Annotated in this window: 42 protein-coding genes (1 of these 42 running past the window's edge); 30 read left to right on the forward strand and 12 right to left on the reverse strand. The window is 65.4% G+C overall.

Going from position 1 to position 57,671, the window contains the following annotated elements; genetic code table 11:
• The 6 genes from K7G82_RS28990 to K7G82_RS29015 all read left to right on the forward strand — a co-directional run.
• A partial coding sequence (locus K7G82_RS28990; protein ID WP_222993978.1) for a beta strand repeat-containing protein occupies positions 1-4,535 on the forward strand: 4,535 nt, incomplete at its 5' end.
• A gap of 29 nt (positions 4,536-4,564) precedes the next feature.
• The gene (locus K7G82_RS28995; protein WP_246623983.1) at positions 4,565-5,290 is read left to right on the forward strand and encodes an OmpA family protein; all 726 of its coding nucleotides are present in this window, start codon (positions 4,565-4,567) and stop codon (positions 5,288-5,290) included.
• A 14-nt stretch (positions 5,291-5,304) separates the two neighbouring features.
• Complete coding sequence (locus tag K7G82_RS29000; protein ID WP_246623984.1) at positions 5,305-6,705, forward strand: TolC family protein; 1,401 nt, start codon at positions 5,305-5,307, stop codon at positions 6,703-6,705.
• A 141-nt stretch (positions 6,706-6,846) separates the two neighbouring features.
• A complete protein-coding gene (locus K7G82_RS29005; RefSeq protein ID WP_222993980.1) occupies positions 6,847-8,997 on the forward strand; it encodes a type I secretion system permease/ATPase in 2,151 nt (716 codons plus the stop codon).
• Positions 8,994-10,037 (forward strand): cell wall hydrolase, encoded by a 1,044-nt coding sequence (locus K7G82_RS29010; RefSeq protein ID WP_246623985.1) that lies wholly within the window; start codon positions 8,994-8,996, stop codon positions 10,035-10,037. Before K7G82_RS29005 ends, K7G82_RS29010 begins: the two co-directional genes overlap by 4 nt.
• Complete coding sequence (locus K7G82_RS29015; RefSeq protein WP_222993982.1) at positions 10,034-11,332, forward strand: HlyD family type I secretion periplasmic adaptor subunit; 1,299 nt, start codon at positions 10,034-10,036, stop codon at positions 11,330-11,332. Before K7G82_RS29010 ends, K7G82_RS29015 begins: the two co-directional genes overlap by 4 nt.
• Before the next feature lie 49 nt (positions 11,333-11,381).
• Here the strand turns inward: K7G82_RS29015 and K7G82_RS29020 are convergent, their stop codons facing one another.
• Positions 11,382-12,398: a transglutaminase-like cysteine peptidase gene (locus tag K7G82_RS29020; protein WP_222993984.1), complete on the reverse strand. Its 1,017-nt coding sequence runs from the start codon at positions 12,396-12,398 to the stop codon at positions 11,382-11,384.
• 228 nt (positions 12,399-12,626) lie between these two features.
• Here K7G82_RS29020 and K7G82_RS29025 point away from each other — a divergent pair, with 228 nt between their 5' ends.
• The gene (locus K7G82_RS29025; RefSeq protein ID WP_222993986.1) at positions 12,627-14,084 is read left to right on the forward strand and encodes an NCS1 family nucleobase:cation symporter-1; all 1,458 of its coding nucleotides are present in this window, start codon (positions 12,627-12,629) and stop codon (positions 14,082-14,084) included.
• 117 nt (positions 14,085-14,201) lie between these two features.
• On the opposite strand, the gene K7G82_RS29030 is transcribed toward K7G82_RS29025, so the two are convergent.
• From K7G82_RS29030 to K7G82_RS29045, 4 genes are all read right to left on the reverse strand, one after another.
• Positions 14,202-15,218 carry a sugar kinase gene (locus tag K7G82_RS29030; RefSeq protein ID WP_222993988.1) on the reverse strand — a complete coding sequence of 339 codons (1,017 nt, stop codon included), beginning with the start codon at positions 15,216-15,218 and terminating at the stop codon, positions 14,202-14,204.
• Positions 15,218-16,771: an alkaline phosphatase D family protein gene (locus K7G82_RS29035; protein ID WP_222993990.1), complete on the reverse strand. Its 1,554-nt coding sequence runs from the start codon at positions 16,769-16,771 to the stop codon at positions 15,218-15,220. Before K7G82_RS29035 ends, K7G82_RS29030 begins: the two co-directional genes overlap by 1 nt.
• 22 nt (positions 16,772-16,793) lie before the next feature.
• Positions 16,794-18,245 carry an alkaline phosphatase family protein gene (locus K7G82_RS29040; RefSeq protein ID WP_222993992.1) on the reverse strand — a complete coding sequence of 484 codons (1,452 nt, stop codon included), beginning with the start codon at positions 18,243-18,245 and terminating at the stop codon, positions 16,794-16,796.
• A 66-nt stretch (positions 18,246-18,311) separates the two neighbouring features.
• Positions 18,312-21,506 (reverse strand): TonB-dependent receptor, encoded by a 3,195-nt coding sequence (locus K7G82_RS29045; protein ID WP_222993993.1) that lies wholly within the window; start codon positions 21,504-21,506, stop codon positions 18,312-18,314.
• A gap of 425 nt (positions 21,507-21,931) precedes the next feature.
• Between K7G82_RS29045 and K7G82_RS29050 the strand changes: the two genes are divergently transcribed.
• The 6 genes from K7G82_RS29050 (at position 21,932) to K7G82_RS29075 (ending at position 29,092) form a co-directional block, all read left to right on the forward strand.
• Complete coding sequence (locus tag K7G82_RS29050) at positions 21,932-23,134, forward strand: mandelate racemase/muconate lactonizing enzyme family protein (protein WP_222993995.1); 1,203 nt, start codon at positions 21,932-21,934, stop codon at positions 23,132-23,134.
• Positions 23,135-23,171: 37 nt separating this feature from the next.
• The gene (locus K7G82_RS29055; protein WP_222993997.1) at positions 23,172-23,597 is read left to right on the forward strand and encodes a GlcG/HbpS family heme-binding protein; all 426 of its coding nucleotides are present in this window, start codon (positions 23,172-23,174) and stop codon (positions 23,595-23,597) included.
• A gap of 23 nt (positions 23,598-23,620) precedes the next feature.
• Positions 23,621-24,907 carry an MFS transporter gene (locus K7G82_RS29060; RefSeq protein ID WP_222993999.1) on the forward strand — a complete coding sequence of 429 codons (1,287 nt, stop codon included), beginning with the start codon at positions 23,621-23,623 and terminating at the stop codon, positions 24,905-24,907.
• A gap of 47 nt (positions 24,908-24,954) precedes the next feature.
• Complete coding sequence (locus K7G82_RS29065; protein WP_222994001.1) at positions 24,955-25,713, forward strand: SDR family NAD(P)-dependent oxidoreductase; 759 nt, start codon at positions 24,955-24,957, stop codon at positions 25,711-25,713.
• A complete protein-coding gene (locus K7G82_RS29070) occupies positions 25,713-27,428 on the forward strand; it encodes a GMC family oxidoreductase (protein WP_222994003.1) in 1,716 nt (571 codons plus the stop codon). Before K7G82_RS29065 ends, K7G82_RS29070 begins: the two co-directional genes overlap by 1 nt.
• Before the next feature lie 83 nt (positions 27,429-27,511).
• On the forward strand, positions 27,512-29,092 hold the full coding sequence (locus tag K7G82_RS29075; RefSeq protein ID WP_222994005.1) for an SMP-30/gluconolactonase/LRE family protein: 1,581 nt from the start codon (positions 27,512-27,514) through the stop codon (positions 29,090-29,092).
• A gap of 33 nt (positions 29,093-29,125) precedes the next feature.
• Here the strand turns inward: K7G82_RS29075 and K7G82_RS29080 are convergent, their stop codons facing one another.
• On the reverse strand, positions 29,126-30,184 hold the full coding sequence (locus K7G82_RS29080) for a LacI family DNA-binding transcriptional regulator (RefSeq protein WP_222994007.1): 1,059 nt from the start codon (positions 30,182-30,184) through the stop codon (positions 29,126-29,128).
• A 443-nt stretch (positions 30,185-30,627) separates the two neighbouring features.
• Here K7G82_RS29080 and K7G82_RS29085 point away from each other — a divergent pair, with 443 nt between their 5' ends.
• The 5 genes from K7G82_RS29085 (at position 30,628) to K7G82_RS29105 (ending at position 38,175) form a co-directional block, all read left to right on the forward strand.
• Entirely contained in the window at positions 30,628-31,965 is a 1,338-nt protein-coding gene (locus K7G82_RS29085; RefSeq protein ID WP_222994008.1) for an FAD-dependent oxidoreductase, read from the forward strand.
• On the forward strand, positions 31,959-32,765 hold the full coding sequence (locus K7G82_RS29090) for an L-iditol 2-dehydrogenase (protein WP_281423080.1): 807 nt from the start codon (positions 31,959-31,961) through the stop codon (positions 32,763-32,765). The genes K7G82_RS29085 and K7G82_RS29090 overlap by 7 nt, the downstream gene beginning before the upstream one ends.
• A gap of 1 nt (position 32,766) precedes the next feature.
• On the forward strand, positions 32,767-34,200 hold the full coding sequence (locus tag K7G82_RS29095) for a mannitol dehydrogenase family protein (RefSeq protein ID WP_222994009.1): 1,434 nt from the start codon (positions 32,767-32,769) through the stop codon (positions 34,198-34,200).
• Positions 34,201-34,246: 46 nt separating this feature from the next.
• Positions 34,247-35,137 carry an ROK family protein gene (locus K7G82_RS29100; RefSeq protein ID WP_222994010.1) on the forward strand — a complete coding sequence of 297 codons (891 nt, stop codon included), beginning with the start codon at positions 34,247-34,249 and terminating at the stop codon, positions 35,135-35,137.
• 338 nt (positions 35,138-35,475) lie between these two features.
• Positions 35,476-38,175, forward strand: coding sequence for a TonB-dependent receptor domain-containing protein (locus tag K7G82_RS29105; protein ID WP_222994011.1), 2,700 nt, complete (start codon positions 35,476-35,478; stop codon positions 38,173-38,175).
• Positions 38,176-38,247: 72 nt separating this feature from the next.
• Here the strand turns inward: K7G82_RS29105 and K7G82_RS29110 are convergent, their stop codons facing one another.
• Complete coding sequence (locus tag K7G82_RS29110) at positions 38,248-40,044, reverse strand: CocE/NonD family hydrolase (protein WP_222994012.1); 1,797 nt, start codon at positions 40,042-40,044, stop codon at positions 38,248-38,250.
• A 169-nt stretch (positions 40,045-40,213) separates the two neighbouring features.
• On the opposite strand from K7G82_RS29110, the gene K7G82_RS29115 reads away from it, so the two are divergent.
• From K7G82_RS29115 to K7G82_RS29135, 5 genes are all read left to right on the forward strand, one after another.
• The gene (locus K7G82_RS29115; RefSeq protein WP_222994014.1) at positions 40,214-40,801 is read left to right on the forward strand and encodes a TetR/AcrR family transcriptional regulator; all 588 of its coding nucleotides are present in this window, start codon (positions 40,214-40,216) and stop codon (positions 40,799-40,801) included.
• 135 nt (positions 40,802-40,936) lie between these two features.
• Positions 40,937-41,785 (forward strand): phytanoyl-CoA dioxygenase family protein, encoded by an 849-nt coding sequence (locus K7G82_RS29120; protein WP_222994016.1) that lies wholly within the window; start codon positions 40,937-40,939, stop codon positions 41,783-41,785.
• Positions 41,782-42,597 (forward strand): alpha/beta hydrolase family protein, encoded by an 816-nt coding sequence (locus tag K7G82_RS29125; protein ID WP_222994018.1) that lies wholly within the window; start codon positions 41,782-41,784, stop codon positions 42,595-42,597. The genes K7G82_RS29120 and K7G82_RS29125 overlap by 4 nt, the downstream gene beginning before the upstream one ends.
• A gap of 189 nt (positions 42,598-42,786) precedes the next feature.
• Entirely contained in the window at positions 42,787-45,459 is a 2,673-nt protein-coding gene (locus K7G82_RS29130) for a TonB-dependent receptor (protein ID WP_222994021.1), read from the forward strand.
• A gap of 60 nt (positions 45,460-45,519) precedes the next feature.
• Complete coding sequence (locus K7G82_RS29135) at positions 45,520-46,857, forward strand: MFS transporter (RefSeq protein ID WP_222994023.1); 1,338 nt, start codon at positions 45,520-45,522, stop codon at positions 46,855-46,857.
• A gap of 71 nt (positions 46,858-46,928) precedes the next feature.
• On the opposite strand, the gene K7G82_RS29140 is transcribed toward K7G82_RS29135, so the two are convergent.
• Entirely contained in the window at positions 46,929-47,663 is a 735-nt protein-coding gene (locus K7G82_RS29140; protein WP_222994024.1) for a FadR/GntR family transcriptional regulator, read from the reverse strand.
• 97 nt (positions 47,664-47,760) lie between these two features.
• Entirely contained in the window at positions 47,761-48,906 is a 1,146-nt protein-coding gene (locus tag K7G82_RS29145) for an L-lactate dehydrogenase (RefSeq protein WP_222994026.1), read from the reverse strand.
• Between the two features lie 100 nt (positions 48,907-49,006).
• Between K7G82_RS29145 and K7G82_RS29150 the strand changes: the two genes are divergently transcribed.
• From K7G82_RS29150 to K7G82_RS29165, 4 genes are all read left to right on the forward strand, one after another.
• Positions 49,007-49,807 carry an SDR family NAD(P)-dependent oxidoreductase gene (locus K7G82_RS29150; RefSeq protein WP_222994027.1) on the forward strand — a complete coding sequence of 267 codons (801 nt, stop codon included), beginning with the start codon at positions 49,007-49,009 and terminating at the stop codon, positions 49,805-49,807.
• Between the two features lie 34 nt (positions 49,808-49,841).
• Positions 49,842-50,678 carry a fumarylacetoacetate hydrolase family protein gene (locus tag K7G82_RS29155; protein WP_222994028.1) on the forward strand — a complete coding sequence of 279 codons (837 nt, stop codon included), beginning with the start codon at positions 49,842-49,844 and terminating at the stop codon, positions 50,676-50,678.
• Between the two features lie 91 nt (positions 50,679-50,769).
• Positions 50,770-51,726: a C-terminal binding protein gene (locus K7G82_RS29160; RefSeq protein ID WP_222994029.1), complete on the forward strand. Its 957-nt coding sequence runs from the start codon at positions 50,770-50,772 to the stop codon at positions 51,724-51,726.
• A gap of 22 nt (positions 51,727-51,748) precedes the next feature.
• Positions 51,749-52,909 (forward strand): acyl-CoA dehydrogenase family protein, encoded by a 1,161-nt coding sequence (locus tag K7G82_RS29165; protein ID WP_222994030.1) that lies wholly within the window; start codon positions 51,749-51,751, stop codon positions 52,907-52,909.
• A gap of 134 nt (positions 52,910-53,043) precedes the next feature.
• On the opposite strand, the gene K7G82_RS29170 is transcribed toward K7G82_RS29165, so the two are convergent.
• The gene (locus K7G82_RS29170) at positions 53,044-54,216 is read right to left on the reverse strand and encodes a PrnB family protein (RefSeq protein ID WP_222994031.1); all 1,173 of its coding nucleotides are present in this window, start codon (positions 54,214-54,216) and stop codon (positions 53,044-53,046) included.
• 93 nt (positions 54,217-54,309) lie between these two features.
• Entirely contained in the window at positions 54,310-54,738 is a 429-nt protein-coding gene (locus K7G82_RS29175; RefSeq protein ID WP_222994032.1) for an Rrf2 family transcriptional regulator, read from the reverse strand.
• Positions 54,739-54,881: 143 nt separating this feature from the next.
• Here K7G82_RS29175 and K7G82_RS29180 point away from each other — a divergent pair, with 143 nt between their 5' ends.
• The 3 genes from K7G82_RS29180 (at position 54,882) to K7G82_RS29190 (ending at position 57,352) form a co-directional block, all read left to right on the forward strand.
• Positions 54,882-55,568, forward strand: coding sequence for an alternative oxidase (locus K7G82_RS29180; protein WP_222994033.1), 687 nt, complete (start codon positions 54,882-54,884; stop codon positions 55,566-55,568).
• Positions 55,569-55,664: 96 nt separating this feature from the next.
• Positions 55,665-56,876 carry an NO-inducible flavohemoprotein gene (gene hmpA / locus K7G82_RS29185; protein WP_222994034.1) on the forward strand — a complete coding sequence of 404 codons (1,212 nt, stop codon included), beginning with the start codon at positions 55,665-55,667 and terminating at the stop codon, positions 56,874-56,876.
• Positions 56,877-56,887: 11 nt separating this feature from the next.
• On the forward strand, positions 56,888-57,352 hold the full coding sequence (locus K7G82_RS29190) for a hypothetical protein (protein WP_222994036.1): 465 nt from the start codon (positions 56,888-56,890) through the stop codon (positions 57,350-57,352).
• 24 nt (positions 57,353-57,376) lie between these two features.
• On the opposite strand, the gene K7G82_RS29195 is transcribed toward K7G82_RS29190, so the two are convergent.
• Positions 57,377-57,671 carry the 3' end of a hypothetical protein gene (locus K7G82_RS29195; RefSeq protein WP_222994038.1) on the reverse strand. 860 nt of this gene lie beyond the right edge of the window, so 295 of the gene's 1,155 nt are visible here — the last part of the coding sequence; its start codon lies beyond the right edge, outside the window; its stop codon occupies positions 57,377-57,379.

Consider the following 57,671-nt stretch of genomic DNA (forward strand, 5'->3'; position numbering starts at 1 on the left):
CCACCGTCGCCCTCTCCTATTCGGTCACCGATGCCGACGGCTCGGTCGCCGCCGTTCCCGGCACGCTCACCATCACCTTCGACGACGACGCGCCGACAGCGACGAACGAGCCCGCGGGCTCGCTGGCAGAAGGCACGACGCTGCCCGGCAGCTTCGACTTCGCGCCGGGCGCCGATGGCGCCACCGTCACCGCGATCAACGGCACCGCGCTGGTCTTCCAGCCCGACGGCTACAGCCAGTCGATCGATGTCGGCGACGCCGCGATCCGCGTGAAGGCGGACGGCAGCTACATCGTCACCGCCGATCCGGCGGTCGTCGGGGTCGGTTCCGCATCCGGCACCTTCACCGTCACCGATGGCGACGGCGACACCGCCACCGCGAACTTCAGCTTCTCGATCACCGACGCCAATGTGCCCACCGCCGGCGCCAGCGCAGCCTCGGTCGATGATGACGGCCTCGGCGGCAATGCCGCCAGCACGATCGGTGACCTCGACGCCAATAGCGGCGATGCCGATGGCCCGGCTTCGAGCGAAGCCAGCTTCTCCGGCATATTGACGCATAATTTCGGCGGCGATGGCGCGGGCACGATCAGCTTCGCATCGCTCCATGGCACCGGCGGCACCGTCGGACAGGAAGCCGTCACCTATAGCTGGAACGCCGGCACCAACACGCTGACCGCAACCGGTTCGCGTGGCGCGCTCTTCTCGGTCCACGTCACCAATCCGGCGACCGGCGCCTACACCGTCACGCTCCTCGACAATGTCCTGCAGGCGCAGGGCCCGAACAACGAGAATGACGCCACCGTCGCCCTCTCCTATTCGGTCACCGACACCGACGGCTCGGTCGCCGCCGTTCCCGGCACGCTCACCATCACCTTCGATGACGACGCGCCAACGCTCACCGTGTCCGACACGCCGACGACCGCGATCGAAGGCGGCCCCGCCGTCAACGGCAACTGGTCGCTCGCGCCGGGCGCGGACGGCGTCGCGTCGCTGGCGGTGACGTTCGGCGCGGCATCGGGCACGCTGACGCTGCCCGCGGGCGCCAATGTCGTGCTCGTCCAGCCGACCGGCACGCTCACCGTGCGCGCCGACGGCACCTTCTCGTTCCTCGCCGCGACCGGACAGGACAACGACCTGTCTCCGCAGGCGACCTTCACCCTGACCGCGACCGATGGCGACGGCGATACCAGCGCAGACAGCCTGACCATCGCCATTCAGGACGGCACGCCCGCAGGCAACGCGGCGCCGGTGACGCTGCTGGTCGACGAGGCGGCATTGTCGTTCGGATCCAATTCGGGTTCGACCGCCGAGATCGACAACGCGCCCGCGCTCAGCTTCACCGCTGGTTCGGATGCGCTGACAACGTTCCGCTTCTCGACCGATCTCAGCAATCTCGTCGCCAATCTCGACGGCGCGGGCACCGACCTGTTCTGGACGCGCTCGGGCGACGGCCAGACCATCATCGGATCGCTGACTTCAGGGGGACCGGCCGCGATCACGCTGAGCCTTTCGGCGCCAGCGAGCATCGCGGCCGGCGCGACCGGAAACGTGACCGTGACGGTCACGCTGGCGGACAATTTGCCGCACCAGCTCGCGCTGGCGGCGCAGACGCAGAGCATCGGCCACGCCATTGTCGAAGCCCTCGACAATGACGGGGACACCGCCACCGGCCAGGTGTTTGTCGACGTCAAGGATGATGTGCCGACCGCGATCGCGGACACCGACAGCGTCACCGAGGATGGCCCGACAACCGCCACCGGCAATGTGATCACGGCGATCGATGTCCTGGTGTCGCCCGACGCCAATGTCACCGACGGGACGGCCGACATACAGGGCGCCGACGGCGTCACCGTCACCGGCGTGGCGGCGGGCACGCCGGCCAGCGCATCGGGCAATGTCGGGATCGGCGTGGCGGGCACATATGGCACGCTGACGCTGAACGCCAATGGCAGCTATGGCTATGTCCTCAACAATGCCAGCCCGTTGGTGCAAGGGCTCGATACCGGCGAGAGCGTCACCGACACCTTCACCTATACGATCACCGATGGCGATGGAGACGTCTCGACGACGACGCTCACGGTGACCGTCAACGGTGCGAACGATGCGCCGGTGACGCTCAACAGCCATACATGGATGTCGAGCGATCCCGCGCAGCAGACGGCTTCGACGCCAACCTATGCGAACGGCTATCCGATCGACGTGCAGATTCCGACCGATGTGGATGTCGAGAATCTGATCGTCACCTCCACCAATGCGCCCGTGGGCGTCTTCTACTTCGATGGCGCGAACTATATTCCGCTCGCGGCCAATACGGTCCTCTACAATCCGAATCTCGGCATCAACCTGCTCGACGATCTGGTCTATCGCCCGACCGCGACCGCCAACGACGTCGTGACGGTGCCGCTGAATCTGAGCGTCACCGACGGCACCGCCACGGTCAATCAGGTGGTGACGATCCATGAAGTCGCGCCGACGCGGCTGCCGGGGCAGAACGTCCAGATCGGCAGCGACGCCGGCAGCCCGCTGACATCCGGCAACGATGTGACCAACAGTTTCGCGCTCAACGCCGATTTCGCGGCTGGCCTGGCGGGCAATGCCGGCATCGCCGTGATCAATGTCTTCACGGACTTCCAGCAGCAACCCAACGCGGTGCCGATCCCCTCGGGCGAACGGGATCCGACCACCTTCGGCGCGAACAATGCCGGCAGCCACCGTGAGCAGGAGGTGCAGGTCGAACTTCGCATCGGATCCAATCGCTTCGTGATCGTGGAGGACGACCTCACCGCCGGAACCTTCGAGCAGAGCTGGTTCTACGACAGTGCGACGGGGCTTATGCGAGCGACCGTCAGCTACAACAATGTCTATCTGCTCGATGGATCGGGCAATGCCACGGCGACGACGCTGGCGCAGTTCCTGACGGCAAACCCCGCGCAGGCCGGCGATACCTGGACCGTCAGCTATTTCGACAATGACGGCGGCAATTATCAGGCGCGCCTGGCGCGGTTCGAATTCTCGTACAATGATGCAGGCAATCCGGCGATCAATGTCCAGGGCGATACGACGCTTCCGGACCTGATCTACGGCACGTCGGGCAACGACACGCTCGCTGGCAATGGCGGCAACGACACCATCATCGGGCGGGGCGGCAACGACCAGATCAGCGGCGGCGACGGCAATGATCTGCTGAACGGCAATGACGGCGACGACGTCATCAACGGCAATGCCGGCGACGACACGCTGAACGGCGGGCCGGGGACCGATACGCTGGATGGCGGAACGGGCACCAACATCGTCGTGCCGCCGATCGTGCTCGACCTTGATGGCGACGGGGTGGAACTCGTTTCCCGCGATGCGGGAGTCATGTTCGACTATGATGGCGACGGCAATGCCGAAGCGACAGCCTGGGCAGGGCCCGACGACGGCTTCCTTGTCTATGACAGCAACGGCGATCGTCTGGTCACCAACGGTTCCGAACTCGTCCTGACCAGCCACGCCGCAGGGGCGACCACCGATCTCGAAGCGCTGGCGATCGCGTTCGACACCAATCATGATGGCGTGCTTTCCGCCGCCGACGCCGATTTCGGCAAGTTCGGCGTGTGGCAGGACGCCAATGGCAACGGCATCACCGATGCGGGCGAATTCCGCACATTGTCCGAAGCCGGAATCGTCAGCCTGTCGCTGACGTCCGACGGCAATGCCCGCACTGCCGCGAACGGCGACGCCGTCGTTTACGGCGAAACCCAATATGTCCGGAGTGACGGCAGCACCGGCATCGCGGCCGATGCGGCGTTCGCGACGGGCGGATCGAACAGGGAAGACCAGAAAGCTGCGAGCGCCTTCGCGAACCCCGGCTTCGGCCAGGCGCTCGTAGCCGCCGGGCTTGTGGCGGCACAGGCGGCTAACGCCACCCCACCGACACCGCCACAGCCCGGCACCGATATGGTTGGCGATGATGGCGCGGCGGGTGCGGATGCGCCGGCCCGGCCCGACGCCACCGCATCGGACGCGCCGCGCGGCGACACGTTCGAGATCGCGGCGGACGACCATCACACGGCAACGCCAGCAGCTTCGACCCGGACGACGCATAGCAGCGAAACGGACGGCCAGGGGCATGACGGCGGCCTGCGGAATGACGGCGCGACCGCTCGCGCCGACGACGCCCCGGCGGGCGACACGGCACAGGATGGCGCCGACGCGCCAACCCCCGCGCCGGTGTTCGTCGACATGGCGCCGATGCCCGCGATCGCGGCGGCCGCACTCGCGGCGGCGGCGGCACATGGCGATGCCCCGCAGCCCGCACTCGGCGAGATCGTCGCCGATGCGCTGACGGGCGGATCGGGTCCGGACATCGATGCCCTGCTCGCGAACCTGCCGGGCAACGCCGATGGCGGATCCAACGTCGTCGCGCTGTTCGGCGGGCCGGCGGCCGAACTCGCCATGGCGGGCTGGGCAAACGCCAATCCGCATACCGATCCGGTGGCCGCGGCGCACGAGGCGGCGATGGCCGTCACGCACGCCGTGGCCGCGCATTGAGGAAACAAGAAGCGATGGGGGACGGGATGATGATGAAATCAGCTCTCGGCGCGGCCGCATTGGGCACCGCGATGATGATGGTGACGACAAGCGCGCACGCGCAGGCGAGCCCGCGCTCGCCCCTGCTGGATCTGCCACAGTCGCAACTGCGCGGCGAACTGGAGACGCGTTACCAGAGCGCGCTCGCGGCGACGCTCGCGCTCGACGTCAAGCGATCGGAGGATGTCCGCTATATCTGGGCGTCCGAGGCCAAGGTCCAGTGCGGGATCGCGATCGGCTATCTCAAGACGCGCACGGTGGATGCGGACAGCATCAACAAATGCGATGCCTTCACCGCGCGGCTCAGCCAGGTGCCGCCGCCGCCCGCCCCGCCCTTGCCGCCGCCGCAGCCGCCCGAGCCAGCCTGCTCGGTGCCGCCCGTGGTTTCGGTCTTCTTCGACTGGAATGTCGACGTGCCGCCGGCCGATGCGCGCTCCACGCTCGAACAGGTGGTGCAGAGCCGGGCGATGTGCGGCTGGCGCCGGATCGAAGTGATCGGCCACACCGATCGCTCCGGCACCGACGGCTATAATCTCGGCCTGTCGAACCGCCGCGCGAACAATGTCGCGGCGCTGCTCGAGGCCGCCGGCGTGCCGCGCGGCGAGCTGGCGATCACCGGCCGCGGCGAATCCCAACTGAAGGTCGAGACGCTCGACGGCGTCCGCGAACCGATGAACCGCCGTGTCGAGATCGTCACGGTCGGATCGGGTCAATAGAGGGGGGTGGTGTCATGACTGCAAGCAGCAAGAGGAAATGGCTTCTCGCTTTTCCCGGCGCGTTCATGCTGAGCGTGGCGGGCTTGGCGCCGGCACAGGAGATCGACCTGAAATCGGCGATCCAGGCCGCGCTGGAGAATAATCCGGAGGTCAATCAGGCCGCGCAGAACAAGGAAGCGATCGAGTTCGAGCGCAAACAGGCGCAGGGGCTGTTCCTGCCGCGTATCAGCGTGGAGGGGTCCGCCGGGATCCGCCGCCTCGAAAACGCGACCCGGCGCGCGCTCAACATCGCCGACCAGACGCTCTACCCACTGGAAGCCAATGCGCTGGCCGAACAGGTCGTGTTCGATTCCGGTGGCCGCAGCGCCGAGCTGAAGCGCCAGGCCGCGCGCACCGACGGCGCCGCGCTGCGGGTGGAGGAGCGCTCGGAATTCGTCGCGCTCAACGTCGCCCGGCAATATCTCGATTATCTTCTCCAGGAACGCATCGTCGCCGCATCCGACGACAATGTGACTTTCCATCAGAAACTGGTCGGCGATCTGCGCGAGGGTGTCGCCAAGGGATCGATCAGCATCGCCGATCAGCAACAGGCGGAGGAACGCTTTCAGGCCGCCAAGGTCCGCCGGACCGAGGCGCAGGAGGATCTGGCGAACGCCGCCATATCGTTCCGCACGCTGACCGGGCTCACGCTCACCCAGGCATCCATGCCCGCGTCGCCGCGCCCGAAGGTGCCGCCGACGCTGGCCGAGGCGGTGGAGCAGGCGCGCGAGCGCAACCCGCGCGTGCGCGAGGCGATGGCCGATATCGACGCCGCCTATGCGATGGTCGACAAGGCGGGCGCCGATCTGGGGCCGACCGTCTCGCTCGAAGGGCGTGGACGCATCGGCGAGGATATCGACGGCTTCCGCGGCAGCACCAACGATCTTCAGGGCCGCGTCGTGCTGCGCTGGAACCTGTTCGACGGCGGCATCAACCGCGCGAAGAAGCAGGAGATGGTCCGCCGTGCGAGCGAGGCGCGTTTCCGCATGCATCAGCTTTCGCGCGAAGCGGAAGAGGATGTCCGCCGCGCCTGGAACCGCTGGACGAGCCAGGAACAGCTCTTCGCCGATCTGCAGCAGCAAAGCCGGGTCGCCGACGATCTGCTGCTCTCCTATCGCGAGCAGTTCAATGTCGGCCGCCGCTCGCTGCTCGACGTGCTCGATTCGCAGAACACGCGCTACAACGTCCAGGTTCGCGCCGAGACCGCGCGCTTCTCGCAGATGTTCGGGCTCTATCAGGTGCTGGCCGCGACCAATCAGTTGCTGACGGCGATGGAGGTGGCGGCGCCGAGCGCGGCCAAGACCTATGCCCGTGAGCGCTTCAACGTGAAGGCGACCGCGCCGGCGGAGCTCATGGAAAGGCGGTATCCCGACTGACTTAGAGCATCGTGCGGAAAAGTGGGAACCGGTTTTCCGCGAAAACGATGCGATCACAAATAGCTGGAACAGGCCGCGCGATTCGGATTTCGCGCAGCCAGTTCCAGGGGTTCGTCGAGACACAGTGGTGGGAGTGTCGAGGTGAGTTTGTCAGGTTGGTATGAAGAGGCCGTCCGGCCCGATGGGCAGGACGATGTCCTGACGTGCATCGAGCATGTCGCGCGCCGGTTCGACCGGTCGGCGTCGCCCGTCGCCGTGAAGGCGGGGCTGGCGCTCGACGAGTCGGGCCGGTTCCCCTTCCATCAGATCGAGCCCGCGCTCGATCGGTTCGGTCTTTCCGGGGAAAGGCTGCACGGTGGCCCCGCGCGATGGCGCGCGGCGGATCTGCCCGCGATCGTCCGGCTGGCCAATGGCCGCGCGGCGGTGCTGCTCGACGCCAATGACGGGCAGTTCGAGATCCAGCTTCCGGGCCGCGACGCCTCCTTCTGGATCGACAGCGCCGAACTCCAGCGCTTCTACGACGGCGCCGCGATCGCGGTGACCGCCGATCCGACGCGCGAACGCGCCGATGAACGGCCGTGGGACCGGCTGAAGCGCACCCACTGGTTCTGGAGCGAGGTGTGGAAGGTCCGCCGTTCCTTCGGCTTCGTCGCGCTGGCGGCGGTGCTCATCAACCTGCTCGGCTTCGCGCTGCCGCTGTTCACGATGAACGTCTATGACCGCGTCATTCCCAATCGCGCGGCCGCGAGCCTCTGGGTGCTCGCGCTGGGCGTGCTCATCGCCTTCCTCCTTGAATTCTCGCTGCGGCTCGCACGCGCACGGCTGATCGACGAGACGGGCCGGGACCTCGATTCCAGGCTGTCGCAAAAGCTGTTCGAAAAGGTGATGAACATCCCGCTGGCCGCCAAACAGGGCAGCACGGGCGCGTTCGCGCGGCGCGTTTCCGAATATGAGATGGTTCGCGAATTCTTCGCCTCGACCACCGTCGTGCTCGCGATCGACGTCGTCTTCCTGTTCCTGTTCGTCGCGCTGATGGCGGTGCTCGCCGGCTGGCTGGCGCTGGTGCCGGTCGTCGCCATCGCCGTGATGGCCTTTGCCGGGCTCACGCTGCAAAAGGCGATGGCGACTGCGGCGGTCGAGGCGCAGGCGGATTCGAGCCTCCAGCATTCGGTGCTGATCGAATCGATCGGCGGCATGGAAACGCTCAAATCCTGCCGCGCCGAGGGCCGTATGCTCGGCCGCTGGAAGCGCTATGCCGATATGAGCGCCGCCACCCAGGAACGGCTGCGCCGGCTGACCGCGATGGGCGTCAATCTGGCGGCGCTGTGCCAGCAGGCGACGAGCATCAGCCTGGTGATCGGCGGCTTCTACATGTTCAACGCCGGATCGATCTCGATGGGCGCGATCATCGCGATCGTGATGCTCGCCGGCCGCTCGCTCTCGCCCGTCGGCCAGCTCGCCTATCTGATGACGCGCGCGCGCCAGGCGATGGTGACGCTCGACAGCCTGCAGACGATGATGGGCTTCGACGACGAACGCGATCAGGGCAGCCGATCGGTGGTGCCGCAGATCCGCGATGGCGTGATCGCGCTCGAACATCTCGAATTCTCCTATCCGAACAGCAGCACGCCGTCACTGAGCGGGCTTTCGATCACGATCCGGCCGGGCGAACGCATCGGCGTGATCGGGCGGGTGGCATCGGGGAAATCCACGTTCGGGCGGCTGCTATGCGGCCTCTATCGCCCGAGCGGCGGCCATTATCTCATCGACGGGCTCGACAGCCGGCAGCATCATCCGCACGAGATCCGCTCCGCATTCCGCTATGTCGGGCAGGACGCGGAACTGTTCAGCGGCACGATCCGTGACAATCTCGCCCTCGGCTCCACCCTCACCAATGACGATGCGCTGGTCGAGGCGCTTCGCAAATCGGGCGCGGGCAGCTTCCTCGCCCGTGATGCGGCGGGCTTCGATCTTCACGTCGGCGAGCGCGGCAGCCGCCTTTCCGGCGGGCAACGCAGCTTCCTTGTGCTGGCGCGCGCGCTGGTCGAACCATGCCGATTGCTCTTCCTCGACGAGCCGACGGGGGCGATGGATACCCAGACCGAACGGCTCTTCATCGAACATCTGGCGAAGGCGCTGACGCCCGACCAGACGCTGGTGGTGTCGACGCATCGCAACGCCATGCTCGCCATCATCGACCGGCTGATCGTGATCGATCAGGGACGCATCGTCGCGGACGGCCCACGCGACACCGTGCTCGGAACCCTTGCCGCCGCGGGAGAAAAGCAATGAGACTGGTGCAGACCGCACATCCGGCGACACGATCGCGCACCGTTCATATGGCCATGACATTGGCCATCGCCGTCGCGGCGGCAGCCATGCTCTCGCAATCGGCCTGGCATTTCGGCGCGGCAAGCGATCCGGAAACGCCCGAGCGCATCGCGGCCCGATTGGCCAGCCGGGAACATCAGGCGCTGATCGCCGCAACGCGGGAGGGTGTCGCCGCGCCGGCGCTGGTCGGCGAAGATGCCGTTCGGATCAATGCCGCCTTGCCCTTCTCGAACGCACCGATCCTGGCCGCATCGAGCTTCTCGATGGTTCGCGCAGCCGCGTCCGACAAGGAACGCGCGCAACTCTGCATGACGCAGGCCATCTATTACGAAGCCGGCTTCGAACCGCTGGATGGGCGCCGCGCGGTCGCGCAGGTGGTGCTCAACCGCCTGCGCCATCCCGCCTTTCCCAAGACGGTCTGTGGCGTGGTCTATGAGGGCGCGGACCGGCGCGTCTGCCAGTTCAGCTTCACCTGCGACGGTTCGCTGGCGCGCACGCCGGCCGCCGGCGCCTGGCGCGAAGCGCAGGCGATCGCGAAAGCGGCGCTGGCCGGCGCGGTGGATCGCGCGGTCGGCACCGCCACACATTATCATACCGACTGGGTTTCGCCCTATTGGGCGCCGCGGCTGACCAAGCTGGTGCAGGTCGGCGCGCATATCTTCTATCGCTGGCCGGGAAGCTGGGGCATGCCGGCCGCCTTTTCGGGGCGCTATGCGGGGCTGGAGGCCTTGCCGGCGGTCCAGCTCGCGACCGTGCAACCCGAAGTGCCGGCCGAGGTCGCGGCCATCCTCGCCAGGATGCCACCCGAGCGGCGCGCCGAAAACGATGTCGGCGGCCGGCTCGACGTGACCAAGGGCTGGTCGCTCAGCATTCCCGCACCCGACGAGACACGCGGCGCCTTCGCGGCGGCGACGAGCGGTCAGGCCGCGCCGGCCACACGCGCGACCGCGCTCGCCAGCGCCGATCCCTCGGCCGACAAGCAGCGGCTGGCCAGCCAATGACACGGATACGGCACTTCATCGCCTGGGTTCAGGCCCTGTCCGGCCCCCGGCTGATCATCTTCACCAGCGCCGTCGGCCTTGGCATCTGCCTGCTCTGGGCAAGCCTGGCCCAGGTGGACGAGGTGACGCGCGGCCAGGGACGGGTGATCCCGTCGAGCAAGGTCCAGGTCGTGCAGGCGGCGGAACCGGCGACGATCGACGCGATCCTGGTGCGATCGGGCCAGCCCGTCCGCAAGGGCCAGTTGCTCGTCCGGCTCGACGATACCGATTCCGCGTCCGCGCTGGGCCAGATCGCGGCGGAGAACCGCTCGCTCGCGGCGCGCGCCTCACGCCTCGGGCAGGAGGGCGGTATTGGCGGCGGCAGCGATTGCGCGCCCAAGCCCGACGGTTCCGTCGCACCCGAATGCCGCGAGGAGGCCGCGCTCCAGGCGGTTCGCCGCCAGGCTTTGGGCAGCCGCATGGCGGCGCTCGGCGCCGCCGTCGAGCAGCGCCGCCGCGAATATGCCGAGGCGCAGGCGACGGCGTCGAGCCTGCGCGGCAGCATCGCGCTGGCGCAGCGCCAGGTGGAGATGCTGGCCCCGCTCGCCGAGAAATCGATCGTCCCGCAGACCGAATTGCTGACCGCGCGGCGCGAACTGGTCGATCTTCAGGGCCGGCTGGCGGCGGCGCAGCAGACGATATCGCGCGCCAGTGCGGGCGTGGGCGAAGCGCAGGCCCAGGCATCGGAGGCGTCGCTGCAGTTCCGGCAGGAAGCGCTCAACGAACGCAGCCAGCTTTCCGCCAAGATCGCGGTGAACGCGGAATCGCTGCGCGGCGCGGCGGGACGGTTGCAGCGCGCCGAGATCCGCTCACCCGTCAACGGCGTGGTGAACGACGTCCAGGTCACCACCGTCGGCGGTTTCGTCAATGCCGGGCAGAAGATCATGCAGGTCGTGCCGATGGGCGACAAGCTGCTGATCGAGGCGCGGGTGAAGCCGAGCGACATCGCCTTCATCAAGGTGGACGATCGCGCCAATGTGAAAGTCACCGCCTATGATTTCTCGATTTACGGCGGGCTGGTCGGCAAGGTGGTGCAGGTGTCGGCCGACAGCATCTATGACGAGGTGGCGAAGGAAGCTTATTTCACCGTCGTGGTGCAGACCGACCGCGCCTATCTGGTTTCCGGCGGCCGGCAACTGCCGATCACGCCGGGCATGATCTGCGATGTCGAGATCATCACCGGGCGCAAGAGCGTGCTGTCCTATCTGCTCAAGCCGGTCCTGAAGGCGCGTTCGGAGGCGCTACGCGAGCGCTGAGCGAACCGATCCGGGATGCATCGGCATTCTCGGCATCGCGAACAGGTGCTCAGTCCGGACCGAATCCGGCCATATCGAGCGCCGCGGTCCGCATCGGCGTCGCCACCGGATCGGCGCGATAGCCATGCATCCAGGCCTGGGTGCCGGCATAGGTGAAGACCGGCCGGTAATCATGCGCCTGGGTCGCGTCGAGCAGGCGATCGGTCTGGTTGTCCAGCGTCACCAGCCGCCCGTCCAGCCGAACCACCAGCAGGGCATGATCCGCCCGCCGCACCAGATCGCGCGCGACGACGAAATAGAGATCCTCGTCCGCGACGCCCAGCGCGCGCAGCATCTGCATCTTGGCGATTGCATAATCCTCGCAATCGCCCCCGCGGCTGCGCAGCGATTCCGCGGCGGAGGCCCAGCGATCGGCCTGTCCGCCGCTCGCCCGGTCCTCGACGAAACGGATGCGCGCATTGACCCAGCTGTTGATCGCGGCGACCTGATCGGTGCGATCGCGCCCGCGCACGGCGCGCAACGTCGCCGCCCATGGCCCATGGCGCGTGCCGAGCGACGCTGAGCGAGCGGCCGCCCAACGCGTGCCGAGCGGCGTGGCCGAAATCCGCAGCGCGACCGAACCGAAAATGTCCGGCCGATCACCCGCGACCGGCGCGATCGGCATGGCCAGCTTGAGCGGCTGCACCGCCTGCACGGCCTGGGCCGGCCCAACCGGCGCGATCAGCGCGGGGCTGGAATCGCCGCAGAAGGTGCGAAAGCCTGTGCCGGCGCCGATCGTGCCGATATCGGGCACCTGCGACGCGAGGCCGTCATGCCGCGCCCGGATCAGTTCCAGCTTGCTGGGCGCGCCGCCCAGTATCGCCTGCGCCTTGCTGGGTTCGACGGCCGCCGGCCGCAGTGCCGCCAGGCGATCTTCAGCCATGGTGGCGGCCGCGCACAGACCGCTATAGGCGATGGGCAGGATCGTGGTTCCTGCATGCGCCGTTGCCGGAATCGATGCGATGGCCAGCATCCCGCCGAACAAGCCGGTGGCAATCATGTATTTATGGATCGACCCGTACGCCATCCTGCCTGCATGACGGACAGGGCAGAATATATGTTTAATATGCCTGGTTAATGATTTCCTTAGACGTGGATCCAAACTCGGACGGCGCACGACCCGGATGACCCGGGCGGCCGATCAACCTTGCTATAGCTATTTGTTGTCGCATCGTTTTTGCGGAAAATCGGTTCCCACTTTTCCACGCGATGCTCTAAGCTGCTCGTCCTGTCGGCTCGGGGGGGCTCGATATCCATGACGCGTGCCGGAACAAGCGATCTCAACAATGCGGATCTGGCGCCGACGGGTGCCAGCCAGCGCACCTGGCGCTGGTACCATTTCGCGGCGTTGTGGATCGGCATGGTCGTGTCGATCCCCGCCTATATGCTGAGTGCGGGGCTGATCGACCAGGGCATGACGCCGCTTCAGGCGACCGGCACCATCCTGCTGGGCAATATGATCGTGCTGGTACCGATGCTGCTGATCGGCCATGCGGGCACGCGCTACGGCATACCCTATGCCGTATTGGTGCGCAGCGCGTTCGGCACGACCGGAGCGCGCGTGCCGGCGATCGCCCGCGCGCTCGTCGCCTGCGGCTGGTACGGCATCCAGACCTGGGTGGGCGGCACGACATTGCTGGCACTGGTCACGGTGCTCACCGGCTGGCGCGACCATGGGCCGCCATTGCCCGTGCTGGACATATCCCTTCCCCATCTGCTGGGTTTCGCGGCCTTCTGGCTTATTCAGCTGGCCTTTGTCTCGAAGGGCATCGAGATGGTCCGCAAGCTGGAAACCTGGACCGCGCCGTTCAAGATCGCGATCTGTTTCGCGCTGCTGATCTGGGCGATGCGGAATGGCGGCGGATTGACAGCGCTGATCGAAGCGCCAACGCCGGCAAACGCACCGGCCTTCTCCACGATCTTCTGGCCGGGCCTGACCGCGATGGTGGGATTCTGGGCCACGCTGGCGCTCAATATCCCCGATTTCACCCGGTTCGCGCGGAGCCAGAAGGATCAGATGCTGGGTCAGTCGATCGGCCTGCCCGTCCCCATGGCCCTGCTCGCCTTCATCGCGATCCTCGCCACGGCGGCGACGCGCGTCGCGTTCGGCCACGCGATCTGGGATCCGGTCGAACTCGCGAGCAATATGCCGAATCTCGGCGTACTGATCGGCCTCCTCATCATCTCGGTGGACACGGTTTCCTGCAATATCGCGGCCAATCTGGTCGGCCCCGCCTATGATTTCGCCGCGCTCTCACCGCGCCGCATCAGCTATCGCAGGGGTGCGCTGATCACCGCCGTGATCGCCGCCCTGATCCTGCCCTGGAAACTTATCGAGAGCAGCGGCGGCTATATCTTCACCTGGCTCGTCGGCTATTCCGCGCTGCTGGGCCCCATCGCGGGCATCATGATTACCGACTATTGGCTGATCCGCCGCACGAAACTGTCCGTGGACGACCTGTTCGATTCACACGGCCTCTACAGCTATCGCGGTGGATGGAATCCCGTCGCCCTGGCCGCGCTGCTGATCGCCATGGTACCCACCATGCCCGGCTTTCTCGCCGTCGCCTTTCCGCAGAGCTTCAGCGGCATGCCGGGCATCCTGACCATGCTCTACCCCTATGCATGGTTCGTCGGCGCCGGCTTGGCGGCAATCGTCTATTATGCCGGCATGAAAGCAATGCCTGCTAGGACCAGCCCTGAAGGCCGCTGATCATTATGGGGCCGGGCTTGCCCGAGAGCCCGACCCAGCAATTTGTTGTCACATCGTCTTCCGGGTAAAACCGATTCCCTCCGCCTCCGCGCGGCAGGCTTTTCCGCATGATCGACATCAACGCCGGATATCGGCAACCCCTTCGAGAAACCGATCGATATCGCACTGGGAGAAGAGCGAAGCATCGCCGGGAATCGAGTGCTTGAGCGCCGCGAGCGCGAGTCCGGCGCGCGCCATTTCGTCGAGATCGAAGCCCGAACGCAGCGCGTGAAGGATGCCGGCGGCGAAGGCGTCGCCGGTGCCGATGCGATCGACGATGCCCGATATGATGATCTCGTCGGTCTGGATCTGCCGTTGGCGCGTATCGATGCGTGCCGAAAGCCGATTGCGGTTAGCATCCTCGGTTTGACGCGCAGTCGATGCGATGAGTGCGAGACGCGGAAAATGCGCGAAGGCCGCCTCGGCCGCCTCGCGGCGGCGCTCCGGCCCTTCGCCGCCGAACGGCCTGGCGAGCAGCAATGCGATGTCACGATGGTTGCCGAACATGATGTCGGCACAGCCGACAAGCCCGGTCAATATCGCGCGCGCATCGCCGTCCCACGCCTCCCACAATCGCGCGCGATAATTGCCGTCGAAGGACAGGGGCACGCCCAGCCGGTTCGCCGCCCGGGCGGCCGCCAGTGCCGCCTCGGCGCCTTCAGCCCCCAAAGCGGCGGTGATCCCCGACACATGCAGCCTGTCGGCGCCGGCGAGAATGACGTCCCAATCCCATGCCGAGGCAGGCGCGATCGCGAAGCTGGACTGCGCGCGATCGTACAGGATCTCGCTTGGACGCGGCCCAGCTCCAAGCATGGCGAAATAGAGCCCCATCCGCCCTTCGCGCCGCTGGACCTGCCCGACGTCAATTCCGGCGCCACGCAATTGGGAGATCGCCGCGTCCCCGAGCGCGTTCACCGGCACCGCGCTGACGAAACGCGTGGCATGCCCGAGCCGCGCGAGCTGGGTGGCGACATTGGCTTCGGCACCGCCAAACCAGACATCGAGGCGCGGCACCTGCAACAACAGCGCGCGGCCCGGCGGCGACAAGCGCAGCATCACCTCGCCGAAGGTCACGAAAATGCCGCTCACGGCCATCAGAGCCTGACGACACCGGCCCGATCGGGGCGGGTGATGAAACCGGCCAGGGTGTTGATCGTCCCGCCCGGCGTGAACGCCTGATCCACCACCCTGATGCTCGTACGCCAGGCATCGGCGCCGATGTCGCACAACAGATAACCGCGCTGATCGTGGATCATCGACATATGCGGATTGCTGGCCGCGCGCGGATCGGCACCGATCGGCAGGCCGTTGCCGCTGTTCGAGCTGATCGAGGTCGCATGGAGCTCGGTCGCGGCGGGCGCGCTCTCCAGATCCCCCCGCCGTGACGGCAGATGCCCGATGAAGAACATGTGGCTGTCGCCGCCGGCGATGACGACATTGGTGAGCTTGCGATCCTGGATCATGGTCACCAGCCGCTCCCGCGCATCGGGATAGCCGGTCCAATTGTCATAACCGTTGGTGGGAACCGGCTGGAGCGACCTGTCGAAGGGCATGACCAGGCCACCCAGTGCGAGCATGTTCCAGGTCGCCCCGCCCGTCAGCCCCTCGCCAAGCCAGCGCTCCTGCGCCTCGCCGAGCATCGTGTCCGGCCCGTCGCGCGTGTCGACGCAATTCCCGTCGCCCGGCTTCTCGCACAGCCGGATGCTGCGATAGCTGCGCTTGTCGAGGATATTGACGCGCATCAGCCGGCCGAAATCGAGCCGCCGATATGCGCGCGGCGCGCCGCTGTGCGGGAACTGCCCCGCCCGGACCGGCATATGCTCATACCAGGCCTGCATCGCGGCGGCACGACGGAGCAGGAAAATCTCGGGCGGCGTGCTGCCTTCATCCAGATCGCCCGACCAGTTATTCTCCACTTCATGATCGTCGAACGACGGAAGGAACGCGGCGGCGGCGTGCGCGGCCCGCAGATCGGGATCGGCCTTGTAGAGTGCGTAGCGGAGCCGGTAGTCGTCGAGGCTGTAGATCTCGTCGCCCTGATGACGGCGGACAATCGGCACTTTACCGGCCACGAGCGCTCCGGCGGCCCGGCCTTCATAAATGTAATCGCCATAATGATAGACGAAATCCAGATCGGTTTCCTGGCTGATATGGCGCCAGGCGGTGAAGAGGCCGCGCTCGTAATGCTGGCATCCCGCGACCGCGACGCGCAGCTGCTCGACCGCCGCGCCGGCAGCCGGCGCGGTGCGAACGGTGCCGGTATCGCTGCGAATCCCGTCGATGACGAAACGGTACCAATAGCGCCGATGGCTGGGCAGCCCGGCGACCTCGACATGCACCGAATGCGCCAGTTCGGGCCGGGCGATCGCCGTGCCGGCACGCACGATCGTCCGGAATCCGTCGTCTCCGGCGATTTCCCATCCGACCTGGACGGCCTCGGCGGGCATGCCGCCATGCGGTTCGAGCGGCTTGGGCGCCAGGCGCGTCCAGATGACGAAACCGTCGGGCATGGGGTCGCCCGAAGCGACTCCGAGCGAAAACGGGTCGTCGAGGAATTTGGGCTTGGCCAGTGCCGGCGCAGCAGCAAGCAGGGCGGCTTGCCCGCCGGCGAGAATGAGGGTTCGGCGATTGAGCAGGGTGTCCATCATGGCGCTGTGGCAGCTTTCCTTGTCACGAGTGTTTCACCTGTTTCCGCCTGCCCTTTTCCTGCGCCGGGAATTGCTGGCGCGTGCCCGGAATGGGCGGATCGGGCAGCTTTGCCACCGAATTTTGGGCAAGCGCCAGCATTTCGGTCGTACCGGGCAGAACCGGAATCCGCCTCGCCGGCTGACCGAACCGGAATGCCGAGGTCAGGTCACCGAAGGTCTGGCGGCGCCACTGGCTGATATTGGGCTCGCGCACGCCGGTGTGCTGTTCGAGAAGCTGCAGAACCGATGTGTGATCGAACGGCTCGCTGCACACCCACCCGCCGACCGTCCAGGGCGAGACGATGATGCAGGGCACGCGGAAACCGGCGCCGATCGGAACGCCGTCCACGAATTCCTGCGGCGTGCCGGGCGGCGGAACCGGCGGCGCCACATGATCGAACAGGCCGTCATTCTCGTCATAATTCAGGATGAACGCGGTCTTCGCCCAGACGTCCGGGTTCGCGGCAAGCTCGTTGAGCCTGCGCGCGATGAAATCCGCGCCGGCCGCGGGCATGTTGCGCGGATGCTCGTTCGCCTCGGCGGAGGGATATATCCAGGACACGGCGGGCAACCTGTCGTTCAGCACATCCTGCGCGAACCGATCCTCGTCCGTATCGGGCATTCCGCGCAGCGCCAGCGACGATCCCGCCGGGGCATCCTGGAACCGCGCAAAATATTTGAACATATTGTGATGCCGCTTGCCCGCCGCGCCATATTGATAAATGCGCCAATCAACGCCGGCGGCTTCCAGTCGCTCGGGATAGCTGGTCCAGCGAAAGCCGCCCGGCGGCATCCGGTTGTGCGTCGCCGGCCCGCCGCCGGTCGCCTCGGGATCGATCATCCCCGTCAAATAATAGAGGCGGTTGGGCCAGGTCGGCCCCATCACCGAACAGTGATAGGCGTCGCAGATCGTGAACGCCTCTGCCAAGGCATAGTGGAAGGGGATGTCCCGCCGCTTGAAATAGCCCATCGTGTAAGGGCCATGCGCCCCGTCCGCGGCGCGGTGGGCGGGCAGCCATCGGTCCATCCTGCCCCCGTTCCATGCCTGGTGCTGGACGTCCCATTCATGGCTGGTCGACGGCAGCTTCTGCGCATTGGTCGAGAAGCTGTCCAGGTGGAAGGGCAGCAGATAGCCGTCGGGATTCTGCACATCGGGCTGATGGAACACGGTCCGGCCAGTCGGCAGCATGAGCGGATCCGGGTCGCCGAAACCGCGCACGCCGGAGAGCGTGCCGAAATAATGATCGAAGGATCGGTTCTCCTGCATCAGCAGGACGATATGCTTGATATCCCCAAGCCTGGCCGAGCGTTTCGGGGCCTGTGCCAACAGCCTCTGCACATTGGGCGGCATCAGCGCCGTCGCCGCCGCCAGCGAGGCGAGGCGGATCGCGTCGGTCAGGAGACGGCGGCGGGTGAAACGGGATGGATCCGGCATGAGAACCCCGCGATGGGCGGAACGGCAACGGACGGCCGGACCCGGCCGCCCGCGAATGATCGCGTCCTAGAAGCGCGCGCGGATGCCCCAGGTGCCGGTGCGCCCGTTCTGGACATAGATGACGCTGTGGGTGCCCAGGCCGGTCGCGGCCGTCGACGGATAGGCGCTCCCCGGGGTCACGACATTATAGGGCTGCCCGAGCACATTGTTGACGGTGAAATAGGTCTCGAGATTCTTGGTGAGCTTGAGCCGTCCGGAGATGGTGAGATCAGTGCGCGCCTGGAACCAGGTCGGCGTATCCGAACGATATTTGTCGTCGTTCCACAGCAGATTGGCGAAGAGGCGCACCGGGCCCTTTTCATAGATGATGCCGAGCGAACCGATATTGTTGCCGACACGCGGGATTTTCCGGTTCGGCTCGTTATGCATGAAGGCGCCGCGCACGGAGAGGCCGTCGAACGGCTCGGGCAGCCATGTGAAGCTGTGCTGGAGCGCCGCTTCGATGCCCTTGATCGTCGTGATGCTCTGCTGCGTGAAGGTGGAGAAGCTGTAGCCGGCAAAAGCCGGATCCGAGGCATAGGCCGCGAGTGCGGGTATGGATGCCGCTTCGCTTGCCGAATATTCCTTCACGACGGCCAGTCCGTCGATGCGATTATAATAGAGACCGACATTGAGCATGCCGACACCGCGCAGATAGCGCGAGAGCCGGACCGAGAAATTGTCGGAGATCGCGGGCGTCAGGCCCGGATTGGGAACAACGAGAAGCGGCCCGCCGACCGAGCTTCCGGTCAGGTTCTCGGTGGGCGAGGTGCCGGTCGCATCGACGCCGGGCCGCAGGATCGTGCGGCTGTAGCCGGCCTGCAGATCGTTGCTCTCGCCGAATGTGAGCTTGAGCGAGGCGCTCGGGAACAGCGTGAAATAGCGCCCCTTCACATTGGTGGGGCCGCCAGAGAACTGATAGTCGACGCACGGGATGGTGGTCGCGACCCCGGTCGAGGCCGTCACCGCGCAATTGGCGGTGGCGCCGGCTGGCCGGTGCGCGCGCACATCCGCCAGCGGCAGCGACTGGTAGACGCGCGCGTTGTTCTCGGTCCATTCGCCGCGCAACCCCGCCCTCACCTGGAAATTCGGGGTGAGCGAGGCCGTCACCATGCCGTAAAAGGCCTTGATGGTCTCATCGACATCGGTCTTGCGATATTTGGCGGTGGCATATTGGGCCGCCGTGGTCGAACTGACCCACTCGCCCGGGTTCTGTCGGTACATCTCCAGCAGCCTGGCGAGATCGATCGACGGGATATAGGTCGATCCCGAGAGCGACTTGATGACGAAATTGCTCTTGTTGGTGATGCCGCTGGTATAGGGATTGACCGCTTGCGCCAGGAACTGGGCGTTGGTCAGCGGGCCGTTATAGGTATAGCCGTACAGCGCGTCGTTGCCGAATTCATAGCTGATGTCAGTGATCTTGAACCCGGCCTTGAAGCTGACCGGAACGGCGCCGAATTCGGTGTCATAACGCGCATTGATCGCCCCTGATCGCGCCGAAAGCTTCGCATAACTGCCCGTCGTCAGCGTCATCGCCGGCCGGCCGGTGAAGCTGTAGGACGCCGGATCGGACCAGTTGGGCCCGCTGAGCTGCGTGATCGTCCAATCGGCGAGATTCAGATCCGAGCTGTCCTTCACGAACTGGGAATTGCCCGTGGAGGTGATCGTCGGGCCCGACGTCACCTGCCCAGCGCTGGGCGAGTCATAATAGGAATGGCTGTCCGAATAGGCGGCATAGCCGTCGATGCTCCAGTTCCCCGCGCTCCAGTCGAAATTGGCGGCGAGGACGTTGCCCTTGTTGTATTTATACTGGTCGCTGGACGCCGAGCTGATCGACTGGACCGTGCCGGGCAGATTGGACTGGAAAGCGGAGAGCGCGTCCTGCGCGTTGGCCGGCTGACCGTTGAGATTGCGCAGGCCGTAGGTGCCGGTGGCCGTGTCCGCGGTCACCGTCGTCACCTGATTGTGCAACTGGATGTTGCCGCGATAGCCCATGCCCAGAAGCGATACGTTCAAGGTATCGGTGGCCTTGAAGTCGAGCACCAGCGAGGCGGTGCGGCGGATGGTCCGTCGGGCGCCGGTCTGCCCCTGCATCCGGTAGAATTCCATCGGATAGGGCGCATTGGCCGATTGCGTATATTGCCGGTCGAGCGTGATCTGCTCACGTTCGATATACTGGTCGTTATAGCCGAGAGAGAACATCACCCCCAGGCGCCGGTTGAAGAAGCTGTTCGAATAGAACAGCGACGCATTGGGCAGCAGGCGCTTGTTGCCCCAACCGCCGGTATCGGGGCCGATATTCTTGTATTTGTCCCACATATTCTCGTGAGTGAAGCCTTCGACCGAGACCACGAACAACGGCTTCTTGCGATCATAGGAACGCTTGGTGCGCAGATCGATGATGCCCGCGGGCGCATCCGCATTCTGGTCCGCGCCCGTCGTCTTGTAGGTCGTGACCGCGTCGATCGCGGACATCGAGATCGTCTCGTAATTGAAGATGCGCGCGGCGGCGGCGGCGCTGGAATAGCCGGTCGCCGTCGCGGCGTTGGCCGAGACGATATCCATGCCGTTCAGCTGCGTGCGCGTGAACTCCGCCGGCAGACCGCGCAGATAGGCATAGACCGAGGTACCGTTGGATCCGTCGACGTCCACGCCGGGCATATATTTCATGAATTCCGCCGGATTGCCGCCGGCGATGTCGCCATAGGCCTCGGTATTGAGCATGTCCGCGATCTGCACTTCCTGGCGCTGCGACATGAGTTCGACCGCATTGGCATCGCGCACGCCGCTGACCACGATGTCGCCGCTGCTCGCCGCCTGCCCGTCGCGCCCGGCGCGCTGCAGGTCCAGATCGAGAGTCGCGATCTCGCCGGGACGGATGACGACATCCTGCGCCTGCGAGACATAGCCCACGAAACTGACGGTGATCCTGGCCGTGCCGGCGGGGAGATTGGGAATGCGATAGGCACCGGCTTCCCCCGTGGTGACCGTGCGCTTCTGTCCGTCCGCCGTCTCAATCTCGATCAAGGCATCGCGCAGATAGGCTTCGGTCGCGGGATCGAAGACCTGACCGGCAAGCGTGCCCCGGCCGGCCTGCTGATCGCCGGAGGACTCGCCGGCGGCCGGCGACGACGCGTCCTGCGCATGGGCGGGCAGGGCCGCAGCGGCGAACATCGAGATCATCGATGTCGCGACAAGCAGCTTCACCTTCATTCGCATTGCAGCCTCCCCTGAATCGATTTTGGTATCGTTAATGGACATTGCCATACACCCATCCATCCGTCAAATTTATGTAAGATACTGTTATCTTGCACTATTTTCTTACAATTTCGTGACAGATGGTTCGATTGACGATTCATGCGAGCATATTTACGATAACGCTAATGTTCACCAGGGGGTTAGCCGGACCAATGCGTGGCGCGTACCTTGCCCATGGGGCTTTCACAAAATCGCTCGTTGACATCCTCACCTGTCATCGTCATCAGTCCATATTATGGACTATGGTCCACAGATAAGATTGGGAGGCTTCGAATGTCAAACGGATTTTGTCGAAACCACGCCGGGCGGGCGCGTCGGCCGGGCTCGAACCTGATCGGACGCGGCGGTGAACATGGCGGATTCCTGACGAGCGCGGTGGCGGCAGCATGCTGAAAATCGCTTCGGTCGCCGCAATCGAGATGCGCTATCCCTTCTCCAGACTCTATGGGGAAGGCCGCGTTCCGCAGGAACTGCTTTCGCCAGCCGCCCATTTTCAGCGGGTCAAGCGCACGGGGCAGACCGCGACGCTGATCGTCGCAACCGATCAGGATGGCGTCAAAGGCTTCGGCGAATGTTTCGGCCTCCCGAGTCCCGGCCCCAGCCGCGCCATCGTGGAAGACGTCATCGCCCCCGCGCTTGCCGGCGCGGAGATCGCCTCACCGGAGGAGGCGATGCAGGAATTCTACCGTTTCTTCCTTGCCTTGGGGAACAGCCGCGGCGGCGCCATGGAAGCGCTGGCCGGCCTGGACATCGCGCTGTGGGACCTGCTGTCGAAACGCGCAGGAAAACCACTCGCCGAGATGCTCGGCGGCACGGTCGCGCCGGTCCGCGTCTATGCCAGCCCCGTCCCCTTCCTCGCGAACCCGGACGACAGCGCAGCAAAGGCGCTGGCGTTTCTCGACCAAGGCTACGCCGCGGTGAAGCTGAAGATCGGCCGGGGCGTCGAAACCGACGTGCAACATGTGCGCGCGATACGCGAAGCGATGCCCGCCGGGACGCCACTCATGCTCGATGCCAATTGCGGCTATGAACGCGACGAGGCCCTTGCCCTGCTCGACGGACTGGCCCCCTATGACATCGCCTGGCTGGAGGAGCCGGTGGAGCCGGAGGATTTCGAAACGCTGAGGATGATCTGCGAGCGCGCGCCCTTCCCGATCGGCGGCGGCGAAAACGACTTCACGCTTTCCGCCTTCGAGCGGCTGGTCGATCTGGGCGTGACCTATCTGCAACCCAATGTGACGCGCGCGCTTGGGGTGACCGGCATGCGCAGGCTGGACGCACTGGCACGGCGCACAGGCGTCAAAGTCGCGTTGCACGGCGTGGGAACCAGCATCGGCGTGTCCACCGCACTGCATTGCTGCGCGGGGCTGGCGGAACTGACGCTGTTCGAGCGCAATCATCTCGTCAATCCGATGCGCGACGATGTCGACGTCGCCCTGACGGTCGACGGCAGCGGCGCCATCCTGCCACCCTCCGGCCATGGGCATGGCGGGGCACCCAGCGTGGCCGCCGCACAACGGATCCACGACCCCGCCGTCCAGCGCGCACTGGCTCCGTCGTCGCCTGTCGATATGGAATTGGCCCGGTGATCACCGTCCACCCCTGCCCGCCTGGATCGCCCGGTTCATGAGGACCGTATCGATGCTGGATGCGGCCGATGCGGCCCGGCTTGTCCACGCCGCGATCACCGCCGCGATGTCGCTCGGCGTGCCGCAGAATATCGCGGTGGTCGATGCCGCCGGTGCGCTGCTCGCATTCCACCGCATGGATGGCGCCAAACCCTTCACCTGCGACTTCGCGATCGCGAAGGCACGAACGGCGGCGGGCCTGCACAGCTCTACCGAAACACTCGCGGAAATCGCCTTGCCGGGGCAGCGCGGTTTCGGCCTGAACAGCCTGCGCGGCGGCGATGTCGCCATTCTCGGCGGGGGCGTGCCCGTTATCGTGGACGGCGCCGTGGTCGGCGCCATCGGCGTCAGTTCCGGCACCGTGCACCAGGACGCGGAAATCGCGAACCGTGCCGTCCGGGATTTCACGGTCCGGGAAGCCTAGCCTCAACCGATTGGATCCACTTGATGACACACGCCGCACACTCAAGCCCCGACGACGCACCGGCCAGGAAGCTGCCCTTGAAGGTCTGGTTCGTCCTCGGGCTTCTGATGAGCCTCGTCGTCCTCAATTATTTCGACCGGCAGACGCTCTCCATCCTCAAGCCGGTGGTCAAGGCCGAGCTGGATTTCGACGACACGGCCTATTCGCTGCTCACCTTCACCTTCATGCTGCCCTATATCGTGATGTATGTGGTGAGCGGCCGGCTGATCGAACGGTTCGGCACCCGGATCTGCATGACCGTCTTCGCGATCGGCTGGTCGATCGCGAACATCGCATCGGGCATGTCGCACAGCTTCGCCCATCTCGCCGCATCGCGCGCCTTGCTGGGCGCCACCGAGCCGGGCGTCTTCCCGATCATGCAGCGGGCCATCCTCAACTGGGTCCCCGTCGAGCGCCGCACGCTCGCGATCAGCATCGTCACGCCCGCCGGCAATATCGGCGCGGTCCTGGCGCCGCCGCTTGTCGCGCTGATGGCGACAGGCATCGGCTGGCGCGCCGCCTTCGTCATTCCCGGCCTGGTCGGCATCGCCATCGCGATCATGTGGTGGTTCACCGACACCAGGCACGCACCACGCGCCGAACCCGAACCGGAGGCGCCCCCTGCCGATGCCGCCGGCGAGGAGGCCGCATCGGCCACGGCACTTCTCAGGGACCGGCGCTACTGGGCGATCATCGCGGTCCGGATGATCAGCGATCCCGTCTGGTACTTCTATCTCTTCTGGATTCCCGGCTATCTTCAGGAACGCGTGGGCCTGTCATTGTCGGAGCTCGGCCTTGTCGGCGGCCTGCCCTATATCGTCGCCATCGTCAGCTGCATGATACTGGGCCGAACCGTCGACGGATTCGCGACGCGCGGACATGATCCGATCCGCATCCAGCTTCGCCTTTTCGCGATCACCGCCGCGCTCATGCCGCTCGGCGCGCTGATCACGATGACCTCCAGCCCCGCGATCGCGCTGCTGATCATCACGGTCGTCATCACCGTCTGCCAGGCCTGGTTCGTCGGCTTCAACGTGCTTCTGGCCGGACTGTTTCCGGTCAAGGTCAACGCATCGGCGGTCGGGATGCTCGGCGCGGTCGGCGCCAGCACCTCGCTGCTCCTCAACCTGCTCGCCGGGTTCATCCTCGCACAGTTCGACTATGCCGGGCTGCTTGCCGGACTGGCGATCCTGCATCCGATCTCGGCGGTCATCCTGATCATGGTGATCGGGCGGTCGCGAGCGAAATCCACCGCGCGCGACACCGCGTGACACCACATCGCGGGCGCATCGCCCGGACGGAAAGGATATCCCACATCATGTCAGTCGACTCCAATCAGCCCCTTCATGGCCGGGTGGCGATCGTCACCGGCGGCGGCAACGGCATCGGCGGCGCGATCGCGAGCGCGCTCGCGGCACGCGGCGCCAAGGTCGTGGTGAACGACATCGACGCAGGGCGCGCACGTCGAAAGGCCGATGACATCGGCGATGACGCGCTGGCAGCACCCGGCGACGCGTCGTCCTCGGCCGACGTCTCCGCCGTTGTCGCACAGGCGCTCGCACGGTTCGACAGGATCGACATCCTGGTCAACAATGCCGGCATGGATCAGGCGCTATCCATCCTCGACCTGGAAGAGGAGGATTGGGACCGGCTGATCGCGGTCAATCTGAAAAGCGCCTTCCTCTTTTCCAAGGCGGTGCTCCCCGGAATGATCGCGCGCGGCCATGGCCGGATCATCTGCACCTCGTCCGTCGTCGCGCATCGCGGCGCGATGAACGGCGGCATCCATTATGGCACCACCAAGGGCGGCATGCTCGGTTTCGCGCGCACCCTGGCGCGGCAGATGGCAAGAACCGGGATCACCGTGAACGCGATCGCGCCCGGCGTCGTCGATACCGACCTGATCCGGACGCACATGCCAGCCGATGTCCGTGCCCGGGTGATCGAGGACATTCCGCTCGGGCGCCTCGCCGACCCGGCGGAGATCGGACATGCCGTCGCCTTCCTGGCGTCCGACGAGGCCGCGTACATCACGGGCGCCACGCTCGACGTGAATGGCGGGTTCTGGATCGGGTGATGACCAGCATCGATTACATCATCGTGGGCGCGGGCAGCGCGGGCTGCGTGCTGGCGAGCCGCCTCTCCGAGGATCCGCGCCTGAACGTCCTGCTGATCGAAGCGGGCCGCGACCTGGCGCCCGGGCAGGAACCGGCCGAATTCCTCGACATGTATCCCGGCATCGTCGCCTTCGATTCGGCCAATCACTGGTCCAGCATCCGGGCGCGTGCATTGCCGATGACCGGCAACGATCTCTCCTCCGAGCCCGCCCCGAAACGCTATGACCAGCCCAAGGTCGTGGGCGGCGGATCGAGCATCAACGGGCAAGCGGCCAATCGCGGCACGCGCGAGGATTATGACGAATGGGCCGATATGGGGGCGACGGGCTGGAGCTGGGACACCGTCCTTCCCTATTTCCGCAAGCTGGAGCGCGACCTGGATTTTGGCGGGCCTATGCACGGATCGGACGGCCCGATTCCGATCCACAGGATTCCGCGCGCGCACTGGCCGGAATTCACGCGCGCGACGGAACAGGCGTTGCTGGCGCGCGGCTTTCCCGCGATCGCCGATCAGAACGGTTCGTTCGAGGACGGCGTGTTTCCGCTCACCCTGTCCAATGACGGCCGGCACCGGGTCTCGACGGCGCGCGGCTATCTGACGCAAAGCGTGCGCAACCGGCCCAATCTGAGGATCATGTCCGGCACCGAGATTTCGGGGCTGCTGCGTCGCGGCAACAGGGTGATCGGCGTCAGCATCGGCAGGGGCGAAGAGGCTGCCGAAATCCTGGCGCGCGAAACCGTGATATGCGCCGGTGCGCTGCAATCACCCGCGATCCTGATGCGCGCCGGCATCGGCGCGGCGCCCCGGCTGCACGCGCTGGGCATAGAGATTTGCGCGGATCGGCCCGGCGTCGGCCAGAATCTCCAGGAACATCCGGGCGTCTCGCTTTCCGCGCTGATCCGCCCGCATGCCCGGCTCGGCGGGAAGACCCGTCGCCACAGCCATATCGGCCTGCGCTACTCCTCCCGGATCGATGGCTGCGAAGCCGGCGACATGTTCGCCATGGTCGCCACGAAATCGGCCTGGCACCCGTTGGGGGAACGGATCGGCACGCTGCTCTACTGGATCAACAAACCCTATTCGCGGGGGTTCGTCGACATCGAGGACGCGGATGGCTCGAGCGGGCCGATCGCCAATTTCAACTGGTTCTCCGATCCGCGCGACCTCGATCGCCTTGTCGCGTCGACCGTCATGATGGCGGCGGTCGCGGCATCGCCGGAGCTGGCGCCGCATATCGTCAGCCCGGCCCCGTCGAGCTATAGCGGATGGGCGAAGCGGCTCGGGCGGCGCAGCCTTTTCAATTATCTGATGACCGCGCCCGTCGCGCTGCTGCTCGACGCGATTCCGGCGTTGCAGCCCGCCTTCGTCAAGACATTCATCGGCGGGGGCCGAACGCTCGACACTTTCGTGAAGGATCGCGCCGCGATCGAAGCCTTTGTCCGCGCCGGGGTCTTTGGACAGTGGCATCCGTCCGGCACCTGCCGGATGGGCGCGGCCACCGATCGCCAGGCGGTGACATCGCCGGATGATGGACGCGTGCACGGCGTGGAGGGGCTGCGCGTCGTCGATGCGTCGCTCATGCCCTCCATACCGCGCGCCAACTTGAACATTCCAGTCATCATGATCGCCGAGCGGATGGCGGACCAGATCCGGCGAAGGCAGGTATCGCAGTGATTTCGAGCCGGATGATTTCACCGGCGCCGAAATCGCTCTAGGGTCGCCGGCGGAATCGCGCACGCCCTTGGATCGACCACTCAATGCATGATTTGGATGAAAAGCAGACGGGAGGCGCGAACGCCGTTCGCCGCAGCCTGGCTGTCCTGCGCGCCGTCGCCGAGGCCGGCACCGACGTGACGGTCGCCGAACTGGTGGAGCGCCTCAACCTCAAAAAGCCGACAGTGCACAGGCTCGTCGCCGCACTGGTGGAGGAGGAATTCCTTCAGGCGGATTCGTCGCCGCAACGCCTGCGGCTCGGCCCCCTGTTCCTCGAACTCGCGCATTCGGTGTGGAGCCGGTTCGATATCCGGGGCGCGGCCGCGCCCGAGCTCGAGAGGCTGGCACGGGCGACGGGGCACACCGCGCGGCTGCTGACCCGCGCCAGCGACCGCCTCATCTGCGTGGAAGCCGCCCATGTCGGCGAACGCGTCCGCGCGCTGGACGTTGGTTCGATGGAGGCGCTGCGCGGCTCCGCCGCCGGGCTTGTGGTCGGCGCCTTCTCGCATGCCGATCTGCGCGAGCCCGATCCCGAGGAAGCGCTGACCAAGGCGCGCTATTACGCGATCGACGGCGACGCGGTTTCTGCCTGGCGCTCGGTCGCCGCGCCGGTGTTCGACGAGCATGGCGAACCGGTCGGCGCGGTCGCGGTGACGGGCCCCGCGCACCTGCTCACCGACGAGCAGCTTCACGCCTTCGCGCCGCATGTCCTTGAGGCGGCGCGCAAGACTTCCCGTGCCGCCGGCGGCTATCCCTTCGCGATTTCGCCCGACGAACAGGGCTCGGATGGCCGCACCGCCGCCGTCCGGCCGATCAGCCGCCTCCCCAATCTGATCGGGGATTCACCGCTCTGGGTGGGCGATGCGGACACGCTCTACTGGATCGACATATTGGCGCCCGCGATCCTTCGGCTGGGCGCGGACGGCAAGACCGAGAGCTTCGCGATGCCCGACGTGATCGGCGCGCTCGTTCCCAGGCCCGACGGACAGTTGATCGCCGCCTTCTCCAACTCCATCGCGATCTTCGATCCGCGGACCAACACGCTCGGCGGCCGCATCACCGTCGAAGGCGTGCATTTCGGCTATCGGTTCAACGACGGCGCGACCGATCGGCGCGGCCGACTCTGGCTCGGCTGCGCGGACCCGTCGCGCGCGGGCGCGCATGGCAGGCTGCTCCGCGTCGAGGACGACGGCACCGTAACGGCGGAACTCTCGGGCCTTGGTCTGCCCAACGGCGTCGTCTGGTCCGATTGCGGCAGCCGCGTCTATCTGATCGATTCCGCGATGCGGCAATTACGCGCCTATCGCTATGACGAGGACCGGGGCCAGTTCGGCGATTTCGAGCTTCTCCACCAGTTCCCGGCGGGCGGGCCGCGCCCGGCGGGCCTCGCCATGTCGCCCGGCGGCGATCTCTGGACGGCGATCTGGGATGGCTGGGAACTGGTCGAGCTCAATACCGCCGGCGAGATTCTCGACAGGATCGCGCTTCCCGTCCCCCGCCCGTCCGGACTTCGCTTCACCAGCGACGGCCGGAACCTGATCGTCACCTCGGCCTCGGTGCGGCTGAGCCCCGCTCAACTCCTCAAGGCGCCGCTGTCCGGAAGCGTATTCATCTGCGAGGTGTGAGGAGCGTTCGCATCGCGCGATGCGCGCAGCGCCTCATCGCGCGGTCGAGGCGCGGAGAACGAGTTCCGGAAGGATCCGCTCGGTGACGACCCGATCGTCCGCCGTGCCGCCGATCCGGTCGAGAAGCCGGCGCGTGGCGCGGCTCGCGACTTCCTGAAAGGGCAGCAGCAGCGTCGAAAGCGGCGGCGCCATGAAGCGGGTGAAGGGATGGTTGCCCCATCCCATCACCATCACATCCCCGGGAATGCTGAGGCCACGCTCGGTCAGCGCGCGGTACAGGCCAAGCGCATAATAATCGTCGCCGACCACGAAGGCATCCGGGCGCCGACCGCGATCCAGAAGATCGCTGACGACACGATAGGCGTCGTCGGCCTGCCACGACTGCGAGACACGGAAAGCGCGGGCGGGCGGAACGAGAGCGAGTTGCTGCCGGGGATCGAAGGGCAATCCATGCCGTTCGAGCGACCGCCGGAATCCTTCGCTCCGAAGCCGGATGGTTGAGAAGGGCATGTCTTCATCGACAAGGACCACGTCCTTCGCGCCCTGCGCCAGAACGAAGTCGGTTGTCAGTTGAATGCCGGCCTCGTTGTCGGCCGAGTAGAAATCGACGCCCAGTTCGGGAAGTTCGCGGCTGACAAGGACAAGGGGGATGCCCGCCTTGATCACCGGCGTCCACGCGTCCGAACGCTCCTGCACCGGCGCCGCGATCAAGCCGTCGAGCCCCGATCGCAACGCCCTGCCGATCGCGTCCCGCTCGCGTTCCGCGGATTCGTAGGAGAGAAGCAGCAACACGGTATAGCCGGCCTGCTGCGCCTGAAGCTCCACTTCGCTGACCAGATCGGCGAAAAAGGGATTGGAGATGTTGCTGACGATCACGCCGATCGTCTTGCGCGAACCGAGCACCAGCGAGCGGGCATGGATGTTCGGAACATAGCCCAGCCGCTCCGCCTCGGCCTTGATCAGGGCGCGCGTGGTGGCGCTGACGCCGGACTTGTCGTTGAGCGCGCGCGAAACCGTATTGGCCGTCATGCCGACGGCGTCCGCCAGATCCTGAAGCGTTGGCGGACGACGCCCGTTCCCTACATCCGCCATGGCCTTCACTCCAATGCAAGCCTGACGTGTAGCGAGGGGCGCATGGCCTGCCAAGCCGGACAGACTCTCTGCCCGGATACATTAGCGCTATTGTAAAAATCGATATGCGCTTGCTCTGGCTATATCCACCGCAGGGGAGATCCTGATAAAACTGCTTTTAAACAGCTTATTATAGAATCTTCGTTCCGAAAATTGAACCATGAAGGCAAACATTAGCGCTATTGCATTCCGAATGAATATGCCTATCAACGTCGAAGGCCATGTCGTGGCCTGGATGATGGAAGCAACGGCGATCGCCCGGACCACGCCCCGGATCGCCTGCGAAACAGGTCGGCTCGGTCCACCATCCGGGTTCGCCGGGCGACAACCCGATCAAAGGAAAAAATGTGGCGGTGACATCAGGAATGCACAATTCGGTCCGGGAACCGAGCCGGGAGGTACCCGTGGCCGGCGCTTACGATGTCATCGTGTGCGGCGGGGGGCCTGCCGGCCTTATCGCGGCGGCCGCCGCCGCCCGGAATGGCGCGAACACCCTGCTGATCGAACGCTATGGCTTTGTCGGCGGCATGTCGACGAGCGCCCTGGTGACCCCGATCAGCGAGTTCCGTCATTTCGGCAAGCAGCATATCGGCGGCATCCCGTTCGAACTCCTGCGGAAAGCGGCCGAACTCGGCGGCGCGGACGTCTCGCTGGAAAGCGGCAACTATCCCGTCAACGACGAGATGCTGAAACTCGCGGCGCAGCGCCTGCTGCTCGAAAGCGGCGTGACCCTGCTCTATCACTCCTGGTTCTCGGACTGCGTGATGGAGGGAGACCGCGTCACCCATGTCATCGTCCAGAACAAGGCCGGGCGTGTCGCCTATGCCGCCGATGTCTTCATCGACTGCACCGGCGATGCGGACCTGGTGCGCGCGGCGGGTTTTCCGACGACCAAGGGCGACGTCCTGCAGCCCGCGACCCTGTGGTTCCAGTTGGGCGGCGTCGACACCGACGCGCTCGACTATCTCTTCCGCGACGCGGTCGACGGGATGCTGCCGGTCTCGGCGGACATCCGCGACCGGCTGCTCGCGCTCAACGAACAAGGCGAGATCCCCATCTTCGGGGGCCCCTGGATCAACAAATTCTTCCGCGACGGCATGGTCAGCATCAATGTGCTGCGCGAGGCGACGGATGCCAGCGATCCCGAATGGTTCACCAAAACCGAGTGCAGCCTGCGGGAAAACCTGCAGCTCATCATCGAGATCCTGCGCCGGGAGTTCCCGGAGTTCCGGGACTGCTGGCTGGCGAAGTCCGGCATCCAGACCGGCGTGCGGGAATCCTATCATATCGTTGGACTCTACGAGCTTCAGCGGGACGACATCCTGTTCCCGAAGGCCTTTCCCGATACGATCGCCAAGGGCGCGCACGTCATCGACATCCATGCGAGCGACAGCAACGACCAGAACGGCCTGGTCGTCCCGCGACAGGAATATAATGTCCCCTTCCGCTGCCTGGTGCCGCAAGGCAGCGTCAACCTGGTCACTGCGGGGCGGTGCCTGAGCGCCGACGGCCCTGGATTCGGATCGGTGCGCGTGATGGCCACATGCATGGCGATGGGACAGGGCGCGGGCACGGCGGCAGCGCTCTGCAGCAGGTACGGCTACAGCATGTCCGACATGAACTTCGCGCATTTGCGCGAAACCCTGATCGCGCAGGGGGCCGTCGTGGATTTCGACAATGTCGTCGCGCCCAAGGCCCCGATCGAATTGACGATCTACCCGGCGGTGAAAGCGGCATGCTGAAGGCCGCGCCCTCGGGAGAGGCGCGCGACCTGAGGCTGGCGGGCAAGACCGCGCTGATCACCGGCGCCGCGCGCGGAATCGGCCTGGCATTCGCCCGTGCCTATATCGCCGAAGGCGCGACGGTCGCGCTCGCCGACATCGATAGCGAGGGCATCCGGACAGCCGCCGCCGCGCTTGGCCCCGGGGCGATCGCGATCGAGATGGACGTGACCCGCCAGGCATCGATCGACGCGGGCTTCGCCGTCGCGATCGAAAAGCTCGGCACACTCGATATCCTTGTGAATAACGCCGCGCTCTTCACCGCGGCGCCGATCGCCGAAATCGCGCGAGCGGACTATGAACGGGTCTTCGCGGTGAATGTGGCGGGCAGCCTGTTCTGCCTGCAGGCGGCGGCCCGCCACATGATCGAGCACGGGCGCGGCGGCAAGATCATCAACATGGCAAGCCAGGCCGGCAGGCGGGGCGAGCCGCTGGTCGCGGTCTATTGCGCGACCAAGGCGGCGGTGATCAGCCTGACCCAGTCCGCCGGGCTCGACCTCATCCGCCACGGCATCAACGTCAACGCCATCGCGCCGGGCGTCGTCGACGGCGACCATTGGGACGGCGTGGATGCGCAGTTTGCGCGGCTGGAAAACCGCCCGCTCGGCGAGAAGAAGCGGCTGGTGGAAAGCTCGGTGCCGATCGGCCGCATGGCCAGCGCGACCGACCTGACGGGCATGGCGATCTTTCTGGCAAGTTCGGAAGCGGACTATATCGTGGCGCAGACCTATGGCGTCGATGGCGGCAACTGGATGGCATGAGATGAGCCCTTCCCAGCCCAGATATGATCGTGGCCGGCTGACGCCCGGCATTGTCCATATCGGCCTGGGCAATTTCCACCGCGCCCATATGGCCGTCTATCTCGACGGTCTGTTCGCGCTCGGCGAAGATCTCGACTGGGCGATCCTCGGCGCGGGCGTCCGCCCCACCGATGCGCGGATGCGCGAGGCGCTCAGAGCCCAGAATTGCCTGTCGACGGTGATCGAACTGGATCCCGACGGGAAAACCGCCCGGCGTATCGGCGCGATGATCGACTTCATCGAGGTGGAACCATCGAACATCCCCTTGATCACGGCGATGGGCCGGCCGGAGATCCGGATCGTTTCGTTGACCATCACCGAAGGCGGCTATTTCATCGACCCCGCGAGCGGCCGGTTCGACCCCGCCGATCCGGACATGGTCGGCGATGCCCGAAGTCCGGACCGGCCGGCCACGGCGTTCGGCGCGATCGTCGCGGCGCTGAAGCACCGTCGCAACGCCGGGCTGGCGCCCTTCACCGTACTGTCCTGCGACAATCTGCCGGGCAATGGCGATGCGGCAAAGGCCGCGACGGTCGGGCTCGCGCGCCTGTCCGATCCCGATCTCGCCGACTGGATCGCCGCCCATGTCGCCTTTCCCAACGCGATGGTCGACCGGATCGCACCGGCGACGGGCGCGCGCGAGCGCGCGATGGCGGCCGCCTTCGGCCTTGCCGGTGATCCGGTGCCGGTCACGTGCGAGCCGTTCCGCCAATGGGTGCTTGAGGACAGGTTTCCATCGGGACGCCCCGCCCTCGAGAAAGTCGGCGTCACCTTCACCGACCAAGTCCACGCTTTCGAGACGATGAAGCTCCGCATCCTCAACGGCGGTCATGCGATCATCGCCTATCCGGGCGCGATTAAGGGCATCAACCATGTCCATGAAGCGATGGCGGACGAGACGATCGCCGCCTTTCTCGACAAGGTTCACGCCAAGGAGATCCTGCCTGTCGTTCCGCCGCCCCCCGGCCTGGACCTGCCGGACTATCAGAGGCTGGTCATGCGGCGCTTCTCCAATCCGGAGATCGCCGACACCACGCGGCGCTTGTGCTTCGACGGTTCGAACCGGCAGCCCAAGTTCGTCATCCCTTCGATCCGCGACACTCTGGCGAGGGGCGTCATTCCCGGCGGACTGATCCTCGCAAGCGCGATGTGGTGCCGCTATTGCCATGGCGTCGATGAACGCGGACAGGTCATCGCACCGAACGATCCCGATTGGGAGGAACTGACGGCAATGGCGCGGAAGGCACGGCATGACCCCGCCCGCTGGATCGGCATGCATGTGATCTATGGCGACCTGGCGGACGATCGGGCCTTCGCGGCCGCCTTCGCGGAGGCGCTGGACCTGGTCTGGAGCCAGGGCGTCGACATCGCCATGTCGCACTATCTCGGGAGCTGAAGCCGATGCGGAAACCCGCCCGCCCGCCCGCACCGGAGATCGCCGAATGAGTGCATCCCCCCTTGTCGCCGGCCTGGAACTGGGCGGGACCAAATGCGTCGCCATCCTTGCGACCGGCCCCGACGATATCCGGGCGCGCCAGACCGTTCCGACAACCGATCCCGCCACCACGCTCGCCGCGCTCGAAGCCGCCCTGGACGACTGGCATTTCGATGCGATCGGGGTGGCGAGTTTCGGTCCACTCGATCTCGACCCTGCCAGCCCCGCATTCGGATCGATCAGCCGGACGACCAAAGCCGGCTGGACCGGCACCGATCTGGTCCAGCGCCTTGGCGCTCGTTATCACAGGCCGCTCGCGATCCAGACGGACGTGATCGGCGCGGCCCTGGCGGAAGCGCGCTGGGGTGCCGCGCGGGGACTTTCCAGCCATTGCTATATCACGATCGGGACCGGCGTCGGCGTGGGGCTCATCTCCGGCGGGCAGCCGATACAGGGTGCCGCGCATGGCGAAGCCGGACACATGCGTGTCACGCGCGCAAAGGATGACGGTTTCGCAGGCTGGTGCCCCTTTCACGGGGATTGCATCGAGGGCCTGATTTCCGGTCCGGCGCTGGCCCTTCGCTTCGGGCGCGCCGCGCATGATCTTCCCGATGACGGGCCGGAATGGGACATGTTCGTGCACGACCTCGCCGGATTGCTCCACAATCTTGTGGTGGTTGCCGCGCCGGAGCGCCTTGCGATCGGCGGCGGCGTGATGGCGGCGCGCGAACGACTCTTTCCGCGTCTCCGCGCGAAGCTTGCCGCCAGTATCGGCGGCTATGGATCGCTCTCGAGCTATGCCCAAGAGCTGGAGCGCCGCCTCGGGCCGCCGGGTCTCGGCACTCTGGCCGGCCCGATGGGTGCGATCGCGATGGGACTCGACGCGCTCGCCGCCTAGACCCGATCGGGGTCGGATCAACCGCATCGAATCCGGATATGCTTGTGCCGTGATTTGGTTTCGCAGACCTGCGGCTCCGACCCGGCCGGGCGACCGCGACGCACGCGGCGGCGATCGCACATCGGCCGGATCGACCGCGCGGGAAACCTGACCAATCCGCGTAGAGGAGAAAATGACACAGTCATTTCTCTAAAATGACAATCTTGTCTCATTTGGGATTGCATTCTCACGCAAGGAACGATCAACTTCGCTTCGGGTGAAGGGGAATCGAGCCAACGATCCGCTACATGGGGTACCCGGATCGGATGGCTGCACCCTCACCGGAAAGGGGCAGGATCATGAAATCCAATCAGGCAGTCTTGTATGTCGGCGCGGCACTGTGCGCGCTGGCCGGTTCGATGCCGGCGATGGCGCAGGATAATACGGCAGGCGCCGGGAGCGGGAGCGGCAGTGACATCATCGTCACCGGGTCGCGCATCCAGCGCGGCGGCTTCGACCTGCCGACGCCCACCACCGTGATCGGCGAGGAGGAGCTTCGCCTGGGCGACCGGCCAAGCATCGCGCAGGCGTTGAACGACATTCCGCAATTCCGCCCGACATCCACGCCGGCGACGACGACGGGCAACACCAATTCGGGCGCCTCCACCGCCGACTTGCGCGGCCTGGCGCCGGTGCGCACGCTGACCTTGCTCAACGGCCACCGTTTCACCGGCAGCAACGATCTCAATACCATCCCGCAAAATGTGGTGAAGCGTGTCGACGTCGTCACCGGCGGCGCATCGGCCGCCTGGGGTTCGGGCGCTGTCGCCGGCGTCGTCAACATCATCCTCGATGACGAGATGACCGGCTGGAAGGCCGGGCTTGGCACCGGCATCTCCTCGCGCGGGGATGGCGCGCGCTATGGCGGCGATGTCGCCTGGGGCACCAAGTTCGCTGACGGACGCGGCCATTTCATCGTGGCCGGCGAATATCAGAAGGATCGGGGCGCGTTCGATCGCGCATCGCGGCCCAACCTGGCGTCGGGCGTGTTCCAGCGCGCGAACGGCCAGCTCGTGATGGCGGACGATCTGAACTTCACCATCCTCAACCGGGGCGGATCGATCCTCAACCTCACCGCCTCGCCTTATAATCTGGTGTTCAATCCCGACGGGTCGATCGGTCCGCTGCCGCTGGGCAGCGAAAGCTTCGGCCAGTTGACCAATGGCGGCAGCGGCCAGCACGTCTATGACTATCTCTCGGTGAGCGCGCCGTATGAGCGGCTCAACGGCTTCGCGCGCGCCAGCTATGAATTCAGCCCGGCGCTGAAGGTATGGGCGCATGCCAGCTTCAACCAGATGAAGGCCGATTTCGGCTTCTTCCCCGACACGCCCGTCGCGGTGATCATGCCGGACAACGCCTTCCTCACCCAGACCGCGAAGAACCAGCTCGCCGCCGCCGGCATCACCGGGCCGTTCCTGCTGGGCCGCATCCTCGACGATGTCGGGCCGAACAAGATCCTCAACTACAGCTACACCCGCCGCAATATCGAGACCGCGATCGGGCTGGAGGGATCGTTCGGCGGAACCTGGAAATACGACGTCTATTACAACCACGGCGAATTGCGGAACGATCAGACGCTGGGCAACCAGCGCATCACCGCCAATTTCAACAAGGCGGTGGATTCCATCCTGGTCGGCGGCGTGCCGACCTGCCGGGTGAACGCCGATGCGAGCACCACCAACGACGACGCGGCCTGCAAGCCGCTGAACATTCTGGGCAACGGCAATATCTCCGACGCGGCGCGCGCTTATGCGTTCGGCGATGGCGGATCGGTCTCAACCACCAAACTCGACACCGCCGGCTTCAGCCTCAGCGGCCAGCCCTTCTCGCTCTGGGCGGGGCCGATCGATATCGCGGTGGGCGGCGATTTCCGCTGGGAGGAATTCGTCACCAATTCCACCGACGATTTTTCGAAGGTGCGGGCGCTGACTCCGCTGAACTTCGCGCCGACCAATGGCGGCTTCAACGTCAAGGAGTTCTTCGGCGAAATCAATCTGCCGCTGCTCAATGCGGAGGGTGTGGCGAAGCTCGAGCTGAACGGCGCGGCGCGCTATTCGGACTATAGCAACAGCGGCGGCATCTGGACCTGGAAGGGCGGCGCGACACTGCGCCTGGTGAACGACATCCTGCTGCGCGCAGTCTATTCGCGTGACATCCGCTCGCCCAGCATCGCGGAACTCTTCACCGGCCGCGCGACCAACATCGCGCCGGTCAACGATCCGTACCGCAACAATGCGCAGGTGCCGAGCGTCACCAGCTTCACCGGCGGCAATCCGAACCTGAATCCGGAAACCTCCAACACGCTCACGCTGGGCGGTTCCTATTCGCCCAGCTTCGTGCCCGGCCTCCGCTTCTCGGTCGATTACTACAAGATCGACATCAAGGGCGTCATCATCACCCCCACCAACCAGCAGGTGGTGGACCGGTGCTTCGCCGAGCTGCCGACCGACGACCTGTGCGGCGGCGTGCTGACCCGCGGCGCGAACGGTGCGATCGAGACGCTCAACCGGACCTTCACGAACCTGGCCCAGTACAAGACCGACGGCCTCGATCTCGAACTGGCCTATCGCACGGCGCTCAAGTCGGGCGCGCTCAACCTGCGCCTGCTGGCCACCCATGTGTTCTCGCTGAACCTGGCCGGCCAGGAGATCGCGGGCGTGGTGGGCGGCGACACGCCGTTCTCGACGCCGAAATGGCGAGTCACCGGCATGTTCGGTTACGAGGACGACACGATCGGGCTGGACGGCCGCGTCCGCTATGTCGGCGGCGGCATCTACAGCCGGCAGCTCGGCCCGAACGGCCAGCCGATCGAGGGCCGCGAGATCAGCGCGCGCACCTATGTCGATCTTGGCGCGCGCTTCAAGATCGAGGGCGGCTTCACCTTCTTCATGAATGTGAACAACCTGTTCGATCGCGATCCGCCCAAGGCGCAATATGTGAATCCGAACTATGACGTGATGGGACGTTACTATTCCGCAGGCGTGAAGCTGAACTTCTGATCCGGCCGGAGGGCGGTGGTCTCGATCGGTTTGCCGAGACCATCGCCCCCAAAGCCGCGGGACTTTTGAGACTCAGTCGTCCTTGCCGGCATAAACCGGAAGGATCAGCGCCGATGCGCGCGCGCCGCCGTGAAAGATCGTCTGATTGGCGTTCTTCCATTCGGTATCGGTCGCGATCGGGTTGCCGGTATTCTGGTTGGGATTGAACATCGGAAAGGCGCTCGACGAGATTTCGACGCGGATACGGTGCCCCGGCAGAAAGGCATGGCCGATCGCGCCCAAATTGATGCGATAGCGTTCGGCCTTGCCCGGCGTCAGCAGTGAAGGCTGCGCCATCGGCCCGTGGCGATAGCGGGCGCGGATGATGCCGACGGGCTTGGACCCCAGCAAGATCGCCTTTCCATCCGGCCCGACATCGGAGATCGCCGCCGTGAAATCGGTGTCCTTCGCGTCGCTGGCGGCGAACAGCTCCATGGCGACCGGCCCGATCACCTCGACGACCTTTTCGAGCGGCGGGGAAGTGTAGACAAGCACATCCGGCCGGGACTGGGCTTGCTTGCGATCCCCGGCGAACAGCTCCGCGTTGAGGTTCAGCGGCACCGGATTCTTCGGATCGTACAGATAGGTGTCGCGACCGGCGCGCGCGGGCTTTGCCCAGCCCAGCGCGCCATTGCCCGCCGCACTGTTCGCAGCACCGCCGCTCGACAGGTAAAGCCGCGTCTCCGTCGCTTCCCGCAGCGGGAACGTATCGAAATCGCGCCAGACATTCCTGCCGCTGACGAACAGGCGCACATGGGGCCGATCGAAGTGCGATGTCGTCTGCTTCAGATAGCGATCGAAGAAAGCGAGGTGCACCGCCTTGTTGTCGATGATCGAGTCCCTCGAAAGCGCGAGTTCGCCGATCTTCTCGGCACCGCCCGTATAGGACTGCATATGGTTCCAGGGTCCGATCGTCAGATATTGGTGCTTCGCGCTGCCGGCACGTGCCTCCATGCCGCGCCAATAATGGAGCGTGCCCTCCTGATCGCCATCGAACCAGCCGGTCGTCGCGAGGACCGGAATATCGATGCCGGCGAAATCGTCGGGCCCCAGCTGGATGCGCTTCCAGTAATCGTCGAGCAGGTCGTGCTCCACGAACTTGCGGAAAAGCGGCATGCGCCGGCCGAACGCCTCGTCCATCGTCAGCAGCGGCCGATGTGAGAACACCCGCGCCAAATCGGCCGCGCCCATATTGCCGCCTTGGCTGACATGGCCCGATGTCTCGTTGAGCCACATCAACGCCCACATCATCATGAAGGCGCCGCCGGTTCGCGGCAGTTCGTCCTGATAGCTGCCGGACGGCGATGTCGGCGCGATGCAGGCAAGATGGGGCGGACGTTCCTTCGCGGCCAGCCATTGCACGGCGCCGAGATAGGAAACGCCCATCATGCAGACCCGGCCATTAGACCATGGCTGCGCCGCCAGTTGCTCGACGCTGTCGTGGCCGTCCGCCGCCTCCTGGAAATAGAAATCGAACTTGCCGTCGGAATCGCCCCGGCCGCGCACATCCTGGACGACGACCGCATAGCCATGTTCGGCGAAATATCGGCCGAGAACGACGGCCTGAGCGCTCATCGGATCCGTCTTCACATAAGGCGTGCGGATCAGGATGACCGGATATCTGCCGTCCGCTTCCGGCAGCCACACATCCGAAGACAATTCGACGCCGTCGCGCATCGGCGTGCGCAGATCGAACAATTGACGCAGCGGCTTGCCCGGCACTGCCGGCGCGGGTTGTGCGCCCGCGCCCGTGGAAAGCAGCAGCAGCGCCGCCAGTGATGCCGCGCCAAGCCTGGCGCGGCGCGATTTTCCTTGAATCGTCTTGCCCATATCGAATCCTCCCGTGCCGCTCAAATAAAGGGCGGCTGGCCGGTTTGTAAAGAACTTGTGACGGTTGGCGGGCTGTGCTTAGGTCTGGCGACTTTGGATTTCCCGGGTTTACGGGGGTTTGCGAGCCGGTAGATGACATCATCCGCGTCGGAACGATTTTAGGAACGCCATGCCCAAGCGCCCGGAAGACTATATGGCCGACCGCCGCGAGCGGATCCTCGACGCGGTCGATCGTTGCTGTTGGGAAAAGGGGTGGAACCAGACCACGCTACGCGACGTGGCGAAGGCGGCCGGGCTCAGCAAGGGCGGCGTCTATGTCCATTTTCCGACAAAAACCGAGTTGCTGAGGGGGATGCTGCAACGCAATCTCGAACATCTCGACAAGCTCGGCACGGCGCCCGATCCGCAGACTTTCGTCCAATGGAGGCTGGACAGCCTCGACTTTCTGGCCGGCCCCGGCGGACGCGAACGCGCGATATCGCTGGGCGAGTTGCAAATGGACGGATTGCGCGCACCGGAATTGCGGCCGCTCGTCGAAGAAGTGACCCGCCATGCGGTCGATGTGCTGGAGGCGATGGTGCGCCGCCTGTGCCCCCGCCTCGGGCAGGAGGAGGCCCGGGATCGGGCGCTATCGATCCTTTGCTTGCTCGAAGGCCTGCGCAACTATGCGGCGGTCGCCGAAAGCATCTCGCTCGAGCAATTCCGGCGCATCGTGACGCGGGAATTGACGGCGCTTCTGGATTGCAACGGCGATTGACGACCCGGCCACCTTGCACACCGCGATACGACGGTTGACCTCGCCTGAAATATAATCATACTATATTACATAAAATGGATCGTTAAAGCGGACAAGTGGCGACGCCCGCTTTCCGCGCGACAGGAGAGATGACGCATGTCGGTGAAGAATCTTGAGCAGCGCCTGAGCGAATTCCGCGAGCGCGGCTACACGATTTTCGAGGGCGCATACGATGCCGGGCAGATGCAGGCCTGGAAAGATTGCTACGAGGATATGGTCCGTCGCAACACGCCGCGCGATGCACCGGAACCGCGCCTGCGCGTCACCAGCGCGCTGGAACAGGAACCCTGGTTGATGCTGCCGGCGGTCAACAACCAGGCGATTCTCGATTTCGCCGAGCGCGTGATGGGCCCCTTCATCCAGCTCGACAACCTTACCTTCATGGCGTTTCCGTCCGAACCCAGGGAACAGGCCGAGGGCACGGTCAGCTTCTGGCATCGGGACCGCTGGGGCTGGATGCCCGACGGCCCGCAATATATCCGGCCCACCGCCTGCAACGCGATCTGCTACCTCCAGGACCTGACCGACGAATATGGCCCCCTGCGCGTCGTCGAAGGATCGCATCGACGCGCGGTGACGATCGAGTCCGAGGCGCATCGCACGCTGCCGCATCCCGACGAAACGGTGCTGCGGGTGAAGGCTGGCGATGTCGTGTTCACCCATTGCTCGCTGCTGCACAGCGGCACGCCGAACACGTCGGGCAAGCCGCGCTATTTCTTCAGCACCTATTATAATCGCGTTGGGCTGCCGACACGCGACAATCACAAGGGGCCGAGCGTGCAGCGGATCGTCGAGATGGCGCGCGCGCGCAACGATCGGCGGCTGATGCGGCTGTTCGGCGTGGACGATGCGATTGAGCCCCGCGCGAACGCACTGTTCCTGCGGCCCGACGAGGAAATGTGGGACAAATGGATCGCGGAGGACCGGGCCGCCCTGTCACAATGAGCGTCGAGTTCCGCTCGGGCCATCTGGGGGAGATTCCGCTTCTCTGGGCACGGCCCGCGGGCGACGGGCCATGGCCATTGGTGCTCTGGCTCCATGCCTTCAGCTGGTCGAAGGAGGATGTGGAGCCGCAACTGGCCGAACTCGCCGGGCGCGGCTTCATCGCGCTGAGCTGGGATCTGCCGCAGCACGGCGCACGCAGCACCGAAACGCGCGACAGGCTGAAGCTTCGCGTGCGCACCGATCTGCGTCGTCATTTCTGGCCGATCCTGGCCCAGGGCGCAGACGAAGCCCCCCGCATCATCGACTGGGCCTTGAAACATCTGGATATCCAACCGCGCACCGCGATCGGTGGCATCTCGATGGGCGGAGACATCGCGGTCGCGGCGGCGGGTGCCGATCGACGGATCGACCGCGTCGCGGCGACACTCGCCACGCCCGACTGGCTGCGCCCCGGTTCGCATGAACCCCAGGGCAGAGCGGGTGAAGCCGAATGGAGCCTCTATCACCGGCTCAATCCGCTCACCAACATCGATCATTATGCGCACCGCCCCGCGATGCTGTTCGCGTGCGGTGCGGATGACCGGCAGGTGCCGCCCGAAGGCGCCGAGACCTTCATCGACGCATTGGGCGCACTCTATGCCGATTGCCCCGACCGGCTGAGGATCGCACGCGAGCCCGGAACCGCGCATCGATTCACACCCTGGATGTGGGGCAAGGCCCTGCAATGGTTCGAAAGCGGCGATGCGGTGCCTTTGGGAAAAGCCGAATCGCCCGCCGGCGCCGCGAGCACGACAAGCGACGCCAGCCGCTGACAGCTTTCAACGCCGCCCGATTACGCGGCTCGCGATCGGCGGGTTGACGGAAAAATCCATTGGGCATATTAAATGTTTTATGTGAAGCGAAACAATATGGCATAATCGCTCCGCACAGCACGAGCTACGCAGTCTTTAGACAAAGACAAATCGGCCGGAAGAGTCGGTCGTTCGGGGGAGGAGGAAAGCATGTCGCGCAAAGCATTGTTCGTTACCGTGTCCGCTATCGCCATGACGTCGCTGGCCGGCGTGTCGAGCGCCCATGCGCAGGCCCCGACGCCGCAGAGCGGCTCCGCCGACACTGCCCAGGATACGCAGGAAAATCAGGACATCATCGTCACCGGCGTGTTCAACGCGACGTCGATCGAACGTGCGCCCATCTCGGTCACGGCGGTCACCGAAGAGATCCTCAAGCGCCAGGCGCCAATCAGTTCGGCCGATGCGCTCAAGAGCGTGCCCGGCGTCTTCGTCAATTCCTCGCTGGGCGAGATCCGCAATATCGTCTTTTCGCGCGGCGTGTCCGCGCGGTCGCTGGAGGCCGCGGGCGGCTATTTCTACGTGTCGCTGCAGGAAGACGGCCTTCCCGTCGAGCCGATGACGACGACCAATTTCGGCCCGGACTATTTCAGCCGCCTGGATATCATGACGAGCCGTGTCGAGGCGCTGCGCGGCGGCACCGCGGTCGTCACCGGCGCCAACGCGCCGGGCGGCATCTTCAACTATATCTCCAAGACCGGAAAGTCGGCGCCGGGCACCCAGTTCCAGCTCAAGCTCGGCCTCGAAGGCGACGGCAAATCGCCGCTTTACCGGCTCGACGCCTATACGGGCGGCCGGATCGGCGAAAGCGACCTCTATTACACGCTCGCCGGCTTCTACCGCGAAAGCGACGGCGCGCGTTATCCGGGCTACAAGCTCAACAAGGGCGGGCAGATCCGCGGCAGCCTGTTGTGGGACTATGACGGCGGCTCGCTGACCATTCGCGGCAAATATCTCAACGACCGCAATGGCTGGTTCGAAACATTGCCGGCGCGCGACTTCAAGGATCCGAAGATCCTGGCGCCCTATACTAATTTGTCGTCGGTGCTGCCGCCGCCCTCTCCGCACGCCTATCCCGATTTCGCGACGGGCAAGCAGCGGACCTGGGACGGATCGAATCTGGTGAACGAAAAGGCCGTCGCCTTCGACGTGGATTGGCGCCACGAGCTGAGCGACAACATCACCATCCAGAACAAGTTCCGCTTCTCGCGCAACAAGGCGCACTGGAACACCGTCGCGGTCAACTTCGCCACGCCGCTGACCGATGCCGATGGCGGCATCCGCACGATCCAGAGCACGAGCGGCATCGACGGCACCTATACATATCGGCTGCCCGACGGAACGGTCGCCGCCGTGGTCTCGCAGGTCGGCGGCACGCGGACGATCGTCACCAACAACCTGCCCAGCCAGAATATCCTGACCGGCGGCGTGATGGCCGGTCTCGCCTATCAGCCCGACATGCGCTCGCGCAGCTTCCAGGACCAGTTGACCGTGACCGGCGATTTCGGCCGGCACCATCTCGCGATCGGCGCCTATTTCAACAAGTCGAACCTCGACGTGCTGTTCTCCGGCGCCGGCGGCGGCGTGATGACGCTCACCCCGCGCCCGGTGATGCTCAGCACGACGCTGACGCGGCCCGACGGCACCATCTATCAGGTGACCGACAGCTCCGGCTGGGCCGGCATCGGCCAGGGCCTGGCCATCCGCCAGAACGGCACCGAGGTGACCGACATCTCGATCTATGGCGGCGATACCTGGGAAGTGACCGACCGGCTGACCATCGATGCCGGTGTCCGCTACGAGAATCTGAACTATGATTCCTATTTCTATCTGCCGGTGGCCTTTACCGGCAACAAGCTGACCACGGGCGGGCGCGACGGCAATCCGCTGACCTTGTACGACAACGCCACCACGGGCCGCGGCGCGCGGATGCCGTTCACGCGCAAATATGATTATTTCGCCTATTCCGGATCGGTCGCCTACAAGTTCAGCGACAGTTTCCAGGCCTATGTCCGCTACACCAGCGGCCAAAAGGCGCCCGATTTCGGCATCCTTTCCGGCATCACCACCGCTGCCGCGATCCAGACGATCTTCCCGTCGGCGGAGAAGATCCAGCAGATCGAGATGGGGCTGAAATATCGCACCGACGGCATCTTCATCCAGGCCTTCCCGTTCTGGAGCAAGAATTCGGACATCGCCGACAACCAGACCTTCACCTACAAGGCGGGGACGCCCAATGCCGGCGTCAACTATTCGCCGCCGCCGGTGTTCGGCCAGGTCGAGACCTACGGCATCGAGATTTCGGGCGATTTCGACATCACGCGCCAGTTGAACCTGCATGCGGACCTGACGCTGCAAAATCCCAAGTCGAGCGGGTTCAGCACCTATACGCAGGGGCCGAAGGGCGACGGGACCGACGATATCGTCAGCACGGTGCCCAAGGGCACGGCGGACAACAACCCGAAGATCATCGCGCGCGCGACGGCGACATATCGCCCGGTCGAGACGCTCTCGCTGTTCGCGACCTATTCCTATCTCGGCAAGCGCGCCGCCAATCGTCGCGACGCCTGGTACCTGCCCGGCTTCAGCACCGTCGACGCCGGCCTCGCCTGGGACGTGACCGACAATTTCAGCCTGCAGGCCAATGTGACCAACGTGTTCAACACCGTCGGCATCATGGGCTGGGCGAAGAGCGGCAGCCTGCTGACGGCACTCGACCGGCAGACGCTGACACCGCAGCAGGTGGCGGCCGATCCGAACCAGCTCTTCTCGGTCCTGCCCAATCAGCCCCGGGCCTTTTACATGACGGTTTCGCTGAAGCTCTGATAGGCCTTCGCGAACGGCAATGGATGGCGGCAGCGGGAAGGCAGGCGACGAATGGATGATATGAGCCCGCCTGCACCGCAAACGAGGGGTCTGTTTTCGGGCTGGGCCCTCGTCGCCATCCTGATGCTTTTCTATTTCCTGTCGTTCGTCGATCGCGCGCTGATTTCGCTGATGGTCGAGCCGATCCAGCACGACCTGAAATTCACCGACATGCAGATGGGCCTGTTGCTCGGCCCGGCCTTCGGCATCTTCTACGCGGCGGCGGGCATTCCCCTCGGCCGGTTGATGGACCGTTATTCCAAGCGCTGGCTGTGCATGGCGGTGGTGTCCTTCTGGGGATTGTCGACCGCCATTTCGGGCATGGCGAGCAGCTTCGCGCTGTTCTTCGCCAGCCGCCTCGGCCTGGGCGCGGGCGAGGCGGGGCTGTCGCCCGCCGCCTATTCGCTGATCGCCGAACAGGTGCCGCGCAAAAGGCTGGCGACCGCCTATTCCTTCTACACGGTGGGTGCCTTCGCGGGCGGCGGGCTGGCGATCGTCGGCGGTGGATGGGTGGTCCACGCGCTATCGGCGTCGGGCAGCGTCACCATCCCGCTGCTCGGCCGGTTCCATCCCTGGCAGCTGACCTTCCTGCTGGTCGGCGGGCTGACCATCCTGGCCGCGCCCCTGGCCCTGCTGCTGCGCGAAAATGTGCGTGCGGCATCGACGCGTCCGCAAGACGGAGCACAGCCTTCGTCGGGCCTTTGGGCACTGATCCGGACCGATCCCCTATTCTATCTCGGCTACCCCTTCGCATTCGGATCGGTGAACGTCATCGTGACGGCGTTCCACGTGTGGACGCCGGCCTATATGGGCCGCACCTATGGCTGGCCGATCGAGACGGTTGGCCTCGCCTATGGCACGACGCAGGGGATCGCCGGGGTGATCGGCCTGCTCGGCATGGGCTGGCTGGTCGAGCGGCTGTACAATCGCGGCATGGTGGACGCGCATGCGAAGGTGCCCGCGATCGCCCTGTGCCTTTCGATCCCGGCGATGATCGCCGGCATCCTCTCGCATAGCCCGACAGCATTCCTGCTCGCCTCGATCATCTTCTGGGGCGCGACCTATACCTATGCGGGATATGCGCCGGCGGCGCTGCAACTCGGCACGCCGGCTTCGTTCCGTGCCAGTATCGGCGCGGTCTACGTCACCTTCCTGTCGGTGATGGGGCTGTTCATCGGGCCGACCATGGTGAGCTGGTTCACCGAAGCCGTGCTTCAGGACAAGGCGAAGATCGGCCTGTCACTGGTGTTCGTGATGATCGTGTGGGCGCCGATCGCGCTCACCGCGCTGATGGTGGTCGCCAGGAAGCTGCGCGCACGACATGCGATGGCGCCAAGCGCTGAGCATGCCGTGGTTTAGGAAGAACAGGGGTTGGCCTACGGCCGACTTCGTCCCGACAAGCTCAGCCCGGACGGCGTGCTGAGTACCGATCAGGACTTCGATTGGCGGCGCGGCGCGGTGGGCTTCTCCCCGGTAACGCGCGCGACCGTGCCTTTCGAATAGTCGATCAGCTTGCGCATCGCGTTGCGGGCTTCCGTCGCGTTGCGGTCGACGATCGCGTCGAGGATGGCCTTGTGCATCGCCAGCGAATGCTCGACGCCATCGGGATTGTCGGCTCCGATCCGGAAGCTGATGATCAGCGCCGATTCCACCACCCGGCCGAGCGAGGCGAACATGTCGTTGCCGCACGCTTCGATGATCGCGCGGTGAAAGGCCAGATCGGATTCGATGCTGTCATGGCTGCGCCCGGCGGCGGCCATGGCGTCGAACGCCTCGCCCATCTTGCGGAAATCGTGCAGTTTCGCGCGCGACGCCGCGAGATAGGCGGCGGTCGGCTCGACCATGTGCCTGAGCTCGTACAGCTGATCGAGCACGGCATCGCGATCGTCGGAGCGCAGCCGCCATTCCAGGATGTCGGGATCGAGGAAGTTCCAGTTTTCACGCGGCAGCACGAAGGTGCCGGCCTTTGGCCTGGCATCGACCAGCCCCTTGGCCGCCAGCACCCGCAGCGCTTCCCGAAGCACCGTGCGGCTGACGCCGAGCCGGGCGCAGCATTCCTCCTGCCCCGGCAGCGTCGATCCGGGCGCGAACTCGCCGGACACGATCGCGGCGCCGAGGTCCTGGATCACCCGACCGTGCAGTCCTTTGCCCTCGACGGCTTTCATTGGCTCTTCGCTCGCATGTTGACATATGAATCGACGGTTTCGCGGCACACTAATATGCGCGTCCACAAACGTCCATGCAGCCCGCCCGCCGACATGGTCATGCCGCCAGCGCGCCGCGATCCAGCTCGATGACCCGGGTGACGCCGGTCAGGCTGAGCGCGACGCGCAGTTCGGCTTCGAACAGCGACAGCATGTGCCGCACGGCGGGCCCGCCACCGGCGCCGAGCGCATAGGCCCAGGCCCGGCCGAGCAGCACGCAATCGGCGCCAAGGCACAGCATGCGAGCAACGTCCAGCCCGGAACGAACACCCCCATCGGCGAAAATCCGCAATTTCCCCCCGACCGCCTCGGCGATCGCGGGAAGCGCTTCCGCCGCCGACGGAACGCCATCGAGCTGACGGCCGCCATGATTGGAGACCACGATCCCGTCGGCGCCGAGCGCGGCGGCGGCGCGGGCGTCCTCCACATCCAAAATGCCCTTGATGACAAGCGGGCCGGACCAGACGGAGCGGATATGGTCGAGATCGCGCCACGTTATGCCAGGATCGAAATTGCTCCGCATCCAGCCCATGAAATCGTCGAGACCGCTCTTGCGGTCCAGCAGCGGCGCGACATTGCCCAGACTGTGCGGCCGTCCCATCAGCCCGACATCGACAGCCCAGTCCGGCCGGAGCAGCGCCTGGCCGAAGCGCCGCGCCGCGCCGCGCAGGCCCGGCACCCCCGCCAGCCCCGAACGATAGTCGCGATAGCGAGACCCCGGCAGTGGCATATCGACCGTGAAGACCAGCGCCGAACAGCCACGATCGCGCGCCTCCGCCAGCAACGCCTGCACGAAGCCGCGATCGCGCATCATGTACAGCTGGAACCAGAATGGCGCGCGCGCCGCCTCCGCGACCTCCCCCAGCGAGCAGGCGGAAACCGTGGAGAGGCAGAAGGGGATGCCCACATCCTCCGCGACCGCCACCGCCTGCCGCTCGCCGCGCCGGGCGAGCAGCCCGGCCAGCCCGATCGGGCCGAGCGCGACGGGCATCGCCTGGCGCCGGCCGAAGATCTCGACGCCGAGATCGACGTCGGACACGTCGCGCAGGACTCGCTGCCGCAGCGCAACCCGTTGAAGATCCGCGCGATTCCGATGCATCGTGACCTCGTCATAAGATCCGCCATCGACATATTCGAACAGGAAGCGCGGCAGCCTGCGCCGCGCCAGATCGCGATAGTCGGACGCCGATGCCGCCATTTTCATGTCGCAGATCCACCCTTAAGTCTTCAATTACGCGCTTGACACAGAGCATGTAATCATACTTATTGCCAACAACAATGGCGAATTAATAGAATGTGAGACGATGTTGACCCAGACCTCCCCGGACCCGGATGCCGCCGGCCGCGCGGCTTCGAACCACTATGATTTCGCGGGCCGGGTCGCCGTCATCACGGGCGGCGCGCAGGGCATCGGCTTCGGCGTCGCGGAACGCATCCTCGCGGGCGGCGGCGCGGTGGCGCTGTGGGACTGGGACGGCGATGTGCTGGAAAGCGCGGGTGAACGGATCGGCCCCGACGCGGCAGCGCTGCGCCAACGCGTGGATGTGAGCGATCTCGCCGCCGTCGAAGCCGCCACACGCGCGGCGATCGATCATTTCGGCCGGATCGACATCCTGATCAACAACGCCGCGCTGGTCGGGCCGAACGTGCCGACCTGGGATTATCCGCCCCAGGCCTTTCGCGATGTCGTCAATGTCGGCCTCACCGGCGCATTCTATTGCTGCCGCGCGATCGTGCCGCACATGATCGAGAAGGGTTATGGCCGGATCGTCAATGTCAGCTCGATCGCCGGCAAGGAAGGCAATCCGAACGCGGTGGCCTATAGTTCGGCAAAGGCCGGCCTGCTGGCGCTCACCAAATCACTCGGCAAGGAACTGGCGACGCACGACATCTCGGTGAACGCGGTCACCCCCGCCTTTGCCAAGACGTCGCTTTCGATGACGCAGTCGCCGCAGCATATCGAATATATCCTCTCGAAGATTCCGCGCGGGCGCATGCTCGAGATCGCTGAAGCGACGTCGATGATCTGCTGGCTGGCGACCGAGGAGAATTCCTTCACCACGGCGGCGGTGTTCGATCTTTCGGGCGGCCGCGCGACATATTGAGCCGATCGTCGGCGACATCATCAAAGGGGTAGCTATGCGTATTGTCAGGTTCGGTCTCGCGGGATCGGAACGCTATGGACTGGTGGACGATGCGGACATCGTCCGCGACGCTTCGTCGATCGTCGGCGATGAGACCGATTTCGAACGCGTGCTCGATAGGCTCGCCACCGCGCGCGCCACCGATCTGCCCGCCGTGCCGGACGGCGAACGGCTCGGTTGCCCGGTCGCGCGCGTCGGCAAGGTCGTCTGCGCGGGGCTCAACTATTCGGATCATGCGGCCGAAACCAACATGCCGGTTCCCTCAGAGCCGGTTCTCTTCATGAAGGCGAACACATCGGTCTGCGGCCCCAATGACGATATCCGCATCCCGCCCGGCGCCGACAAGGTCGACTGGGAAGTCGAACTCGGCGTCGTCATCGGCAAGCGGACGACGCGCGTGAGCGAGGCGGACGCGCTCGACCATGTCGCGGGCTATGCGGTCGTTCACGACGTATCCGAACGCGCCTTCCAGCTCGAAGGCACGGGACAATGGCTGAAGGGCAAGAGCCTGGACAGCTTCTGCCCGGTCGGGCCTTGGCTCGTCACGCGCGACGAGGTCGGCGATCCGCAGGATCTTGCCATGTATCTGGAGGTCAACGGCAAGCGGATGCAGGATGGCTCCACACGGACGATGGTGTTCGGCGTCGCCTTCCTGGTTTCCTATATCAGCCGCTTCATGACGCTCGAGCCGGGCGACATCATCGCGACGGGCACGCCGCCCGGCGTGGGCATGGGGCAGCGCCCGCCGGTCTATCTGAAACCCGCCGATCGCGTCTCGCTGGGGATCCAGGGGCTCGGCGTACAGCGGCAGACGGTGCGCCTGATCGACTGAAATCGCGCCTCGGGCACCAGCGCCCGCCGGCTGTTCAAATCAAAGGCGCGCTGCCCTGGCAGGTGCCACCGCATATTCGTGAGGAACGACCATGAAGATCACCGTAACCGATGCCACCTTCCCGGCGCTGGCGCAGGAACGCGCGGTCGCCGAGGAATTCGGCGCCGAGTTCGTGGAGGCGAAATGCGCCAGCGCCGATGACGTGACGGCGGCGGCGGACGGCACCGACATATTGATCGTCCAGTTCGCGCAGGTGACGGCGCAGGCGATCGCGAAACTGGCACCGGGTTCGCTGATCGTCCGCTACGGCATCGGGCTCGACAATATCGATCTGGCGGCGGCGCAGGCGCGGGGTGTGAAGGTCGCCTATGTGCCCGATTATGCGACGGGCGAGGTGGCGGACCATACCGCATCGCTCATCCTCGCGACGCTCCGATGCCTGTTGCCGCTCGATCGATCGGTGCGCGACGGCAAATGGGACGCGGTCGGCGTTTCCGGCGCGCTGCAAAGCTTCGCCGACACCATGATCGGCTTCATCGGCTTCGGCCGGATCGGCCAGGGCGTGCTGGCGCGGCTGAAGCCCTTCGGCTTCCGGAGCATCGTCGCCGATCCCTATGCCGATCAAGCGGTGCTGGCGGAACTCGGCGCGGAGGCCGTCGACCTCGACACGCTGTTCGCCCGCGCCGACGCGATCACGCTCCATTGCCCGCTCACGCCCGAAACCCGCCATGTGGTGAATGCCGAACGGCTGGCCGCCAGGCCGGGCCGCGCCGCGCTGGTCAACACCGCGCGCGGCGGCCTTGTCGATCCCGACGCGCTCGCCGGCGCACTGGAGTCGGGGCTGCTGCGCGGCGCCGCGCTCGACGTGTTCGAAACCGAGCCGCTGCCGCTCGATTCACCGCTGCGCACCTGCCCCAACCTCATCCTCACCCCGCATGCCGCCTGGTATTCGATAAGCGCGATCGAACGCCTTCAGGGCCTTGCCGCCGACGAAGTCAGACGGCATCTCACGGGAGCGCCGATGCGGCGCCCGGCTCCGGCCGGCTGATTCCAGGTAAGGCAGGATCCTCGTGACCAGACGCGCTGAAGAGATCGCCGCGAAAATCGAGACGTTCATTCGCGACGTGATCGTGCCCTATGAAGGCGACGACCGCCGCGACCGCCACGGGCCGAGCGACACCCTGGTCGCGGATATGCGCGAAAAGGCACGCGCGGCGGGCGTGCTCACGCCGCATATCCTGGCCGATGGTTCACATCTGACACAGCGCGAAACCGCGATCGTGCTGCAAAAGACCGGCCTGTCCCCATTGGGACCGCTCGCCTGCAACACCCAGGCGCCCGACGAAGGCAATATGTATCTGCTCGGTAAGGTCGGCACCGCCGAGCAGAAGGCGCGCTTCCTCGATCCACTGGTGAAGGGCGAGGCACGATCGGCCTTTTTCATGACCGAGCCGGCGGAAGAGGGCGGCGCGGGTTCCGATCCCTCGATGATGCAAACCACCTGCCGGCTCGACGGCAATCACTGGGTGATCAACGGCCGCAAGAAATTCATCACCGGCGCCGAAGGTGCCAGGGTGGGCATCGTCATGGCGCGTTCCGATGACGGGGCCTGCATGTTCCTGGTCGATCTGCCCGATCCCGCGATCCGCACGGTGCGCGTGATCGATACGATCGACAGTTCGATGCCCGGCGGACACGCGCTGATCGATATCGTCGACCTGCGCGTGCCGGCGGACCAGATGCTGGGGGCAAGCGGCGAAGGTTTTCAATATGCGCAGATCCGGCTGAGCCCCGCCCGGCTTTCGCACTGCATGCGCTGGACCGGACTGGCGACGCGCGCGCACGAGATCGCAGTGGACTATGCCAATCGCCGCATGGCCTTCGGCAAGCCGCTGATCGATCATGAGGGCGTCGGCTTCATGCTGGCCGAAAATCTGATCGATCTGAAGCAGGCCGAGCTGATGATCGACTGGTGCGCGGGCATTCTCGACACCGGTTCGCTCGGCACCGCCGAAAGCTCGATGGCGAAGGTCGCGGTCTCGGACGCGCTGTTCCGCATCGTCGATCGCTGCGTCCAGGTGATGGGCGGCAACGGCGTCAGCCAGGATACGATCGTCGAACAGGCCTTTCGCGAGATCCGCGCCTTTCGCATCTATGACGGGCCGACCGAGGTCCATAAATGGAGCCTCGCCAAGAAGATCAGGCGCGACTGGAAGACGGCGACGGCGTGACGCCCCGTCGCTGCGGCAACCGGTCCCGACGGACGCTCGTCAAATCTGGAACATGCTGTGATCCGCCGGAAGCGGATCATATGCTCCAGGTCTTGGTTTACCGCGATTTTCGCTTCGCAGGCCTGCGGCTGCCGTCAGCCGACCGCCGCGCGCAGGCGGGCAATGTCGGCGTGGCGCGACCGGCCCGCCGGATCGGGTTCGGCACAGCGATAATCGCGCAGGATCTTGAGCGAACGCAGCAGCACCTCCAAAGGCGGTCCGCTAGAGGTGATGCCTTGCAATTGCCGTTCGTCAAGGCTGTTCGCGGGCCCAGCGATGAATTTCTCCACCAGCAGATCATGGTGCTGGCGCGCGGTTTCACCAAAGGCGTCGCAGGCCTCGAGAAAGGCCCGGGTGTTGACGCGGAACCAGGGCGCATCCGCGCAATCATCGACGAGCAGCAGCAGCTCGTCGAGCAGGCTGCGCTGGCTCATGCATTCGCGCAGCCTCGCCTGTTCGGAGGGCAGCATGAACGGCATCTTGTCGACCAGCAGTTGCGCATAATAAGGGTCGTTGGCGCGGGTCAGGCCGAGCAGCAGATCGATTTCGTTGATACCGGAGAAGTCGCCGGCATTCGCGCCGCGATATTCCTGCCGGCCGACCCGATAGGGTTTGTAATAGGGCCGTACGCAATAGAAGAAACGCTCGATATCGAGCGCCTCGGCCAGGCCGGCATTGAAGGCGACGACATCGTCGAGCGCGGCACGCGCGTCACGGAACAATTGTTCCGCGATCGGGCTCGATACGCCCAGATGCACCACCCGGCCGAGCGCATCGGCCGCGCGCTGCAGGCCCAATATGCCGCGCGTATTCTCGTCGATGAACAGAAATTCGTCCTTCAGCGACGTGAAACTCTTCCGTACGCCGCGAATCGCCAGATTATGCGTCGCGAGGTGCGCGGTGGCGTAACGCGGCGCCATCCCGATCGAGGCGCCGACATGCAGCGCAAGCGACGAGGCTTCGGGGAAAGGTGAACGCTCCTCACGCTCCGGATTGGTCAGTTCGTGTCGCCGCAGCGCGCCCAGATAGAGTCCGACATTGCCGAGAACACCGAAAGCGCTGGAAAATCCGTCGCCGGTATTCCCTTCCGACAGCAGCGCGGCCACATGTTCGTGCCCCTCGTCACGCAACCGCGCCTTGATCGGATCGCCGATGCCGATCACGTTCGAACGGTCGTCCTGCGCGAAATAGAGCTCCTCGAGCTCGGTATTCATCTCGACAAAGGATCCGCGGATCCAGCGATCGAAAGCGTCGGCATTTGAGCTCATGGGTCCTCCCCGGACATTGTCTGGACCGGCTCTATCAGCAAAGGCCGGCGTGATCGGTGCGCTATGGGGTCGTCGGGATGACGCCCGCCAGCCTCATCGCGTATCGGCAAGCAGCAACGCCCGCAGGCCCGTGCTGTTGATCTGCAGATCGGCGAGCGAGTAGCGATCGAATACCGCCAGGAACGCGGCCATCGCCTCGTGCAGCACCCCCGTCAGCCCGCAGGCCGGGGCGATCACACAGCTCCCGCAATCGACGAGTTCGAAACTGTCCTCGGTATGGCGTATCACCTGCCCGATGTTGATCGTTTCCGCCGCGCGGGCAAGGCGGATGCCGCCGAAGCGCCCGCGCACGCTTTCCACATAGCCGGCGTTCACCAGATCGTTGACGACCTTCATCAGGTGGTTCTGCGAAATGCCGTAGCCGCGCGAGATATCACCGATCGAGCATAGCCGGTCGTCGGGCTGGCTGCCCAGGTAGAGCAGCACCCGCATCGCATAATCGGTGTAGCGCGTCAGACGCATGGCGGGTCCTTCATCCGGTCCTCACTCTTAATATGTATTTTTGTTGCATGTTTCAATCGGTCATTATACATGCGGATTAGATGCATGATTTCGAGTCGTGATCGATCGCGGCTCGACAGGCACTCTGGAAGGAGCATATCCCCATGTCCGACGCCCCGTTCGTGGATCTCAGCGTCCATCACCAGCCGGCCGATCTTTCCGATCGCATCGCGCTCGGCTTCACCAAGGTCCTGCGCTTCTGCGCCGATACCTTCTTCGCCAAACGCTATGGCCACCGCGCCATCGTGCTGGAAACGGTAGCGGCGGTCCCCGGCATGGTCGGGGCGACGCTGAACCATCTCAAATGCCTGCGCCGGATGGAGGACGACCGGGGCTGGATCCGCACGCTGATGGAAGAAGCGGAGAATGAGCGGATGCACCTGATGACCTTCATCGAGGTGGCGAAGCCGACACTGTTCGAGCGGCTCGTGATCCTGGGCGTGCAGTGGATCTTCTACCTCGCCTTTTTCACGCTTTATCTGGTGAGCGGAAAAACCGCGCACCGCGTCGTCGGCTATTTCGAGGAGGAAGCGGTGATCAGCTATACGCTCTATCTGCAGGAGATCGACGAAGGCCGCAGCCCCAACCGCCCCGCACCGGCGATCGCCAGGCATTACTGGAAGCTTGCCGACAATGCGACCCTGCGTGACGTGGTGCTGGTCGTCCGTGCCGATGAGGCGCATCACCGCGACGTCAATCACGGCTTTGCCGACGAACTGGCGGGAAGAGCGCCCGCCACAAAACCGGCCCCCTATCCCGAGCATGCGGCCGATATCCGGATGGCCGCCTGACGGGACCGGGCCCGGCCGGGCGGATCCCGGCCGGCCGGCGCCGTTCGCGCAGCGGCCCTCTCCCAGTTCATTCCGAAAAACCCGCAGGAGTCATTGATGTCGCAACCCCTCAGCGACCGAAGCATCGCGCTCGTCAAAGCCACCGTCCCGGCGCTCGAAGCCCACGGCCTGGACATCGTTCACGAAATGTATGCGCGCATGTTCCGGAATCCGGAGATCCGCGATCTGTTCAACCAGTCGCATCATGGCGATGGCGGATCGCAGCCCCGCGCATTGACCGGGGCGATCCTCGCCTATGCCGCCAATATCGACAATCTCGGCGCGCTGGCCCCCGCGGTCGAACGGATCGCGCAGAAGCATGTCGGCCTGCAGATCCTGCCCGAACATTATCCCCATGTCGCACAGGCGCTGCTCGGCGCGATCGAGGCTGTGCTGGGCGATGCCGCGACCGACGAGATCCTGGCGGCCTGGGGCGAAGCCTATTGGTTCCTCGCCAATATATTGATCGCCCGCGAAAGGCGCGTCTATGCCGAACAGGCGGAGATGACGGGCGGCTGGAACGGCTGGCGCGACTTTCGCGTCGAGGCGGTGGTGCGTGAAAGCAGCGTCATCAGATCCTTCATCCTGCGCCCCGCCGATGGCGGCCCGGTCATGCGCCACAGGCCGGGACAATATCTGACCTTCTGGCTGGAGATTCCGGGGCACCCGCCGGTCAAGCGCAACTATTCGATCTCCGCCGCGCCGAACGGCGAGACCTATCGCCTCTCGGTGAAGCGCGAGCCGCAGGGTCTGGCTTCGGGCTGGCTGCACGATCATGCATTCCCCGGCACGGTATTGAAACTGGCGGCGCCCGCGGGCGAATTCTTCCTGCCCGACCGGCCAGACCGCCCGGTGGTGCTGCTTTCCGGCGGCGTCGGCCTGACCCCGATGGTGGCGATGCTCGAAGCCCTGGTGGCGAGCGACAGCCAGATGCCGGTCCATTATATCCATGGCACGCATGACCGCGAGACGCATGCGATGCGCGATCATGTCCGCGCGCTCGCCATGCAGGGCAAGGTGGTCCGCGTCACCGACTTCCACCAGACCCCGCTCGACGGCGAGGTGGAGGGGCGCGACTATGACCATGCGGGGCTCATCACCGAGGCGTGGCTGATCGCGAACACGCCCGCCGGCGAAGCCGATTATTTCATTTGCGGTCCCCGGCCCTTCCTGCGTGCGGCGGTCTCCGCGCTGTCGCTTGCCGGAGTAGCTGCGGGCAGGATCCACTACGAATTCTTCGGCCCCGCCGACGAACTTCTCGCAGCCTGAAGGACAGCGGCATGGACGATTTCACGCTGGCGCGGATCGTTCATGCCACCGCCATCCTGTTCTGGATCGGCGGCGTCGGCTTCGTCACGCTGGTGGTGATGCCGGCGGTTCGCGCCGGCTACCCGGAGCACGAGCGGCTCGCGGCCTTTCACCGTATCGAGGCGCGCTTCGCGCCACAGGCGCGGATCTGGGTGCTGCTCGCCGGCACCAGCGGATTGTGGATGAGCTGGCGCGGCGGCCTGTGGGCCAGGTTCGCGGATGCACAATTCTGGTGGATGCACGCGATGGTCGCGATCTGGCTGGTCTTCGCGGCGATGCTGTTCGTGGTGGAGCCGCTGTTCCTGCACCGCAGGATGACGCGTTCTCCCCATCCGCACAAGGATTTCGCGCGCATGCAGCGCATGCATCATATCCTGCTGGCGCTGTCCGTCCTGACCCTGATCGGGGCGATCGGCGGCAGCCACGGCCTCTTCTGAACGCCGGCCCGATCAGGATATGGATCAGCCGGACGGCAGGGGCCAGAGCCGGTCGACGGGGCGTTCGAGGACGCGTGCCGCGGCGGCGTGGAGCATCTTCGGCCCCAACCGGCCGGAGCGCGCCGCGGCCGCGATCCATTGCTCGAGATTGCCGCCGGTCTCGACCCAGCGATCCTCGCGCAACAGGCCGTAAAGGCCGCCGGCGAGGACATGGATGCCGTCATCGGCCTTGCGCCAGCGATCCGCCGGATTGCGCGCGACACCGAGCGCCTCGCTGATCAACTGGTCGAGCGCCTCGCATATGTCTTCGTTGAGCATC

This window comes from Sphingomonas colocasiae, from assembly GCF_019880585.1.
Lineage (GTDB): Bacteria > Pseudomonadota > Alphaproteobacteria > Sphingomonadales > Sphingomonadaceae > Sphingobium_A > Sphingobium_A colocasiae.

What these genes read in the sequence shown, in the direction of transcription:
- K7G82_RS29105 (WP_222994011.1), top strand. Translation starts at nt 35,476, where the DNA reads ATGAAATCCAATCAGGCAGTCTTGTATGTCGGCGCGGCACTGTGCGCG.
- K7G82_RS29060 (WP_222993999.1), top strand. Translation starts at nt 23,621, where the DNA reads ATGACACACGCCGCACACTCAAGCCCCGACGACGCACCGGCCAGGAAG.
- K7G82_RS29110 (WP_222994012.1), bottom strand. Translation starts at nt 40,044, where the DNA reads ATGGGCAAGACGATTCAAGGAAAATCGCGCCGCGCCAGGCTTGGCGCG.
- K7G82_RS29155 (WP_222994028.1), top strand. Translation starts at nt 49,842, where the DNA reads ATGCGTATTGTCAGGTTCGGTCTCGCGGGATCGGAACGCTATGGACTG.
- K7G82_RS29000 (WP_246623984.1), top strand. Translation starts at nt 5,305, where the DNA reads ATGACTGCAAGCAGCAAGAGGAAATGGCTTCTCGCTTTTCCCGGCGCG.
- K7G82_RS29175 (WP_222994032.1), bottom strand. Translation starts at nt 54,738, where the DNA reads ATGCGTCTGACGCGCTACACCGATTATGCGATGCGGGTGCTGCTCTAC.
- hmpA (WP_222994034.1), top strand. Translation starts at nt 55,665, where the DNA reads ATGTCGCAACCCCTCAGCGACCGAAGCATCGCGCTCGTCAAAGCCACC.
- K7G82_RS29095 (WP_222994009.1), top strand. Translation starts at nt 32,767, where the DNA reads ATGAGCCCTTCCCAGCCCAGATATGATCGTGGCCGGCTGACGCCCGGC.
- K7G82_RS29020 (WP_222993984.1), bottom strand. Translation starts at nt 12,398, where the DNA reads ATGGCGTACGGGTCGATCCATAAATACATGATTGCCACCGGCTTGTTC.
- K7G82_RS29090 (WP_281423080.1), top strand. Translation starts at nt 31,959, where the DNA reads ATGCTGAAGGCCGCGCCCTCGGGAGAGGCGCGCGACCTGAGGCTGGCG.
- K7G82_RS29170 (WP_222994031.1), bottom strand. Translation starts at nt 54,216, where the DNA reads ATGAGCTCAAATGCCGACGCTTTCGATCGCTGGATCCGCGGATCCTTT.
- K7G82_RS29010 (WP_246623985.1), top strand. Translation starts at nt 8,994, where the DNA reads ATGAGACTGGTGCAGACCGCACATCCGGCGACACGATCGCGCACCGTT.
- K7G82_RS29040 (WP_222993992.1), bottom strand. Translation starts at nt 18,245, where the DNA reads ATGCCGGATCCATCCCGTTTCACCCGCCGCCGTCTCCTGACCGACGCG.
- K7G82_RS29115 (WP_222994014.1), top strand. Translation starts at nt 40,214, where the DNA reads ATGCCCAAGCGCCCGGAAGACTATATGGCCGACCGCCGCGAGCGGATC.
- K7G82_RS29180 (WP_222994033.1), top strand. Translation starts at nt 54,882, where the DNA reads ATGTCCGACGCCCCGTTCGTGGATCTCAGCGTCCATCACCAGCCGGCC.
- K7G82_RS29065 (WP_222994001.1), top strand. Translation starts at nt 24,955, where the DNA reads ATGTCAGTCGACTCCAATCAGCCCCTTCATGGCCGGGTGGCGATCGTC.
- K7G82_RS28995 (WP_246623983.1), top strand. Translation starts at nt 4,565, where the DNA reads ATGATGAAATCAGCTCTCGGCGCGGCCGCATTGGGCACCGCGATGATG.
- K7G82_RS29030 (WP_222993988.1), bottom strand. Translation starts at nt 15,218, where the DNA reads ATGGCCGTGAGCGGCATTTTCGTGACCTTCGGCGAGGTGATGCTGCGC.
- K7G82_RS29070 (WP_222994003.1), top strand. Translation starts at nt 25,713, where the DNA reads ATGACCAGCATCGATTACATCATCGTGGGCGCGGGCAGCGCGGGCTGC.
- K7G82_RS29120 (WP_222994016.1), top strand. Translation starts at nt 40,937, where the DNA reads ATGTCGGTGAAGAATCTTGAGCAGCGCCTGAGCGAATTCCGCGAGCGC.
- K7G82_RS29075 (WP_222994005.1), top strand. Translation starts at nt 27,512, where the DNA reads ATGCATGATTTGGATGAAAAGCAGACGGGAGGCGCGAACGCCGTTCGC.
- K7G82_RS29130 (WP_222994021.1), top strand. Translation starts at nt 42,787, where the DNA reads ATGTCGCGCAAAGCATTGTTCGTTACCGTGTCCGCTATCGCCATGACG.
- K7G82_RS29055 (WP_222993997.1), top strand. Translation starts at nt 23,172, where the DNA reads ATGAGGACCGTATCGATGCTGGATGCGGCCGATGCGGCCCGGCTTGTC.
- K7G82_RS29145 (WP_222994026.1), bottom strand. Translation starts at nt 48,906, where the DNA reads ATGAAAATGGCGGCATCGGCGTCCGACTATCGCGATCTGGCGCGGCGC.
- K7G82_RS29190 (WP_222994036.1), top strand. Translation starts at nt 56,888, where the DNA reads ATGGACGATTTCACGCTGGCGCGGATCGTTCATGCCACCGCCATCCTG.
- K7G82_RS29080 (WP_222994007.1), bottom strand. Translation starts at nt 30,184, where the DNA reads ATGGCGGATGTAGGGAACGGGCGTCGTCCGCCAACGCTTCAGGATCTG.
- K7G82_RS29045 (WP_222993993.1), bottom strand. Translation starts at nt 21,506, where the DNA reads ATGCGAATGAAGGTGAAGCTGCTTGTCGCGACATCGATGATCTCGATG.
- K7G82_RS29140 (WP_222994024.1), bottom strand. Translation starts at nt 47,663, where the DNA reads ATGAAAGCCGTCGAGGGCAAAGGACTGCACGGTCGGGTGATCCAGGAC.
- K7G82_RS29100 (WP_222994010.1), top strand. Translation starts at nt 34,247, where the DNA reads ATGAGTGCATCCCCCCTTGTCGCCGGCCTGGAACTGGGCGGGACCAAA.
- K7G82_RS29035 (WP_222993990.1), bottom strand. Translation starts at nt 16,771, where the DNA reads ATGATGGACACCCTGCTCAATCGCCGAACCCTCATTCTCGCCGGCGGG.
- K7G82_RS29160 (WP_222994029.1), top strand. Translation starts at nt 50,770, where the DNA reads ATGAAGATCACCGTAACCGATGCCACCTTCCCGGCGCTGGCGCAGGAA.
- K7G82_RS29135 (WP_222994023.1), top strand. Translation starts at nt 45,520, where the DNA reads ATGAGCCCGCCTGCACCGCAAACGAGGGGTCTGTTTTCGGGCTGGGCC.
- K7G82_RS29150 (WP_222994027.1), top strand. Translation starts at nt 49,007, where the DNA reads ATGTTGACCCAGACCTCCCCGGACCCGGATGCCGCCGGCCGCGCGGCT.
- K7G82_RS29015 (WP_222993982.1), top strand. Translation starts at nt 10,034, where the DNA reads ATGACACGGATACGGCACTTCATCGCCTGGGTTCAGGCCCTGTCCGGC.
- K7G82_RS29050 (WP_222993995.1), top strand. Translation starts at nt 21,932, where the DNA reads ATGCTGAAAATCGCTTCGGTCGCCGCAATCGAGATGCGCTATCCCTTC.
- K7G82_RS29025 (WP_222993986.1), top strand. Translation starts at nt 12,627, where the DNA reads ATGACGCGTGCCGGAACAAGCGATCTCAACAATGCGGATCTGGCGCCG.
- K7G82_RS29125 (WP_222994018.1), top strand. Translation starts at nt 41,782, where the DNA reads ATGAGCGTCGAGTTCCGCTCGGGCCATCTGGGGGAGATTCCGCTTCTC.